The organism is Microbacterium resistens NBRC 103078 (assembly GCF_001552355.1).
In the GTDB taxonomy this organism is placed as follows: domain Bacteria; phylum Actinomycetota; class Actinomycetes; order Actinomycetales; family Microbacteriaceae; genus Microbacterium; species Microbacterium resistens.
Genome location: NZ_BCRA01000054.1, coordinates 1 through 40,448 on the forward strand (window position 1 = coordinate 1; position 40,448 = coordinate 40,448).

The 40,448-nt window shown below is 70.9% G+C and carries 40 protein-coding genes; 13 read left to right on the forward strand and 27 right to left on the reverse strand.

The features are described 5' to 3' along the window. The 3 genes from MR1_RS10130 to MR1_RS10140 all read right to left on the reverse strand — a co-directional run. A partial coding sequence (locus MR1_RS10130) for a PfkB family carbohydrate kinase (RefSeq protein WP_255218126.1) occupies positions 1-655 on the reverse strand: 655 nt, incomplete at its 3' end. Continuing rightward, positions 652-1,734: a LacI family DNA-binding transcriptional regulator gene (locus MR1_RS10135; protein WP_255218127.1), complete on the reverse strand. Its 1,083-nt coding sequence runs from the start codon at positions 1,732-1,734 to the stop codon at positions 652-654. The genes MR1_RS10135 and MR1_RS10130, both read right to left, overlap by 4 nt. Before the next feature lie 81 nt (positions 1,735-1,815). Then, positions 1,816-3,273, reverse strand: a complete 1,458-nt coding sequence (locus MR1_RS10140; RefSeq protein WP_255218128.1) for a flavin monoamine oxidase family protein — start codon at positions 3,271-3,273, stop codon at positions 1,816-1,818. Between the two features lie 177 nt (positions 3,274-3,450). On the opposite strand from MR1_RS10140, the gene MR1_RS10145 reads away from it, so the two are divergent. Continuing rightward, positions 3,451-3,780 carry a hypothetical protein gene (locus MR1_RS10145; protein WP_067245833.1) on the forward strand — a complete coding sequence of 110 codons (330 nt, stop codon included), beginning with the start codon at positions 3,451-3,453 and terminating at the stop codon, positions 3,778-3,780. 82 nt (positions 3,781-3,862) lie between these two features. Here MR1_RS10145 and MR1_RS10150 read toward each other — a convergent pair whose 3' ends face one another. Then, positions 3,863-5,494 carry a fucose isomerase gene (locus MR1_RS10150; protein ID WP_067245836.1) on the reverse strand — a complete coding sequence of 544 codons (1,632 nt, stop codon included), beginning with the start codon at positions 5,492-5,494 and terminating at the stop codon, positions 3,863-3,865. 88 nt (positions 5,495-5,582) lie between these two features. Continuing rightward, the gene (locus MR1_RS10155; protein WP_067245839.1) at positions 5,583-7,103 is read right to left on the reverse strand and encodes an FGGY-family carbohydrate kinase; all 1,521 of its coding nucleotides are present in this window, start codon (positions 7,101-7,103) and stop codon (positions 5,583-5,585) included. A gap of 195 nt (positions 7,104-7,298) precedes the next feature. Between MR1_RS10155 and MR1_RS10160 the strand changes: the two genes are divergently transcribed. Beyond that, the gene (locus MR1_RS10160; protein WP_233460154.1) at positions 7,299-7,583 is read left to right on the forward strand and encodes a hypothetical protein; all 285 of its coding nucleotides are present in this window, start codon (positions 7,299-7,301) and stop codon (positions 7,581-7,583) included. Between the two features lie 36 nt (positions 7,584-7,619). Here MR1_RS10160 and MR1_RS10165 read toward each other — a convergent pair whose 3' ends face one another. From MR1_RS10165 to MR1_RS10205, 9 genes are all read right to left on the reverse strand, one after another. Then, positions 7,620-8,600, reverse strand: a complete 981-nt coding sequence (locus MR1_RS10165; protein ID WP_067245846.1) for a LacI family DNA-binding transcriptional regulator — start codon at positions 8,598-8,600, stop codon at positions 7,620-7,622. A gap of 27 nt (positions 8,601-8,627) precedes the next feature. Continuing rightward, positions 8,628-9,539, reverse strand: coding sequence for a dihydrodipicolinate synthase family protein (locus MR1_RS10170; protein WP_084344522.1), 912 nt, complete (start codon positions 9,537-9,539; stop codon positions 8,628-8,630). Then, entirely contained in the window at positions 9,533-10,360 is an 828-nt protein-coding gene (locus MR1_RS10175; RefSeq protein WP_067245853.1) for an SDR family oxidoreductase, read from the reverse strand. Before MR1_RS10175 ends, MR1_RS10170 begins: the two co-directional genes overlap by 7 nt. A gap of 14 nt (positions 10,361-10,374) precedes the next feature. Beyond that, positions 10,375-11,460: a mandelate racemase/muconate lactonizing enzyme family protein gene (locus tag MR1_RS10180; protein WP_067245856.1), complete on the reverse strand. Its 1,086-nt coding sequence runs from the start codon at positions 11,458-11,460 to the stop codon at positions 10,375-10,377. A 41-nt stretch (positions 11,461-11,501) separates the two neighbouring features. Next, positions 11,502-12,356, reverse strand: a complete 855-nt coding sequence (locus MR1_RS10185) for a carbohydrate ABC transporter permease (protein ID WP_025102649.1) — start codon at positions 12,354-12,356, stop codon at positions 11,502-11,504. Next, a complete protein-coding gene (locus tag MR1_RS10190) occupies positions 12,353-13,306 on the reverse strand; it encodes a carbohydrate ABC transporter permease (protein WP_067245860.1) in 954 nt (317 codons plus the stop codon). Before MR1_RS10190 ends, MR1_RS10185 begins: the two co-directional genes overlap by 4 nt. A gap of 8 nt (positions 13,307-13,314) precedes the next feature. Next, a complete protein-coding gene (locus MR1_RS10195; RefSeq protein WP_067245863.1) occupies positions 13,315-14,562 on the reverse strand; it encodes an ABC transporter substrate-binding protein in 1,248 nt (415 codons plus the stop codon). 86 nt (positions 14,563-14,648) lie between these two features. Beyond that, the gene (locus MR1_RS10200; protein ID WP_067245866.1) at positions 14,649-15,365 is read right to left on the reverse strand and encodes a FadR/GntR family transcriptional regulator; all 717 of its coding nucleotides are present in this window, start codon (positions 15,363-15,365) and stop codon (positions 14,649-14,651) included. A 160-nt stretch (positions 15,366-15,525) separates the two neighbouring features. Further along, the gene (locus MR1_RS10205) at positions 15,526-15,957 is read right to left on the reverse strand and encodes a DoxX family protein (RefSeq protein WP_067245868.1); all 432 of its coding nucleotides are present in this window, start codon (positions 15,955-15,957) and stop codon (positions 15,526-15,528) included. Positions 15,958-16,106: 149 nt separating this feature from the next. On the opposite strand from MR1_RS10205, the gene MR1_RS10210 reads away from it, so the two are divergent. After that, complete coding sequence (locus MR1_RS10210) at positions 16,107-16,904, forward strand: DeoR/GlpR family DNA-binding transcription regulator (protein WP_067245928.1); 798 nt, start codon at positions 16,107-16,109, stop codon at positions 16,902-16,904. A gap of 30 nt (positions 16,905-16,934) precedes the next feature. On the opposite strand, the gene MR1_RS10215 is transcribed toward MR1_RS10210, so the two are convergent. From MR1_RS10215 to MR1_RS10275, 13 genes are all read right to left on the reverse strand, one after another. Next, positions 16,935-17,894, reverse strand: a complete 960-nt coding sequence (locus MR1_RS10215) for a class II fructose-bisphosphate aldolase (protein WP_067245871.1) — start codon at positions 17,892-17,894, stop codon at positions 16,935-16,937. A 7-nt stretch (positions 17,895-17,901) separates the two neighbouring features. Beyond that, a complete protein-coding gene (locus tag MR1_RS10220; protein ID WP_067245874.1) occupies positions 17,902-18,555 on the reverse strand; it encodes a class II aldolase/adducin family protein in 654 nt (217 codons plus the stop codon). After that, positions 18,552-20,048 (reverse strand): FGGY-family carbohydrate kinase, encoded by a 1,497-nt coding sequence (locus MR1_RS10225; RefSeq protein WP_067245877.1) that lies wholly within the window; start codon positions 20,046-20,048, stop codon positions 18,552-18,554. The genes MR1_RS10220 and MR1_RS10225 overlap by 4 nt, the downstream gene beginning before the upstream one ends. Further along, entirely contained in the window at positions 20,045-20,923 is an 879-nt protein-coding gene (locus tag MR1_RS10230; RefSeq protein WP_067245880.1) for a carbohydrate ABC transporter permease, read from the reverse strand. The genes MR1_RS10225 and MR1_RS10230 overlap by 4 nt, the downstream gene beginning before the upstream one ends. A 2-nt stretch (positions 20,924-20,925) precedes the next feature. Next, complete coding sequence (locus MR1_RS10235) at positions 20,926-21,816, reverse strand: carbohydrate ABC transporter permease (protein WP_067245884.1); 891 nt, start codon at positions 21,814-21,816, stop codon at positions 20,926-20,928. A 54-nt stretch (positions 21,817-21,870) separates the two neighbouring features. Beyond that, positions 21,871-23,193: an ABC transporter substrate-binding protein gene (locus tag MR1_RS10240; RefSeq protein WP_169797675.1), complete on the reverse strand. Its 1,323-nt coding sequence runs from the start codon at positions 23,191-23,193 to the stop codon at positions 21,871-21,873. Positions 23,194-24,065: 872 nt separating this feature from the next. Further along, a complete protein-coding gene (locus MR1_RS10245; RefSeq protein WP_233460140.1) occupies positions 24,066-24,509 on the reverse strand; it encodes a heat shock protein transcriptional repressor HspR in 444 nt (147 codons plus the stop codon). Between the two features lie 232 nt (positions 24,510-24,741). Further along, positions 24,742-25,719 (reverse strand): DnaJ C-terminal domain-containing protein, encoded by a 978-nt coding sequence (locus tag MR1_RS10250; protein ID WP_067245893.1) that lies wholly within the window; start codon positions 25,717-25,719, stop codon positions 24,742-24,744. Positions 25,720-25,729: 10 nt separating this feature from the next. Beyond that, positions 25,730-26,341: a nucleotide exchange factor GrpE gene (locus MR1_RS10255; protein WP_067245896.1), complete on the reverse strand. Its 612-nt coding sequence runs from the start codon at positions 26,339-26,341 to the stop codon at positions 25,730-25,732. Further along, positions 26,341-28,200, reverse strand: coding sequence for a molecular chaperone DnaK (gene dnaK, locus MR1_RS10260; protein ID WP_067245899.1), 1,860 nt, complete (start codon positions 28,198-28,200; stop codon positions 26,341-26,343). The genes MR1_RS10255 and dnaK overlap by 1 nt, the downstream gene beginning before the upstream one ends. A 167-nt stretch (positions 28,201-28,367) precedes the next feature. After that, complete coding sequence (locus MR1_RS10265) at positions 28,368-28,739, reverse strand: type II toxin-antitoxin system VapC family toxin (protein WP_067245903.1); 372 nt, start codon at positions 28,737-28,739, stop codon at positions 28,368-28,370. Then, positions 28,736-28,915 (reverse strand): hypothetical protein, encoded by a 180-nt coding sequence (locus MR1_RS10270; protein ID WP_067245906.1) that lies wholly within the window; start codon positions 28,913-28,915, stop codon positions 28,736-28,738. The genes MR1_RS10265 and MR1_RS10270 overlap by 4 nt, the downstream gene beginning before the upstream one ends. Before the next feature lie 30 nt (positions 28,916-28,945). Then, positions 28,946-29,407 (reverse strand): DUF3817 domain-containing protein, encoded by a 462-nt coding sequence (locus MR1_RS10275; protein ID WP_067245910.1) that lies wholly within the window; start codon positions 29,405-29,407, stop codon positions 28,946-28,948. A gap of 313 nt (positions 29,408-29,720) precedes the next feature. Here MR1_RS10275 and MR1_RS10280 point away from each other — a divergent pair, with 313 nt between their 5' ends. The 10 genes from MR1_RS10280 to cobA all read left to right on the forward strand — a co-directional run. Next, positions 29,721-30,611 carry a serine protein kinase RIO gene (locus tag MR1_RS10280; RefSeq protein WP_067245915.1) on the forward strand — a complete coding sequence of 297 codons (891 nt, stop codon included), beginning with the start codon at positions 29,721-29,723 and terminating at the stop codon, positions 30,609-30,611. 143 nt (positions 30,612-30,754) lie between these two features. Continuing rightward, entirely contained in the window at positions 30,755-31,465 is a 711-nt protein-coding gene (locus tag MR1_RS10285) for a sirohydrochlorin chelatase (RefSeq protein WP_067245918.1), read from the forward strand. A 267-nt stretch (positions 31,466-31,732) separates the two neighbouring features. Then, positions 31,733-33,451, forward strand: a complete 1,719-nt coding sequence (locus tag MR1_RS10290) for a nitrite/sulfite reductase (protein WP_067245935.1) — start codon at positions 31,733-31,735, stop codon at positions 33,449-33,451. After that, a complete protein-coding gene (locus MR1_RS10295; RefSeq protein WP_255218129.1) occupies positions 33,448-34,188 on the forward strand; it encodes a phosphoadenylyl-sulfate reductase in 741 nt (246 codons plus the stop codon). The genes MR1_RS10290 and MR1_RS10295 overlap by 4 nt, the downstream gene beginning before the upstream one ends. Continuing rightward, positions 34,185-35,300, forward strand: coding sequence for a sulfate adenylyltransferase subunit CysD (cysD, locus tag MR1_RS10300; RefSeq protein ID WP_255218130.1), 1,116 nt, complete (start codon positions 34,185-34,187; stop codon positions 35,298-35,300). Before MR1_RS10295 ends, cysD begins: the two co-directional genes overlap by 4 nt. Next, positions 35,300-36,862, forward strand: coding sequence for a sulfate adenylyltransferase subunit 1 (locus MR1_RS10305; protein ID WP_084344520.1), 1,563 nt, complete (start codon positions 35,300-35,302; stop codon positions 36,860-36,862). The genes cysD and MR1_RS10305 overlap by 1 nt, the downstream gene beginning before the upstream one ends. A gap of 28 nt (positions 36,863-36,890) precedes the next feature. Continuing rightward, on the forward strand, positions 36,891-37,958 hold the full coding sequence (locus tag MR1_RS10310) for an ABC transporter substrate-binding protein (RefSeq protein ID WP_255218131.1): 1,068 nt from the start codon (positions 36,891-36,893) through the stop codon (positions 37,956-37,958). Next, positions 37,955-38,809 carry an ABC transporter ATP-binding protein gene (locus tag MR1_RS10315; protein ID WP_084344521.1) on the forward strand — a complete coding sequence of 285 codons (855 nt, stop codon included), beginning with the start codon at positions 37,955-37,957 and terminating at the stop codon, positions 38,807-38,809. Before MR1_RS10310 ends, MR1_RS10315 begins: the two co-directional genes overlap by 4 nt. Next, positions 38,799-39,710 (forward strand): ABC transporter permease, encoded by a 912-nt coding sequence (locus MR1_RS20395; protein WP_067245921.1) that lies wholly within the window; start codon positions 38,799-38,801, stop codon positions 39,708-39,710. Before MR1_RS10315 ends, MR1_RS20395 begins: the two co-directional genes overlap by 11 nt. Next, positions 39,707-40,448: uroporphyrinogen-III C-methyltransferase (gene cobA / locus MR1_RS20400; RefSeq protein ID WP_067245950.1), on the forward strand; the 742-nt coding region annotated here is incomplete at its 3' end. The genes MR1_RS20395 and cobA, both read left to right, overlap by 4 nt.

Genomic DNA, 40,448 nt, shown 5'->3' on the forward strand with positions numbered 1-40,448 from the left:
CGGCGCTCTCGCCACCGGCCCCGGCGCCCGCGGCGAGCTGGTCCAGCAGCACGAGCGCCTCGTGCTCGTTGACGACCAGCGGGTCCGCGCGACGGAGCGTCTCGTCCGCGACCGCGCAGACGGGAGCGAGGTTCAGCAGCACCCGGCCGCCCGCGAGCGCGGCAGCGCGGTCGATCCCCTCCACGGGGATCTCCCCCTGCAGGACGAGCACGGCGGCCGCTTCGACGACGTCGGCGTGCGCCTCGATCGCCGCGGCGTCCACGAGGCCGTTAGCACCGGGCACCACGATGATCGTGTTCTCCGCGTCGTCCTCGCCCACGCTCACGAGGGCGAGCCCCGTGGGACCGGGGACGGTAGCGACCCGGCCGAGGTCGACGCCCGCCGCTGCCATGACGCCGACCGCCTCGGCCTCCCGCCCGTCGTCGCCCACGGCGCCGACCATGACGGTCGGTGCGCCGCGGCGCGCCGCCGCGACGGCCTGGTTCGCCCCCTTGCCCCCGGGAGCGAGGCTCGCCGATGTTCCGATGAGGGTCTCGCCCGGACGGGGAAGCCGTGCGGCGGTCACCCGCTGGTCGATGTTGATGGACCCAGCGACGACGACGGTTCCGTCGGCGATCGCGCGGGGGACGACGGTCGGCTGTGCCTGTGCACTCATGAGGGCTCCTTCGACAAGGGCGGGGACGGACGGGCGGGCGCCGCGGGCGCGGGAGCGCGCGACGAGGAGGAGGCCCGCACGATCAGCTCGCTCGACAGGAGGATCGAGTCCGGGGCGCCTCCGGCGATGACCTCGCGGAGAAGGCGGACCGCGTGCCGCCCCATCTCCTCGACGCTGTGCGCGATCACGCTGAGCGGAGGGTTCAGCAGCGAGAACCACTCGATGTCGTCGAAGGCGATCAGCGCGACGTCCTCGCCGATCCGCTGCCCGAGGCGCTGCAGCATGGCCAGGGCCCCGACGGTCATGAGGCTGTCCGCGGCGAGCAGCGCCGTGGGCGGGTCGGGGAGCCGGAAGAGGCGATGGACGGCCGCGGATCCGCTCTCCGCCTGGAAGTCGCCGTGGTGGATCAGCGCCGGGTCCGCGTCCAGGCCCGCGTCGGCGGCGGCGTCCGCCCAGGCGGCGAGCCGGTCCCGGCCGGTCGACGCCGTCTGCGGTCCGGCGATGTAGCCGACCCGCCGGTGCCCCCGGTCACGCAGGTGCACGGCCGCCTGGCGGATCCCGGGCACGGGATCGGTGGTGACGCTCGGAACGGGGATGCCCGGGAGCACCCGGTCCACGAAGACGAGGGGGACGCCCCGGGCGAGCAGGGCCTGGATCGCACCCGGGTCACCACCCCCCTGAGGAGCGACGATGACGCCGTCCGCCCGCCGAGAGATGAGCGTGTCCAGATAGCGGTCCTGCTGTGCGGGGTCCTCGTTGGCGTTGCCCAGCAGCGTGGTGTAGCCGCAGGCGAGCAGCTCCTGCTCGATGGTGTGCGCGAGATCCGCGAAGAAGGGGTTGCGAACGTCGGAGACGAGCAGGCCGATCGTGTCCGAGCGCGTGGAGCGCAATGCCCTGGCCTGCGCGTTGGGGTGGAAGTCGAGCTCGCGCGCCGCCTGCTCGACGCGCTCCCGGGATCCGGGCGAGGTCGCCGGGTGGCCCGACAGCACGCGGGAGGCGGTCGCCGGGGACACTCCGGCGCGCGCGGCCACGTCCTTGATGGTGACGACGTTCATCGACCCCTTCGCCCGATCGCTCATGGAATCGAATCCATGGATTCGATTCCATGGGAGCTTAGGAGGGAGCGCGTACGGTGTCAACACGCCCGCCGCGGGACGCGGCTACTCGATCGGGTCGGGGGCGAAGCGGGACAGCGACTCCAGCGCGACGGCGAGCGCCGCCTCATCGTCGAGGTCGGCGAACTCGACGGCCGGGTCTCCCCCGACGATGCCGACGAGCACCGTGCGGTCGTCGTCGGTGCGCAGCTCCAGCCACGTCCGGAAGACGGCCGAGCCGTCCACGAGCTGCCAGAGCGAGACCGCGACGGCCGAGGCCTCCGGCGCGTCGGCGTCGGGGGTGATCGTCGCCGTCGGCTCCGGCCCGGCCCCGCCCTCGGCTCCCGCCTCCTCGCCCGGGCGCGGGAACGGCTCGTCGAAGAGCAGCCAGATCGTCTCGATCGCCCCCATGGCGAGGGCGGACACGGCACCACGGATCTCGAACGGAAGGGGCGGCGCGAACTCGATCCCCTGCTCCTGCAGCACTCCCAGCGGGACCGTCAGCACGACGCGGTCGAACGACAGCGCCTCGCCGGTCCCCAGCCGGACGCTCAGCCCGGCGTCGTCGTAGGCGATGCGGCTGACCGGCGAGGAGAGCGAGACCTGGACCCCGTCGAGCAACCGGTCGAACAGCGCCGTGGTGTCCCCGAGCGGGACGACGAGCCCCCCGCCCCGGGGGGTCGGCGGGAACCACGACGAGGCCGTGGCGGGATCGGCGCCCGTCGCCGCGGCGAGCGCCGCGAGGACGGCCACGAGCCCGGGATCGGCCGGATCGGCGCCGTTCTCCGCGAGCGCCTGGGCGAGAGAGAGGTCGGCCGGCTGCTGCCCGGCGCGCTCGACGGCGGCGGTCAGCGGCTCCTCCGAGGGGGCGTCCACCGCACCCGCGGTCCCGAGCCACTGCGGCCCGGCGACGTCCGCAGTGACCACCGCGATGTCGTCGATGCGGCTGCGGAGGTCCTCGTCGTCGGCGCCGAGGATCCATCCGCCGAGCTGGACGCCGGTCGGCCAGGCGTCGTCGGTCTCGGCATGCATCCGGCCGCCGACGCGGTCGCGGGCCTCGAGGACGGTCACGTGGGCGCCCGCGTCCGCGAGGATCCGCGCGGCGGCGGACCCGGCGAGCCCGGCGCCGATCACGGCGATCCGCTCGCCGTCGTCCATCACGTCCACCACCGCCCGCGCCGCGCGCTCCCCCGATGCGACGGCGCCGCGCATGGTGCCCGGAGCCTCCGCGTCCGTCGCCTCCCCGGCGAGGAAGAGCCGGTCCTGCACGGACTCGGTCAGGAGCTCGCGCTGTCCCGGCTGCGCGCCGACGGGGGTGATGCTCGCCGCACCGCGGGAGAACGGGTCGGCGGACCAGGCGCTCCGCCGGACGTCGGTCGGGGTCGGCAGGCCGGTCGTCGGAGTGGGCCGGGGCATCGGGGTCCGCGTGGGCGTCCGCGTGGGCTCGGGCTCCGGCACGCAGGACGCGAGGAGCAGGGTGACGGCCCCCAATCCGGTGCCGACGAGCAGAGTTCGACGCGTCATCCTCATCGTGCCGCCAGCCTATTCCCCCTTCGCCGTTCGCCGCCTGCGATCGACGGCCGGCCCGCGCCTGCCCCTCCACAGCAGACGGATGCCGCCGCCTTTCCACACGTCCCGATCTGGCGTGCGATCCCGCCTGCGGGGCGTGACAGGATCCCGCACAGAGGACAGAATGAAGGGATGGTGATGAACGATCCACAGATCTGGACGCTCATCGGCGTGTTCGCCGCGGTGATGGCGGGCGGGCTCACGCTGCTGCTGAGGCAGAACGAGCGGATCATCGCGTCGCTGCGGTCCGAGCTCACCGCGCGCTTCGACGGGCTCGAAGGGCGGATGGACGCCCGGTTCGAGGCGATCGACGCCCGGTTCGAGGCGATCGACGCACGGTTCGAGGCGATCGACGCCCGGTTCACGACCATGGACGTCCGGCTCGACTCGATCGAGCGGCGTCTCGACGATCTGGACGGGGAGGTCGCCCACCTGGCCAGGCGTTTCTGGGGCTCGTCCTGACCCGCCGGCGACGGCGCGACGTCCGATCGGACGTCCGCGGACGGGCGCGCCCCGGTCCCCACCGGCGCGCGCCCGTCCGCGGTCAGACGGTGACGTCCCCGACGAGGTGCACGCGGATCCCCATGCCGTCGAGCATCGCGGCCTTGGCGATCAGCGCCTTGTCGGCGGTCTCCGCGTCCGGCGCGTAGACGACCTGGACGTGGTTGGCCTTGTGCCTGGCCATGAACTGATCCCTGCTCTGCCCGTGCAGCACGACGTGCGCGATCGGCCACTCCGGGTTCGTCGCCTCCTTGCGGCGGCGGGTCTCGTCGGCGGGCAGCTCGACCACCGACCCGCGGAAGAGGTCGGCCTGCAGCACCCCCTCGGCGATGTAGATCCGGGAGAGGACGACCTCGCCCGGGATCGAGACGCCGTTGATCGTGGCGCCGCCGGCGGGGAAGAAGACGTGCCCCTGCCGCCATCCCTCGGCGTTGTGCCAGCCGCCGAGGTGCGAGGCGGGCACGGACCCGGAGATCTCGTAGACCCAGACGAAGTCCCCGTCGTACTCCTCGCCCCAGCGCACGTCGTGCAGGGTGTTGTCCGGCACGAGCCCCATGGCCCGCCACACGCGGTCGGTCACGAGCGCGTCCACCGCGACGCCCTCATCGGCCTCGTTGAAGTGCGGGAAGGCGCGCCCCTCGTGCAGAACCCGGGAGCCATCGCGCGAGGTCACCGGCGGACGCTCGGTCGAGTTCAGGATCCCCTCGGCGAGATCGGAGGCCGGCACGAGGTCCTTGAGTCCCTGCTGGTACTGGATGCCGACCGCGTCCAGCCCGAAGTCGTCGGCGATCCGGAGGGCGGCGATGTACATCTTCAGCTGCCACTGCACCTGATCCCGGGTGAGCTCGGTGGCCGGGTCCTCGCCGTAGCGGAACGTCATGCCGTGTTCGATCAGCCAGTCGTAGGCGGCGTCGGCCTCGGCGTCGGCGACCGTGCGCATCTCGGCGTACAGGGCCGACTGCGACAGGCGCTCCTTGTAGATGCCGGTGGGGTTGAGCAGCTCGTCGTCGAAGATCGCGTTGTACATGCCCATGCAGCCCTCGTCGAAGACGCCGATGATCGCCTTGTCTCGGCGCAGCTGAGCGGCGAGGGCCTGACCGAGCTCCTTCTCCGGTCCGTCCGGCAGCGCGGCGAGCGCACGTACATGCGAGGCGTCGTGCGCCACGCGGCCGGTCTCGGTCCAGGACCGCAGCCCCTCGCGGAACTCCTGGTCCGTGAAGTCGACGGACCACAGCGTGGAGTACGGCTTCTGCATCTTGGTGAGGCCGGCGTTCAGGCCCAGGAGCCCGACGAGGCCGGGCCAGTCCGGGGCGAAGTTGGCCACGGTGAGGATCGGTCCGCGGTGCGTGCGCAGGCCCGGCAGGACGTGGTGGGAGTACTGCCAGTTCGCGGTGACCACGGCGAGCGGGGCGTCCTCCGGGATCCGTGTGAACACCTCCATCCCCATCCGCTGGCTGGAGATGTAGCCGTGCCCCGTCTCCGGGTCCACACCGAACGGGCGGATCACGGTCCATCCGAGCTCCTCGAACACCGCGGTGACCGCGGCCTCCGCGGCGGCCTGGACCGGCCACCCGGCGACGTTGGCCGACTCGCGCAGGTCGCCCGAGGTGATGAGGTACACGGTGTTCGGCTCGGCCGCCGGCCGCGCAGTGGGGGTCGGGAGTGCGTAGGTCATGGTCTCTCCGTGGTGTCGGGGTCGGTTGGGCGGTCGGGGATGACGGCGGTGTGCGGGATGGGCCGGGCGCGGCGCGGCGCGCCGCCGGTCACGCGCGCCCCCGCTGCTCGACGGCCAGCTCATGCACGACGCCCTTCGTGGCCTCGTAGAGCCGCACGTAGCGGTCGAAGAGCGCGTCGTAGACTGCGGCACGGTCCGGGTCCGGGAGGATCCGGTCGACGATCGGGTTCCAGTCCGCGATGAGCGGCGCCGGCGCCCCGGATCCCGCGGCCGCGGCGGCGGTCGCGAGGAACGCCGCGCCGTAGCTCGCACCGATCGTGTGGCGCGGCACCTCCTGCACGAGCCCGGTCGCGTCGGAGACGATCTGCATCCAGAGCCTGCCCTGGGTGCCGCCGCCGACCGCGACGATCCGGTCGATCGCGGCGCCCGCGGCCCGCATGGTCTCGACGTTGTGCCGCACCCCGAGGGCGGTGGCCTCCAGGGCCGCGCGGTAGAGGTCGCCACGGCCGTGCTCCAGGGTGAGTCCCGCGATCACCCCTCGGGCGTCGGGGTCCTGGATCGGGGTGCGCTCGCCCGCGAAGTACGGGAGCATCACGAGCCCGCGCGCACCCGGACCGGAGGCCTCCGCCTCGGCGAGCAGCTCCGGGTAGTCGGCGTCGGTCAGCTCCGCCAGCCACGCGGTCAGCGCGCCGGACGTCGCGAGCCCGCCCGCGAGGTTCCGCGTGCCGGGGAACGCCCCGACGGTCGTCCACATCGACGGCGTGCGGAGGGTCTCGGGCCCGGTCGCGACGAGGAACATCGTGGTGCCGTACATGAGCATGAGATCGCCCACACCGTGGGCGCCCGCGCTCACCGCCTCCGTCCACGCGTCGATCGTGCCGACGATCACGGGAATCCCCTCGGGAAGTCCCGTCGTCTCCGCCGCCCGCGCAGTGACCTTTCCGGCGGCCTCGCCGGCCCAGGCCAGAGCGGGCGGCTCGATCGGCGCGGCGTAGCGGTCCCACCACGGGAGGTGCCAGGCCTCGGCCTCGACGTCGTACAGCGGGGACATCTGGCTCGCGGACTGGTGATCCAGCACATAGGCGCCGGTGAGGCGTCGCGCCAGCCAGGAGGCCGGCATGTACAGCCGTCGTGCGCGCGCCCAGAGAACGGGCTCCTCGTCGCGGACCCAGACGAGCTTGGGCCCTCCGGCCTGGGACGTGAGGACGGAGCCGCCGACTCGGGTGATTTCGTCCTCCCCGAGCTCCGCGTCCATGCGAGCGATCTGCGCGCCCGTGCGCGTGTCGACGCCGTAGAGGATCGCCGGGCGGACGGGGCGGTCGTCCTCGTCGGCGAGCAGGACGCAGGGCCCCATGCCGCTGACCCCGACGCCGACGATCTCGGCCGGACCCTCGTCGTCGAGTGCGGATGCCGCTCCGACGAGCTCTCGGGAGAGGGAGACGAACTCGTCCCACCACACCTCGCCGTCCATCTCGACCCAGCCGGTGCGCGGGCGGCTCACCTCGTGCGCGCGCGTGGCCTGGGCGAGGATCCGTCCATCCTCCGCGACGAGCACGCCCTTGCTGCTCGACGTGCCGACGTCGACGCCGATGGTGCACTGCACGCGCATCCTCCTCGATCGCTGTCCGCTGCTCCGCGGACGGCGATCACGCTACACGAAATCGATTTCAAGGGCAACGGATCCCCTCGTCCTCCTCCCCCGACGCGGTCGAAGACGAGTTGTCCACCGATCCGGCACCCCCGTTATTTCGCCCCGCTGTTCGGTGACACGATCACCCAACCGGGGCATCATGGAGGGATGGGCATGAACGATCCTCAGATTTGGGTTCTCATCGGTGTATTCACCGCTGCGATCTTGGGCGGCATGACCCTCGTCAGCACACACGTCAGCCGGGTCATCCACGCCGAGATCAACGGCCTGCGCGGTGAGATCAGCGGCCTGCGCGGTGAGATGAACGGACGGTTCGAGGCCGTCAACACCCGCTTCGACGCGGTCGAGCGTCGCCTGGATCGGGTGGAGACCGCGCTGGAGGACCTGGACGACGAGGTGACACGCCTCGCGAAGCGCGTCTGGGGCGCCCCGGACTGACACCCCCGCACGCGGCAGGCGCGCGGGCGGGCGGCGTCAGCGCAGGACGCTGGCCGGCTGCAGCTCTCCGCGGAGCACGACGGTGCGCGTGGGCTGCGCGTCGCCGGCGATCCGTTCCAGGAGCATGCGCGCGGCCGTGACGCCCATATGCCGTGCGGGCAGGCGAACGAGGGTCACGGCGGTCGGCGACAGCGTGGTGAACGGCAGCGAGCCCACCACCGCGACCCCGAGCCGCGGCGGAGTCAGACCGCGTTCGGTCAGCACCTGGATCGCCCCGACGCCGATGAGGTTGTTGCCCGCGACGACGGCGTCCGGCGGCTCGGGCAGCGCCAGCAGCGCCTCCATCGCCTCCCGTCCGCCGTCCACCCGGAACGACGAGAAGCGCAGCAGTTCCGGATCGGCGTCCGCCCCGTGCGCCTGGAGCGCCCTGCGCCAGCCCTCCGCACGCTCGGTGGCGGTCTCGATGTTCTCGGGACCCGCGATGTGCGCGATGCGCCGATACCCGGCCTCGATCAGGCTCTCCGCCGCGGCTCGGCCGGCATCGCGGTTGGCCATGACGACCTCGTCGACGTCACTGCCGACGCCGCGGTCCACCGCGACGACCGGGCGCCCCGCCGCGCGGATGGCGGTCAGATCGGTCCGCTCCGACGCCGCGGCGATGATGACGCCGGACATGTGCTCGGCGATCGCGATCCCGAGGTACGTGGACTCCTTCTCCACCTGTGCGTCGGAGTTGCAGAGCACGACGGAGTAGCCGGCCTCGGAGGCCACGTCCTCGACCCCGCGGGCCATCTCGGTGAAGTAGGGGTTCTCGATGTCCGGGATCACGAGCGCGATCACCTCGGAGCTCTGACGGCGCAGCGTCCGGGCCGTGCGATTGGGGGTGAAACGCAGCTGCTCGGCGGCCTGACGCACTGCGGCGACCTTCTCGTCCGAGACGCCGACGCCGTTGAAGACGCGCGACACAGTCGCCGGCGAGACCCCGGCCAGCTGGGCGACGTCGTAGATCGTGGCCATGGGCACCCACTGTAACCGGTTTCAGCCTCAGCCCTCCGCGAGGAATCGATCGAGAGTCGCTCCGAGAGCATCGAGCCGGGTCCGAGCCGCCTCCGAGAGCGGTCGGAACGGACGTCGGCAGTCGCCCAGCGTTCCCGCACCTCCCGCGTTGCGGCCGGAGAGGTACTTCGCCGCGGGGAAGACGTCGATCGCGACGAGCTCGGCGATGACATGGTTGATCCGGCTCTGCACCCGCTGCGCTCCGACCAGGTCGCCGGCGTCGAGGAGGCGCCGCGCCGCCTGGAAGAGCTCGACCTGGAGCCCCACGGTCGTGCCGATCGTCCCGCGGGCACCCGCGGCGAGCGCGGGCACGAACACCTCGTCGAACCCATTGATGTAGGCCTTGTCGGGGAACGCCGCCTTCATGCGCTCGAGGGCGTACATGTTGTGCGCGGTCTGCTTGAGACCGATCACGCGATCGTCGCCCAGGAGCTCTCCGGCCGTCTCGAGCGTGAACTCGGTCCCCGTGAACTGCGGGATGTTGTAGACGATCAGCGGGAGGTCCACGGCGTCCAGCACCGCACGGTAGTGGTCGAGGACGGCCTCGATGCCGAAGGAGTAGTAGATCGGCGGGATCATCGAGAGGGCGGAGGCGCCGGCGCGCTGCGCCCGCCGTCCGAGCTCGATCGCCTCCCGCGTCGACAGCGCGCCGACGTGGGCGACGACGGGGATGCGCCCCTCGGCGACGCGCACGGCGGTCTCCACCACCGCGGTCCGTTCATCCGCCGACAGGAGGAGACCCTCCCCCGACGACCCGCAGCAGTAGATCCCCTCGACGCCGCGGGAGACGTAGTCCTCCACGAGCGTCGAGAGCAGTCCGGTGTCCACCGCCCCGTCCGCGTCGTAGGGGGTGGCGATCGCGGCCATCAGCACCCCGAGGTCCGCCGCGGTGGTCACCATGCGGTCCACCCCCCGTCCACGACGAGGTTCGCTCCGGTCATGTAGCGCGAGGCGTCCGAGAGCAGGAAGACCGCGGCCCCGTTGAAGTCGGTCGCCTCCGCCATGCGTCCGATCGGGATGCGCGCGGTGTAGTTCTGCTGGAACGTCGCGTCCTGCGTGTCCCGACCGACGCCGGAGGGCGTGAGGGTGTTGACCCTGATGCCCTGTCGGCCCCAGTACGTCGCGCAGTACCGGGTGAGGTTGTACAGCCCCGACTTCGCCGCCGAGTACGCCACCGGCTTCACGAACGGCACCCCGGTCTGCTCCTCCTTGTAGGCGTAGATGTCCTGCACCGGCGACACCATCCCGTAGATCGAGCCGACGTTGATGATCGAGCCCGGCGTGCCGGCGGCGCGCATCCGGGCGCCGGCGGCCTGCGTCACGAGGAAGGTGCCGACGAGGTTCACGTCGACCACCTCCCGGAACACGTCGAGGGGGAAGTCCTCGAACGGCCCGGAGACCTCGGGCGGCGCGCTCGGCTGGGTGTCCAGACCGGCGTTGTTGATCACGCCGTCCGGCGCGGCGTCCCACGCATCGACGATCGCGTCGAGGCCGGCCTCGACGCTGTCCTTCGAGACGATGTCCACGGAGACGCCGAGCAGACGCGGGCTGTCGGCGATCTCGGGGAACGCCTCCTGCAGGCGCGCGGCGTCGACCGTACGCGACGCCACGGCCACCCGGGCGCCGCGTCCGTGGAGCTCCCGGACGAAGGCCGATCCGATCTGGCCGAGCCCGCCGGTCACCAAGATGATGCGGTCGGTGAGGTCGAAGATGTCCGTCATGTCGTTCGTCTCCCTCAGCTCACCGCGTGCCGCGCGAGATTCTCACGGTCGTACTCCAGACCGTTCCCCGGCGCTCCGGTCGGGACGAAGAACCCGTTCTGCGGCCGCTGCGGCACGATGACGCCGAGATCAGTGAGCGTGCCGCCGTCCGTCATCTCGCCGAACAGAGCGTTGGGCACCGCGCAGAGCACGTTGGCCGTGAGCTCCATCACGAAGTGCGGCGTCATCGGGGCGTTGTACGCCCGGCCCAGGGCGGCGATGTCCATGTAGGGCGTGATGCCGCCCACGCGACCGACGTCGGCCTGGATGAAGTCGCACGCGTCGGCGAGGAGGTACTGGTTGAACTGCTGGAGCGTGTAGACGTTCTCGCCCAGCCCGATCGGGATCGGCGAGCGGGCCCGGAGGCGGGCGTGCGAGGCGACGTCGTCCACGCGCAGCGGCTCCTCCACCCAGTAGAGGTTGAGGTCGCGGAACCGGGTGACCGCCCGGACCGCCTCCCCGTAGGTCCATCCCTGGTTGGCGTCGACCATGAGCGGATACTCGCCGACCGCCTCGCGGATCTTGGTGAGCCGGTAGACGTCCTCCTCGAGATCCGGCTTGCCGACCTTGACCTTCCCGGCGGCGTACCCGTCGGCCTTCCACTCCTTGACCTGCTCGACGACCTCCTCGGCGGACAGATTCAGGTTGATGCCGCTGCCGTACAGCGCGACCCGGTCGCGCACCTGGCCGAGGAGCTTCGCGAGCGGCTGCTCGTAGTGCAGCCCCAGCAGGTCCCACAGCGCTACATCGATCGCGGCGAGGGCGAGCGTGGTGGTCCCGCCGGGGCCGTTGTCGCGCAGGTGCTGCCAGGAGTGCTGCCAGACGGCACGGGGATTGACCTCGCGGCCGATGAGCGTCGGGATGAGCTCGCGCAGCGCCGCCATCATCATCTGGCCGCCGACACCGGATGTGTGGCTGAACCCGGTGCCGACCAGTCCGGTATCGGTGGTGATGTCGGCCAGGATGATCTCGATGTGGGTCACCCGATGGATCTGGTCCCCCCACGGCCCCTTGGGCAGGGGGATGCGGGAGAGCTGGAGGTCGATCGATTCGATTTTCATGCGTGGTCCTTCCGGGACGACGAGGAGGGGTCGGAGGGGCGTCAGCCCTTGACGGCGCCGGCGGCGAGTCCGGCGACGAGGCGCTTCTGCACGAGGAGGAAGCCGACGACGACGGGGAGCACCGAGAGCACGCCGCCGGCGGTGAGCAGATCCCACCGGATCTGGTACTCACCGATGAACAGGTGCAGCCCGACCGGCAGGGTGCGGGTCGCCGTCTGCGAGGTGAACGTGAGGGCGTAGAGGAACTCGTTCCAGGTGAGGATGAACGCGTAGGTTCCCGCCGCCACCATCCCCGGCCGCAGCAGGGGCAGCAGGAGGATGCGGACGATCTGCGCGGACGAGGCCCCGTCGATCTGGCCCGCCTCCTCGATCTCCCGGGGGATGGAGTCCGCGAACCCCTTGAGCAGCCAGGTGGCGAACGGCGTGGCGAACGCGGCGTGCACGAGTGCGAGACCGAGCGTCGTGTCCATCAGCCCCATCCCGCGCAGCTGCCCCTGCAGCGAGATCACGAGCAGCACGGCGGGGAACATCTGCGCGAGCAGCAGCCCGATCATCACGGCCCCCCGGCCGCGGAAGTCGAACCGCGACATCGCGATCGCGGCGCCCGTGGAGACGACGAGCGTGACCGGGACGGCGATCGCGGCGACGGTGAGGCTGTTCCGCAGATAGGTCAGGAACGGCGTGGTCGACAGCAGCTCGGCGTAGGACGCGGTCGTGAACTCGGAAGGGATGAGGTTCGCTCCGGCGCCGGCGAGCTCGTCCCGCGGCGTGAGCGACGTCAGCAACATGACGATGTAGGGACCGAGCACCATCGCGAGCACGCCGAGGAGAGCGATCGCGAAGCCGGTCCGTCCCGCGAGACGGCCGAAGCGGACGGGGGCGGTCGTCGTGCTCATCGCGTGGTGTCCTTCCGGGTGAGGCGCACGTAGAGCGCGATGAAGACGGCGAGGAACAGGGCCTGGATGACGGCGTACGCCGCGCCGGCGCCGAAGTCGCTGGCTTTGTAGGTCGTCAGATAGGACTCCAGCGCCAGGGTCGTCGAGGACGTGCCCGGTCCGCCGCCGGTGAGGATGAAGATGAGGTCGACGTAGTTCGAGGTCCAGATCAGGCGCAGGAGCGTCGTGATGAGGATCGTCGGGAGGATGGCGGGCAGCACGACGTGGCGGAACACGCCGACCGGGCCGCACCCGTCGATCTGCGCCGATTCCTTGAGCTCGCCGGACACGCTCTGCAGTGCCGCGAGGATCATGATGGCGAAGAGCGGGATGCCCTGCCAGACGTCGATCATCACGAGCGTCGGCAGCGCGGTGCTGTTCTGCGAGAGGAACTCGATCGGCGCGTCGATGATCCCCGCGTTCAGCAGCCACTGGTTGAGGACGCCGTTGTTGGGGTCGAGGATCCACTTCCACATCAGCGCGACCAGGACGCTGGGGGTCGCCCACGGGATCATGATGAGCCCGCGGTACACGCCCCGCAGGGGGAAGCGGTTGTTCAGCATGAGCGCGAGCGACAGCCCGCCGATCAGCTGGAGCGCGACGGCACCGAAGGTCCAGAACGCTGTGCGGCCCAGCGTGGGGACGAACTCCGCGGTGCCGATGACGCTGGCGAAGTTCTGGAACCCGACGAACTCGAGCACGCCGGTGAAGACGCTCACGTCGTTGAACGAGAACCAGATCGAGCGGATGAGCGGATATCCGGCGAAGACCGCGACGAGCACGATCGCCGGCGCGAGTAGGACGAGGGGGGCGACCGAGCCGCGGCGCGCGCGTCGCCGGGGCCGGGTCACCGGCCGGCGCGGGGCCGGCCGGCCGGTGACGACCGCTTCCGTGAGGGTAGAGCTTGCCATGTCGGTCCTCAGCGCAGCACGTCGGACATCTTCGTCAGCACGTCCTGGCTGCTGATCTCCCCCTGGAACGCCTGCTGGATGAGCGGGTTCCACTCCTTCGCGGCGAGCTCGGCCACCCCCTCCAGCGCCGGCCACGTCTTGGCGGTGGGGATCGCGTCGACGGCGACCGCGAGCTGCGGGTCGGACGAGTACGCCTCGGTGTCGATGACCGATTCGAGCACCGGCAGCTGACCCTGCGGCGAGGCGGAAATCTCCTCCATCTGCGCCTCCTCGCTCAGCCAGGAGATCCACTCCCAGGCGGCGTCCTTCTTGTCGGAACCCTCGAGGATGACGTTGCCGCTCATGCTGCCGAGCGTCGCGCCGGGCTTGCCGTCGGCCGTGGGGATCGGGACGACGCCGAGCTTGTCGCCGAAGACCCCCTGCAGCTCCTTCAGGGAACCCGGGTGGTGGATCATCATGCCGGTGAGGCCCTCGACGAAGTTCGTCTTGACGTCGGCGAAGGCGGCCGTGATCGATCCGGGGGGCGCCGCCTGCAGGTCGGTGACGATGCGGAGGTAGTCCTCGTTCACCGCGACGCCCTTCGCGTCGTCCAGGACGACCTCGCCGGAGTCGTCGACGACCGACGCCCCGCCGGCGTACATCCACGCGAGCCACTGGTCCTGTCCGCCCGCACCACCGCGGACGTCGATGCCGTACCTGCCGTCACCGGTGAGGGCGGCCGCCGCCTCCAGGAGGTCCTGCTGGGTGCGCGGCGCCTCGAGCCCGAGCTCCTCGAAGTAGTCCACGCGGTAGTAGAGGTAGAGCGTCGTGTACTGGTGGGGCAGCATGTACACCGCGTCCTCGCCAGGCAGCTGACCCGTTGCCCAGAGCGAGTCGACGACGTCGTCCGAGGCGTCCCAGCCGTCGACGTACGAGGTCAGGTCGGCGATGGCGCCCTGCGGCGCGAACTGCCCGAGCCACCAGTCCTTGCTGCGGGCGGCGTCCGGCCCGGTGCCGTTCATCGCGGAGGACACGAGCTGGTTCTGGTACTGGTCGAGCGGGATCGTCTCCAGCACGACCTTCACGTCGTCCTGTGCGCCGTTGAACTCATCCGCGAGCTCTGTCCAGGTGGGGTCGGTCGCGTCGTCCTGCCAGAGCCAGTAGGTGATCTCGACAGGGCCGTCGCCCTCCCCGGACGGGGCGCTGCCGGCACAGCCGGTGGCGAGGGCGACGACGCCGAGGACGGCCAGGGCGGGGAGGATTCGGGTGGATCTCATGATGCGTACTCCTTCGTCGATCAGATGAGGGTCGTGCGAAATCGATTTCAAGACGGGTGCGACAGAACGCGCCGGTGCGGGGAGGGTCAGACCGGCAGCGCGGCCGTGGTGCCGAAGTCGATGTCCGGATAGCGGTTGCGGACACCGTAGAAGTGGGCGTCCAGCTCATGGACGGCCCGGCGGGTGTCGCCGGCCTCGATCGCATCGATGATGCGACCGTGCATCGCGGCGATGGCGGGATCCTCCTCGACGGGCTCCTCGCGTCGCGCGGCGGCGAAGACGACCCAGAAGGACTGCAGGAACTGATCCACGAACGCATTGCCCATCGGCGCGAGCAGCCCGCGGTGGAACTGCTGGTCGAGCTCGGCGAAGCTCTCGTTGCGCAGGGCGCGCTCCACCATCTCCTCTGAGAGCAGCCGCAGACGGGCCAGGTCGCTCGGCTGCAGGCGCGGGATCACCAGAGGCAGCAGAGACGTCTCCAGCGCGTGACGCACTTCCAGGAGCTCGCGGGTGGCGGCCTCCGGGTCGTCGACGAAGCCGATCCAGCGGGTGGCGAGATCGGCGGCGCGGAATCCTCGCCAGACCCGGCGCGCCCCTTGCCGGGACACCACGATGCCGAACGCCTCGAGGACGCTGAGGGCCTCGCGGATACGCTGCCGTCCCACCTCCAGCACGGCGCCGAGCTCGGCCTCGGTGGGCAGCGGGTCGCCGATCTCCAGCCCGGAGCGCTGCAGGTGCTGTGCCAGACGTCGCGCGAGCGCGTCCGACAAGTCAGACCCGGTGACCTCGATCTTGTCTGACATCTTTACCGCCACCTCGTGAACTCTGGCTAAGCAACTCCCCTGAAGAGTAACGATAGCGGGATCATGGCGTCAAGCTTCCCCTCAACTTGTAGGACAAGATAGGCACGTATCCACAAAGAGATGCCGCGGCCTTCCGGCCACGGCATCTTTCCTCCGCCCCTCAGGCCAGGGCGCGGGCGGGACCGCGCATGACGACGCGATCCAGGGAGATGCGACCGGCGCCGGTGAACGCCAGGGCGAGCGCGGCCGCCCCCAGCACGGCGACGAACTCGTAGCCGCCCTCGCTCACCCAGAAACCGGCGGGAAGGTGGACGAGGAAGATCGCGCCGACCATGTCCGCCGCGAGGAGGACGGCGGCCGGGCGGGTGAGCACCCCGACGACGAGCAGGATCCCGCCGACGAGCTCGATCAGTGCAATGGCGGGGCCGGTGAACTCCGGCAGCGGTGCGCCCATCCCGGCGAACGCCTGGGCGGTGCCCGGGAGCGTGAACTCGAAGACCTTCTGCGCGCCGTGGACGGCGAAGATCGCGCCGACCACGACGCGGAGGATGAGCAGACCGATCGAGGCTGCGGGCTTGCTGGTGTTCGTCATGAGGGAGGTGCTCCTTCGTGGCAGGACACCGCGCCGGGCGCGGCTCGGGGCAGCCGCCCCGGTCACCCACGGTAGAAACCGGACCTGTCTCCTGACTGGGAGCCCGATCTGTGAATCCGGTCGACGAGTCCGGCGGCTACGCTGAGCCCATGCCCGAGTGGTCGCAAGCCGTCCCCGCCGCGGTTCGCCGCGAACAGATCGTCTCGATCATCGAGCGTCAGGGGTTCGCGCGGGTGCAAGATCTCAGCCGGACGCTCAGCGTTTCTGAAGTTACCATCAGAACTGACCTCGACTTCCTCGCGGAGGCGAATGTCATCCAGCGGGTGCGCGGAGGCGCCATGTCCGGGATCAGGTCGACCGCCCACTCCCCCGACTATGATCGTGCGCTTGCCCGCGCAACGACCGAGAAGCGCCGGATCGGCCACGCTGCGGCCGCGCTGGTCGAGAGCGAGATGGCGATCCTGCTCGACGCGGGCACGACGACGCTGGCGATCGCACGAGCCCTCCGTGCGAGGGACGAGCTGCGCGGCGTCGTCGTGTTCACGAACTCGCTCACGATCGCGCTCGAGCTCGGGGTGCTCGAGCCTCATCAGATCACGGTGGTCGTGACCGGCGGAACCGTCAACTTCAAGCAGCGCTCGCTAATCGATCCGCTCGGCGACATGTTCGTCGGATCGGTGCACAGCGACCTGGGCTTTATCGGATGCAACGGGGTCTCGACGCGAGGGTTCACCAACTCGAGCCTCCCCGAGGTCACCATGAAGAGGCGCTATCTCGACTCGTCCGCCCGGCGCATCGTCGTCGCAGACAGCTCGAAGGTGGGCAAGAGCCAGGTCATCCAGGTCGCCCCCCTCGACGCGATCGATCTGCTCCTCACCGGCGTGGAAGCGCCCCCCGCGGAAGTGGACGCGCTGCGCGAGGCCGGGCTGACGATCGAGCTCGTCTGACCCGACCCCGCGGCCTCGAGCCACGAGGCTTCAGGCACGTCCGGCGGAGCCGAACTCCTTCATCCGCTGTGCGACCATCCCGCGGAAGGCCGCGATCGCGGGCCGAAGCTGCTCGCTCGGCTCCACCACCGGCGGATGCTCATGCAGGAAGGTCCGCAGGGCGGCCGTCCAGGCGAGGTGGGAGTCGGTGCCCTGGTTGATCTTGCGGATGCCGGCGGCGATGCCGGAGCTCTTCTGCTCCGGCGAGATCCCGTACGACGGCCGCACGTCGCCGCCGTGGGCGTTGATCGCCGCGACCGCCTCGCCGGGCACCGATGACGATCCGTGCAGCACCAGGTGGGTGCCCGTCAGCAGTCGCTTGATCTCCGAGATCAGCTCCAGCCTCAGCCGCTGGCCTCCTGCCTCGTCGGTGAACTTCACCGAGCCGTGGCTCGTGCCCACGGCCACGGCCAGAGCGTCGACGCCGGTCTCTCCCACGAACCGCACGGCCTCGTCGGGGTCGGCGAACACGATCTCCTCGACGACGCCGCTGACACCCGCCTCCGCTCCACCGATCGTGCCCAGCTCGCCTTCGACGCTCACTCCGGCTGGGTGCGCCAGCTCGACGACCTGCCGGGTGAGTGCCGCGTTCTCCTCGAATGACGCCGGCTCGTCGGTGACGTTCGAACGGCTGGCATCGATCATCACGCTCGTGAAGCCGTGCTCGACGGCTCGGGCGCAATCTTCATAAGTGCGTCCATGGTCGAGATGGAGTGCCACCGGCACCGAGGCGTACTCCTCGGTCAGGCGGCGCAGCCGCGTCCACCAGCGGGACTCGTCGTCGTAGGCGGACATCCCCGCGATCGCCTGGACGATCACCGGCGAGCGCTCCGTCTCGGCGGCATCCAGCACCGCCACCGCCTGATCGAGGCTCGACACGTTGAAGGCGCCGACCGCGTACTGTGCTGCCTCGGCCCCGTCGAGCAGGGCGCTCAGAGTCTGGAGGGTCATCGGCGGATCAGAGCGAGTGGGTGATGCCGAGCTTGTCGTACTCGAGCACGATGGGGTCGTCGGTGATGCCGCGGGCGTACGCCTGCACCTTCGCGGCCGATTCGACCGCGACGCTCGTCTTGAAGGCGTCCCGCAGGTTCGGGCCGACGGTGAGGAGACCGTGGTTGGCCCAGACGACGGCGTTGCGCTCACCCATGACATCGCACATGTGCTCGCCGAACTCGGTGTTGTTGCTCAGCTCGAACGGCATGATCGGCACATCGCCCTTGGTGTAGATGACCATGTTCACCAGGGTGCCCAGGATGGGCGAGCCGACGACGCCCCAGACGTTCGAGAACACCGGCTCGGAGTGGACGATCGCGTTGACGTCGGGGCGGCGCTTGTACACCGCCATGTGGACGGTCACCTCGCTGGAGGGCCCGAGACGCCCGTCGATGACCTCGCTGTCGCCGTTCACGAGCACGATGTCCTCCGGCGCCATCCGGTCGTACTCCAGATCGGTCGGCGTGATCAGGAACCGATCCTCGACACCGGGCACGCGGATGGAGATGTTGCCCTGCGTGTTGAAATTGAGACCGTACTCCATCGAGCGCAGGCAGTAGTCCAGGATCTCCCTCCTCGCGGCATCGAAGTCGAATCCGGTCGTCAGCGTCTCGGTCATGTGTTCTTCTCCTTCTGGTGTGGCTGTGCAGAGATGTCCAGGTGCGAGGCGACGGCGCGCGTCGCCCGGTACAGGTCGACGTACGCGGCGCGCTGGAGGTCGTACCACGGCGCCGTCTCGGGATGCGGCCGTGCGGTCCGCTCCTCGTCGGCCGGCGCGCGCAGCGCCGCCGGACCGCCGCCGAGGGCGCGTAGGGCGAACATGGCGGCTCCCCGCACCGAGGCGTCGGATGTCACGGGGGTGAGCTCCAGGCCGGATGCGTCCGCTCTCGCGGCGAGGGCGGCCGCGTTCGACGCGCCGGTCCCGGTGACGTTCAGCTCACCGAGCCCGACGCCCCTGGCGCGGAACGCCGCGGCGATCTTGTAGAACTCGAATCCGGCCGACTCGATGAAGGCGCGCGCGAGCTCGGGGACGCCGGTGTCGAGGGTGAGGCCGTGGATGACCCCTCGCGCGTCAGGGTCGTTGTCCAGTGTGCCGGAACCGGCGAGATAGGGCAGCACGAGCAGCGCCGGAGGCTCCTCGGCGATCGCGCCGAAGACGTCGCCGACCTCGCGGCGCAGCATCCCGGCGAGCCACTCCAGCGCCCACCCGCCGGCGGCGGTGCCTGCGAGCGTGATCCACAGCCCGTCGTCGACCCGGTAGCCGGCGAAGCCGGTGTCGTCCAGTCCCGCCAGGCGATCCGGTGTGCCAACGGTCAGGCAGTCGCTCGATCCGAGCGCGATCACCGCACGGCCGCCCGGCCGCCCGTCGGCGCCGAGGTAGGCGGCCGCCTGGTCGTGCGCGCCCGCGACGATCGGCGTGCCGGCCGGCATCCCGAGTCGGATCGCGCTCTCCTCGGCGAGCCCGCCGATGACCGCTCCCGCCGGGAACGGGACCGGCAGGCGGTCGCGTCGCAGCCAGGGCGCGTCGATGGCGACGGCAGCGAGCAGCTCCTCGCTCCATTCGCCGCTGTCCACGTCGAGAAGTCCGGTCCGCGCGGCCTGGCTGAGGTCGATGCCGGGTACGCCCGTCCACCGCTCGGCGAGGAGATCCCCCACGCAGCGGAAGCCCGCGGCATCCGCCCAGCCGTCACCGCCCGCCATGATCTTGAAGACCGAGAACATGCCGTGCAGCGGCTGGCCGGTGATCTGCTGGAACCGCTCGGCCCCCACCCGCTCGCCGATCGCGCGAGCCGCCGGGGCGCCTCGCCCGTCCATGCTGACGGCGATGCGCGCCATGGGTCCTCCGTGCGCGTCCACCGGCACGACGGCCTCGCCGAGCACGCTGAAGCCGAGCGCCCCAGGCGCGTCTCCGGCAGCCGTCGCAGCGACCGCGGCGTCGCGCACGACGCGCTCCGCGGCTTCGATGAGCGAGAAGGCGTCCAGCTCCGCCCGTCCGGTCCCGTCGCGCAGCAGCTCGAGCGGTGCCGTGGCGGATCCGAGCACGGCCCCGCTCTCGGCGAAGGCGACCGCCCGCACCCCGCTCGTACCCAGATCGAGCCCGATGACGCTCACTTGATCGCTCCCGACAGCCCGTTGACCAGGTACTTCTGGATGAAGACGAACAACAGGATCACGGGGATCGAGATGAGCACGAGGATCGCGAACAGCGCTCCCGGTTGGGAGAGGTACATCCCCCGGTAGGCGAGCGGAACCAGCGTGAGCGGCTTGAGCGCGTTGTCGCCGAGGGTCACGAGCGGCAGCAGGAAGTCGTTCCAGCTCATCATCGTCTGCCACACGGCCACGACGGCGAGGGCCGGCTTGCCCAGCGGCAGGTAGATGCGCCAGAAGATCTGCCAGGAGCTCGCGCCGTCGAGACGCGCCGCCTCGAACGTCTCGAGGGGAATCGCCAGGTACGAGGTGCGGATGATGATCACGGCGAACGGCAGCCCCAGGGCCGTGTACACGAGCACCAGGCCGAGGATGCTGTTGTACAGCTGCATCGACTGCAGGATGCGGAACGTCGCGACGACGATGCTCGACATCGGCAGGATCAGCGCGAGGATGAGGAAGCCGAAAATCAGCGCCCGGAGCGGCACGCGCAGCCGCGCGAGTGCGAACGCCGCCATCGATCCGAGGATGCACACCAGCGCGACCGACGGAACCGTGATCAGGATGCTGTTCAGCAGGTGCAGCAGGATCGGGTTCTGCGCCCAGATGTTGACGTAGTTCTTGAGGCTGAACTGCTCGGGGAAGAGGCCGAAGAACTGGGTCGACGGGTTCTCCGGCGGCATCATCGAGAGCCCCGCGACCATGACGATCGGCACCAGCCAGAGCACGGCCAGCGGGATGAGCACGAAGTGCAGCCAGCCGACTCTGCGACCCGGGGTTCCCCGGCGATGCTTCCTGCGTGCGCTCTCCGGCACGATCAGGGTGCGCGTCTCGCTCATCGTCATCTCTCGTCTCCCGTGATGAATCCGGCGCCGAACACCCGCACCATCGACAGCGAGCTCACGACCGCGATCACGAGCAGCACCACGCTGATCGTGGAGGCGTAGCCCACGTTCTGCAGCTGGAACGCCTCGAGGAAGGCGAAGGTGGGCAGCATCTCGGATGCGTGGTTCGGCCCGCCCTGCGTGAGCACGTACACGAGCTCGAAGGTCTTCAGCGAGCCGATGATCCCGAGCAGGACCAGCGAGAGCGTGGTCGTCTTCAGCAGCGGGAACGTGATCCTCACCATCGTCTGGAACCCGTTCGCCCCGTCGATGCGCGCCGCCTCCATCAGGCTCGGGTCGATCAGCTGGAGGCCGGCGAGGTAGAACAGCATGGAGAATCCAGTCCACATCCAGACGTTCACGAAGATCACGGCGAAGATCGCCGTGTCGGGCTCGGTCAGGAAGTCGCCGCCGAGGAAGGTGAGTCCGGTCGCCTTGCCGAACTCGGTCAGGACGCCGTTGAACGGATCGAGGATGCGCTGCCACACGATCCCGACGACGACGGGCGAGAGGATCGCCGGGATGAAGAAGATCGCGCGGTAGACGGTGCTGCCGCGCAGGCCCTGGTTCAGCGCGACCGCGAGGAGGAATCCGATGAGCCCCTGCGGGATGATGGTCAGCACGATCCAGAACGCCGAGTTGCGCAGCGTGATCAGGAACGTCGGATCCGCGAACAGGTCGAGATAGTTCTGCACCCCGACGGCCGTGCCGACGTTGACGCCGTCCCATCTGAGCGTGCTCGCCTGCACGTTGTAGACGATCGGGTAGACGACGAACACGGCGAAGAGGACGAGCGTGGGCGCCAGGAAAGCGATCCCCACCATTCGCTCTCGGGTCCGGATCTTCATTCGCTCTCCTCTCGGAGCGGGGTCCGGATCGGCCGATCCGGACCCCGCGGCCGGCTACTTCTCGCTGTCCTGCACCGCCTGCACGGATGCCGCGGCATCCGCCGGAGTGGAGTCACCGGTCGCGATGGCGGCGAGCGCGTCGGCGACGGCCTGATCGATCTTCGGCGAGGCGAAGTACCGGGAGTACTTGACCTCGGGGAGCCACTCTTCGACGAACAGGTTCCAGATCTTCTCCTGCTTGTCGCTGGTGAACTTCTCCGGGGAGAGCCCGGTGACGGCCGGGACGTCGTTCATCGTGTTGACGAGCTTCTGCGCTCCCAAGCCCGCGATGAAGTCGGTGAGGACCTTGCAGGCGAGATCAGGGTTTGCGGTGTTCTTGGCGATGCCGAGGCTGACGTCGATACCGCCGACGAACTGCGACTCCGCGGCACCGCCCGGGATAGTCGGGAACAAGAAGGGCTCGTAGCCGGACATGCCATCCGACAGTGGCGGGATGTCGCTCTTCGTCGGGTCGGACTGCTGGATCCACCACGCGCCGAGCGGGATCATCGCCGCCTTGCCCGCCTCGAACTGGTTCACCGCCGACGGGTAGGCGTCGAGACCGATCGCACCGCTTTGGGCGATCCCCTCTCTGAAGAGCCGGCCCCAGTAGTCGAAGGCCTCGACGATCTCTGGATCCGTCCAGGCTGCCGTGCCGCCCTCCGCCTCGTACACCTTCCCCGGGGCGATGTTGTTCGCAATCTGCAGGAACACCACGTTGCGCAGCCAGGAGTCCTTCGCGGGGAGCAGGAAGGGCGCGTAATCCTTGCCCTTCATCGCTTCCGTCGTCGCGACGAGCTCGTCCCATGTCGTGGGGACCTCGAGACCCTCCTTCTCGAAGATCTCCGAGTTGGCCCAGAGGTTGACCGTCTGCGTGAGGATGGGTAGCGAGTAGAAGTTCTCGTCGCCCTCCGGGTTGCCCATGCGAGCCTGCTCGATGCCGATCGGGTAGAACCTGCTCTGCCAGTCGTCTCCCCATGTCTTCGCCGCGCAGTCCTGGAGTGGCATGAGGTGGTCGCGATACTGCTGGGTGAGCGCACCTGGCTGGAGACCGAGGATGTCCGGCATCGTGTTCGAGCTCGCCCGGCTCTGCAGGTCGACGAGGTACTCCGGGTAGTTGAAGATCGTGGCGTCGATCTTCGCGCCCTCGTTCTTCGCCTGGAAGGCCTCGATCATCTGGCGCGTGGTCTGCTCGATCGGGCTCCAGGAGCGGAACGACACCGTGTTCCCGCCGGATGTCTGCCCCGACGTCGTCGGCGCCGCGCCGCCGGCACAGGCCGTCAAACCGAGAACAGCCACGACCGCGGCCGCTCCCGTGAGGCTTCTTGTGAGTTTCATTCCAAACCCCTTACGTCGCTGTAGAAGTTCTCGGCACATGCCCGAGCCTCGCCAAGCTTAGGGTTCTTTACGTATTGCCGCCTAATGAAATAGGGCTCCTGATCGAATTTCTTTTGATTTCTGTGTTTTCAGAGTCGGGATCTTTTGATTCCGAAAGTACCCCTTCCTCAGCGGCGAGCTCCCTGCCCCGTCGGAAGACAACGGTCGCCCGCAGGCCCGATCCGCTGTCCGAACCGGAAGCCGCGACCCGCGTTAGGCAACGTCGTCAGCGCTGTGCCTGGGGAGTACGAAGCCCTCCACCACCCGACGCCGAGGAGACTTTTGCCGTGACGCCGCCCCGTCGACACGAAGGCCTTCACCGCCGAGGCGGTCTTGCCACGTCACCTAAACGACGGTCACCGATATCGTCTGGTCCTCCGAAAGGACGTCGACCAGTTCGAGCGTCCCACCGCCAGAGCGCGACCATGGCGCCTCTCTACGAAAGGAGCGCCGATCAGCTGAGGGCGGGGGCAGGTGAACGAGGACAAGGTCACGCCGCTTCCTCGGCCCTCATGTGCGCCGCGGTCGTTGAATCCCTTGTGGTCATCGTTTGAGGTTCTCAGCGGCGGCAGGCACCCGTCGACGGTCCTTGGTTCGCCGTCGACCTCACCCGGAGTGATTCCTCCTCGGCTAACGGCTACCTGCTCGTCGCGACAGCGAGTTCACGGAGAACACCACGCTCGTGCGGCTCTGGGCCGACGACCCGCGCGCGTTCCTCGACGCCTGCCGCCCGCACCTCGTCTGAGCGCACGCCAAGGATCAGCGCCGGCAGGATCGACGGATCAGCGCCCGTGTCGGGTCGGCGCCCGTGCCGGATCAGCGCCCGTGCCGGATCAGCGCTCGGTGTCGTCCGGGTCGCCCTCGGGCTCGAGGCGGGGACGCCACAGCACGACCTCGGTGGAGCGGCGGATGCGGCGCCCGGAGGGAAGAGTGACGACCGAGCCCGTGGCCCCGGCGGCGAACACGCGCATGCCGGGACGGTTCTCCCGCTCGGCACGGAGGGCGCCCTCGAGCTCGGACACGCGGCGACGCAGGCGCCGGGTCTCCTCTTCCAGATCCAGCAGGCGCGCGATGGCGGGCAGGCTCATGCCCTCGCTGGAGAGCTGCGCGACCTCGCGGAGCTGCTCGATGTTGCGCGTCGAGTAGCGGCGGGATCCGCCGCGCGTGCGTCCCGGGACCACCAGCCCGATCCGGTCGTACTGACGCAGCGTCTGCGGGTGCATCCCGGCGAGCTCCGCCGCCACGGCGATGGCGAACACCGGTGTGTCCGCGTCCATGCGGCCCTCACCCATCGTCCTCACCCGCCCCTCGGGGTGCTCGCCGAGCGGGCGGCCGCGCCCGGTCCCCCGGTCATCGAGCGAGGAGCGACGCGCCGTGCGGCGCACTGAGCGAGCGCAGCGAGTCGAACCGACGACACGCGCCGACGGCGGTCACCGCGTTTCGTCTCGCTCCGCTCGCTCAACGACCGGAGGCATTCGCCGCGCCCGCCCGACGACCGGAGGGCGGTCATCACGTCCGCGCCTTCGACATGAGATCGGCCCGCGGGTTCTCCTTGGGCTCCAGCTCGTGGAAGCGCTCCAGCGCCTCCTTCGCCGCGTCGTCCAAGTGGGTCGGCACGGCGACCTCCAGCTGGGCGAGCAGGTCGCCGGTGCCCTTCCTCGTCGTCACCCCGCGCCCCTTGACGCGGAGGACGCGGCCGGACGGAGTCCCCGGAGCGACCCGGAGCTTCACCGGATCCCCGCCGAGGGTCGGCACCTCGATGGTCGCCCCCAGCACGGCCTCCGTGAACGTGACCGGCACCGTGAGGCGCAGGTTCAGTCCGTCCCGGGTGAACACCGGGTGCGGCCGCACCGTCACCTGCACGACGATGTCACCGTTCTCGCCGCCGTCGGGCGAGGGACGACCACGGCCGCGCAGCCGGATCTTCTGGCCGTCCGCGACGCCGGCGGGGATCTTGACCTTGAACGGCTTGCCGTCCTCGCCCTGGAGCGTGATCGTCTCGCCCTTGACCGCGGTGGTGAAGTCCAGCGTGGTGCGCGCCGTGACGTCCGCGCCCTTGTGCGGGCCGCCGAAACCGCGATAGCCGCCGGTGGACTGCCCGAACCGGCCGGAGCCGAACGAGCCCCCGCCCTGGTTGAACATCGCGAAGAGGTCCTCGAAGTCCGCCGCGCTCTGCCGGCCCTGGCCGAACCCGCTGAAGACGTCCTCGAACCCGCCCGCGCCCGATCCGCTCGCCGTGAAGCGCGCACCGGATCCCATCGCGCGGATCTGGTCGTACTCCTCGCGCTGTTCCTTGTCGCTCAGCACGGCGTACGCCTCGCTGATCTCCTTGAACTTCGCCTCCGCGGCGGAATCGCCGGGGTTGGAGTCCGGGTGGTACTTGCGGGCGAGCTTGCGGTAGGTCTTCTTCAGGTCGGCGTCGGAGACGTCCTTGGACACCCCGAGCACCTTGTAGAAGTCCTTGTCGAACCAGTCCTGGCTAGCCATCGATCACCGCCTACTCGGCCGGAACAGCGACGACGACCTTCGCGGGGCGCAGCTCCACGGAGCCGAGCCGGTATCCGACCTCGACGACCTCGAGCACGGTGGCCTTCTCCGCGCCCGGGGTGGGCTGCTGGAAGATCGCCTCGTGCTGCTGCGGGTCGAAGTCCTCGCCCTTCTCGCCGTAGGCGACCACGCCCAGGCGGTCGACCACGGCGCGCACCTTGTCGGCGATCACCGCGAAGGGGGTGCCCTCCGCGAGGTCGCCGTGCTGGGCGGCGCGATCCAGGTCGTCGAGCACCGGGATGAGGCCCTTGGCGGCCTCGCCCTTGGCACGCTCGACGTCCACGGCGCGCTGCTCCTCGGTCCGACGCCGGTAGTTGGCGTACTCCGCCTGGAGACGCTTGAGGTCGACCAGCAGGGCGTGCTCCGCGTCCTCGAGGGCCTGGTCCTCGGCGGCCGCGTCGGCGCTCTGCTCGGTGTTCAGGATGTCGTCGACGGTCAGCTCGTCGGCGCTCTCGTTCTCGGTGGCCGGATCCGGCTGGGGGCCGGACGCGTGCGCGTCCGACCCCTCGCCGGCGACCCCGTTGCCCTCGTCGGGCTGCTCGAAGTCCTTGGGATCCGTCATTACTTCTTCTCGTCCTCGTCCTCGACGACCTCGGCGTCCACGACGTCCTCGTCCGCACCGGACTCGGCGGATGCGGCGTCCTCGGCCGGGGCGCCTTCGGCACCGGCGGCCTGGCCCTGGGCGTAGATGGCCTCGCCGAGCTTGGACTGCGACTGCGAGAGCTTGTCGAACGCGGTCTTCACGGCGTCGTCGTCCTCGCCGGCCAGGGCCGTCTTGAGGGCGTCCACGTCCGCCTTGACCTCGGTCTTGACGTCCTCGGGCAGCTTGTCCTCGTTCTCCGAGATCAGCTTCTCGATCGAGTACGCGAGGGTCTCGGCCTGGTTGCGGACCTCGGCCGACTCGCGACGCTTCTTGTCCTCGGCCGCGTGCTCCTCGGCCTCGCGGACCATGCGCTCGATGTCCTCCTTCGACAGCGACGAGCCGCCGGAGATGACGATCGACTTCTCGGTGCCGGTGCCCTTGTCCTTGGCGGACACGTGCACGATGCCGTTGGCGTCGATGTCGAACGTGACCTCGATCTGCGGGATGCCGCGCGGGGCCGGGGCGATGCCGGTGAGCTCGAAGGTGCCCAGCGGCTTGTTGTCGCGGGTGAACTCGCGCTCGCCCTGGAAGACCTGGATCGCCACGGACGGCTGGTTGTCGTCGGCCGTGGTGAAGGTCTCGCTGCGCTTGGTCGGGATGGCCGTGTTGCGCTCGATGAGCTTGGTCATCATGCCGCCCTTGGTCTCGATGCCGAGGCTCAGGGGGGTCACGTCGATCAGCAGGACGTCCTTGCGCTCGCCCTTCAGGACGCCGGCCTGGAGGGCCGCGCCGACGGCGACGACCTCGTCCGGGTTCACGCCCTTGTTGGCCTCCTTGCCGGTCTCGCGCTTGACGAGCTCGGCGACGGCGGGCATGCGCGTCGATCCGCCGACGAGCACGACGTGCGCGATGTCGCCGACCTTGATGCCGGCCTCGCGGATGACGTCCTCGAAGGGCTTCTTGGTGCGGTCGAGGAGGTCCTTGGTGAGGTCCTCGAACTTCGCGCGGGTGATCGTCTCGGACAGGGACACCGGGCCGTTCTCGGTCAGCGAGAGGTACGGCAGGTTGACGCTCGTGGACGTCGAGGAGCTGAGCTCCTTCTTCGCCTGCTCCGCGGCCTCCTTGAGGCGCTGCAGGGCGATCTTGTCGCCGGAGACGTCGACGCCGGTCGAGTCCTTGAACTGCTTGATGAGGTAGTCGACGAGACGCTGGTCCCAGTCGTCGCCGCCGAGGCGGTTGTCGCCGGAGGTGGCGCGCACCTGGATCGTGGAGAAGTCGTCGTCCTTGCCCACCTCGAGCAGGGAGACGTCGAACGTTCCGCCGCCGAGGTCGAAGACGAGGATGAGCTCGTCCTCCTTGCCCTTGTCGAGGCCGTAGGCGAGGGCCGCCGCGGTGGGCTCGTTGATGATGCGGAGGACGTTGAGGCCCGCGATCTCACCGGCCTCCTTGGTCGCCTGACGCTCGGCGTCGTTGAAGTAGGCCGGGACGGTGATGACCGCGTCGGTCACGGTGTCGCCCAGGTAGGACTCGGCGTCGCGCTTGAGCTTCTGCAGGATGCGCGCGGAGATCTCCTGCGGGGTCCACTTCTTGCCGTCGATCTCGACGGTCCAGTCGGTGCCCATGTGGCGCTTGACGCTCGCCTGGGTGCGGTCGACGTTGGTGACGGCCTGGCGCTTGGCGGTCTCGCCGACGAGCACCTCCCCGTCCTTGGTGAATGCGACCACCGACGGGGTGGTGCGGAAGCCCTCAGCGTTGGCGATGACCTTGGGCTCGCCGCCCTCGAGGACGCTGACGACCGAGTTCGTCGTACCGAGGTCGATACCGACAGCACGTGCCATGTGTTTTCTCCTTCGTGAGGTTGATCGTGTTCGGGAAGTCCGTGGCGACCCGATCCCTCACAGAAACCTGAGTCGCGATGACTCAAGGATACGCACCCGGCCCCCGCATTGTCAACAAAGTTGATACGGCATCGCTCAACTTCTGGATCGGGGCGGTCCGCTCGCGTCTATGCGCGCCGCAGTCCACGGGCCGCAGCCGCGCGGCCGAGCTCGTCGTCGAACGTGAGGAATCCCTCGAGGTCCTCCGCGACCAGAAGCGCGGTCGCGAGGTGCAGCGCGTCGAGGCTGCGCAGTCCCGATGCCGCCGACACCGCGTGCTCGACGACCTCGTCGTCCAGCGCGATCAACGCGATCCTGTCCACCAGCGCCTCGACGCGTTCCCGGGGAACGCCGCTCCGCTGCGACGCCGCGTGGAGCTCGACCTCCAGCAGTCGCGAGGAGACGAGAGGCACACCCTCGGCGAAGAGCGCGCGCACCCGGTCGGAGCCCTCCTCCGCGATCACCGCCTTCAGGACCGCCGAGGTGTCGACGTAGATCACGACCGCTCGCCGCGGATGTCGTCGACGATCTCCGCGACGCTGTCGTCACGCTCCTCCGCCTCGAAGGGCAGTGCGCCGGAGCGAGTCGCGGCCCGGACCTTGCCGCCCGCGACCAGGTGCTCCCAGTGCGACGGCGCGGCCGGGCTGATCTCCGCGACCGCGCGGCCCCGCTCCACGACAGTGATGTGCTCTCCCGCCGCGACGGGTCACTTCCCGCCGGGAGGACCCAGGATCAGGAGCACGGTGAAGATCGCGGCGACGGCGGCGAGGATGAGCACGACCAGGACCCACGGGCGGCGCAGGAACCAGCGCATCGTCCGGTCGTACCAGGTCCGGTCGCGCGGGTCGTCCGTCTCCTCCAGGCGCCACGCGCCGGTCAGGCGGCCGGAGCGGTGCAGCCAGATCTCCACGGGGATCGTGGCGTAGGGGACGATCGCGCTCGCGATCGTGAGGACCGCGACGCCGGGCTTCCAGCGCTGGTGGAACGCGAGGAGGACGGCCATGGCGCCGTACGCGAGGAAGACGAAGCCGTGGATCCCCCCGCCGATGGTGACCGCGACGGCGGGGCCTCCGACGGCCCTGGTGATGAGGCCGGCGATCAGCAGGGTCCAGGTGATCGCCTCGGCGATCGCCAGCGCACGGAACAGGCGGGCGGGGGTGGTGAACACGGGGCTCCTCGGGTCGGGACGCGCGGCGGCACCGGACGGGGTCCTCGCGCAGGCCCCTCCAGCCTAGGAAACCAGGCGACGCGACGCCTCCGGCGGGCATCCACCTTTCGATCGATGTTCCTCCGACGCCCCGGGACGAGGGGTGACAGATCCGGATGGCGAGGCATAGACTCGGCGGGCACCGGGATGCGCCCGGGATCGAGGGAAGGAGCGAACGATGAACACCGTCTTTGTCGCGCCCTTCGCCGACCCCCGCAGCTGATACGGCCGCCCCGCTCTTCGCGTCGAGCGGCCCGTGAACCCGGAGCCAGACTTGACCTCTTCTTCCGCGTCCCCGGACGCACCGTCCTCTTCCCCCGTATCCGCCCCCTCCGTCTTCGTTCCGTTCGAAGGGCTGGACGACCTCGCCTTCGCCGACGTCGAGCTCGGCGAAGGGCAGCGCTGGTCCACGTGGCCCGCGACCACCCCGTCCGAGCGCGGCCCCGAGCCGCGCCCGGCCTGGGTCGTGACCTCCGCCGGAGCCGTCGACACCGAGCTCGGCATCCTCAAGACCGGCAAGGAGGCGGACGTGTTCCTCCTCGAACGGGCCGTGCCCGGTGATCCGTCTTCGCGCACGCTCCTCGCGGCCAAGCGCTACCGGGATCCGGAGCACCGGAACTTCCACCGCTCGGCCGTGTACACCGAGGGACGCCGCGTGCAGAACACGCGCGACGCCCGCGCGATGGCGAGGAAGTCCGTGCACGGGCGCTCCGTGGCCGCCGCGCAGTGGTCCTTCGCGGAGTTCGCCGCGCTCTGCCGCATGTACGAGCTCGGCGCTCCCGTCCCGTATCCGGTGCAGGTGAGCGGCACGGAGGTGCTGATGGAGTTCCTCGGCACGGACGGCCAGGCGGCGCCGCGGCTCGCGCAGGTCCGGCACGATCCGGCCGCGCTGGCGGGCCTGTTCGCGCAGGTCGTGGAGCTCATGCGGGTGTTCGCCCGCGCCGGACTCGCACACGGGGACCTCTCGCCGTACAACCTCCTCGTGCACGAGGGCCGTGTGGTCGTGATCGACCTGCCGCAGATCGTGGACACGGTCGCGAACCCGCAGGGCCTCGACCTGATGCATCGCGACTGCGTGAACGTGTGCGACTGGTTCTCCCGGCGCCGCGTCGACTGCGACGCCGAGGAGCTGTTCGCCTCGCTCGTGGCCGAGTCCTTCGGCTGACCCCCTCCCATCGAGTGGTCAGTTTCTGTGGGTTGCGGCGCCCCGAACCCACAGAAACTGACCACTCGACCGGGGCGGGGAGTCTTTCGCCGTGTGACGGGCGCGGGGGCGGAGCGGCGCGCGCGTGCCTAGACTCGCCACCCATGTCGCACCCCTCCCTGCTGGCCGTCTCGCACGGCACCTCCGACCCCCGCGGCGCCGCGGCGATCGCCCTGCTCGTCGAGCGCGTGGCCGCACGGCTGCCGGACGTCCGCGTCCGCTCGGCGTTCGTCGACGTGCAGCAGCCGGACGCCGAGACGGCGCTGGCAGGCCTCGACGGATCGGTGGTCGTCGTGCCGCTGCTGCTGTCGCGCGGGTTCCATGTGGGCGTCGACCTCGGGCGACTGGCGCGCCCCGGGGTGCGGGTGACGGACCCGCTCGGTCCGGATCCGCGGCTCGCCGCCGTGCTGGCGCGCCGGCTGGCCGAGGCGGCGAGCGACGTGCCGGTCGTGCTGGGCGTCGCCGGATCCCGGGATCCCCGCTCCCTCCCGGACGCGGAACGGACGGCGTCCCTCCTCGCACGACGGCTCCGACGCCCCGTCACCACCGCGTACCTGGCCGCTCGCGCGCCTCGCGTCGACGACGCGCTGCGCGCGCACCCCGGGGCGGTCCTCGCGACCTACCTCCTCGCGCCCGGGTACTTCTTCGATCTCGCGCGGCGCCTCGCCGAAGGCCATCCCGTCTCCGCGCCGCTCCTCGACGGCGCCGAACCCCCGACGGAGCTCGTCGACATCGTCGTGGACCGGTACCGGGACGCCGAGGCGCAAGATCTCGCACCCGGCCTCCGCGAGTCGGCGTTGGTCGCGTCCGTCTGACGCGGCTCACACGTTTCGACTCACTCCGCTCGCTCAACGACCGGACGTGGCTCACGCGTTTCGACTCGCTGCGCTCGCTCAACGACCGGGAGCGGCTCACGTTTCGACTCACTCCGCTCGCTCAACGACCGGAAGGCACGCACCGCGGCGCTCCATCGAACCCCACGTCCCTCCGGGATTTCTGGATCGTGTCGAACAATGACCGCGAAAGTCGGTGGAGGTCACGGACGATGGCGGACGCGGGTCCGCATTCCTACCGTGTTCGGCATGTCCTCCGACACCACGACCCCGGTGCGCGGCGCCCGCACCCGCACCGCCCGTGTGCCCACGAAGCCGCACGGCCAATGGCTGATCGACGGCACCGAGCCCCTCAACGCGAACGAGGAGTTCAAGGCCGCCGATGACGGGCTGAACGTCCGCGCCCGGATCGAGGAGGTCTACGCCGCCGGCGGCTTCTCGTCCATCGACCCGACCGACCTGCACGGACGCTTCCGCTGGTGGGGGCTGTACACGCAGCGCAAGCCCGGGATCGACGGCGGCCGCACCGCTCAGCTCGAACCGCACGAGCTCGAGGACGAGTTCTTCATGCTCCGCGTCCGCATCGACGGCGGGCAGCTCACCACCGCGCAGCTCCGCGTGATCGGCGAGATCTCCACCGCCTACGCGCGGGGCACGGCGGACCTCACCGACCGGCAGAACATCCAGCTGCACTGGGTGCGGATCGAGGACGTGCCGGAGATCTGGCGGAGGCTGGAGGGGGTGGGCCTCAGCACCACCGAGGCGTGCGGGGACGTGCCGCGCGTGGTCCTGGGCTCGCCCGTCGCCGGGATCGCGGCGGACGAGCTGATCGACCCGACCCCGCAGATCCGGGAGATCGCGGATCGCTTCATCGGGGATCCGACCCTGGCGAACCTCCCCCGCAAGTACAAGACCGCGATCACGGGACATCCGAGCCAGGACGTCGTTCACGAGATCAACGACTGCGGCTTCGTCGCCGTGGAGCACCCCGAGCTCGGCATCGGCTACGACCTGTGGGTGGGCGGGGCGCTGGCGGCCGTCCCCCGCCTCGGCGAGCGCCTGGGCGCGTTCGTCGCTCCGGAGCGGGTCGCCGACGTCTGGCACGGGGTCACGCAGATCTTCCGCGACTACGGCTATCGGCGCCTGCGCAACAAGGCACGGCTGAAGTTCCTCCTCGCCGACTGGGGACCGGAGCGGTTCCGCGAGGTCCTGGAGACGGAGTACCTGGATGAGCCGCTGCCCGACGGCCCGCCGGCGCCGCGCCCGCAGGGGCAGGGGGATCACGTCGGGGTGCACCGCCAGCGGGACGGCCGCTTCTACGTCGGCGCGGCGCCGCTCGTGGGCCGGGTTTCCGGGACGACGCTGACGGGCCTCGCCGATCTCGCCGAGCAGCACGGCTCCGGCCGGATCCGCACCACCCCGTACCAGAAGCTCCTCGTGCTCGACGTCCCCGAGGAGCGGGTCCCGTCGCTCGTGGACGGCCTCGACGCGCTCGGGCTCTCCGCGCGCCCGAGCCTGTTCCGGCGGGGGACCATCGCGTGCACGGGCATCGAGTTCTGCAAACTGGCGATCGTCGAGACGAAGGTGAACGCCGCCGAGGCGATCCGCGTGCTGGAGGCGCGTCTCGGCGCCCTGGAGCCCGAGATCGGCCGCCCGATCACCCTGCACGTGAACGGCTGTCCCAACTCCTGCGCCCGCATCCAGGTCGCCGACATCGGCCTCAAGGGCCAGCTCGTGACGATCGACGGCGCACAGGTGCCCGGCTACCAGGTGCACCTCGGCGGCGGACTCGCGGGGGTCGACCGGGAAGAGGCGGGTCTCGGCCGGACGGTCCGCGGGCTCAAGGTGCCCGCGGACGGCATCGCCGACTACGCCGAGCGCGTGATCCGCCGCTATCTGGCCGACCGCGCCGACGGCGAGTCCTTCGCGGCCTGGGCGCACCGGGCCGACGAGGAGGACCTGCGGTGAGCGTGCGGGTGGATGTGCGACCGCGGCGCCGGGATGCCGAGGACCTGCGGGCGCTGGCCGCGCGCGGTGCCGACGAGCTGCGCAGCGGGGCGGCGGACGAGGCGACGCCCGGGGAGGTCGTCGCCTGGGTCGCGGCGCACGTCGGCGTCCGCCATGCCGCCGTGGCCTGCTCGATGGCGGATGCCGCGCTCCCGCACCTCGTGGCGGAGCGGCTCCCGGGCGTGGACGTGCTGTTCCTCGACACCGGCTACCACTTCGCCGAGACCCGATCCACCAGGGCCGAGGTCGCCCGGACCCTCGACGTGCGGATCGTGGACGTGCACCCGGAGCAGAGCGTCGCCGAGCAGGACGCCGAACTCGGCGCCGACCTGTTCGCGCGGGACCCAGGGCTGTGCTGCGCCCGGCGCAAGGTGGCTCCGCTGCATCGGGCGTTGGGCGGGTACGAGGTGTGGTTCACCGGTGTGCGCCGCGAGGAGGCACCGACGAGGACCGACACGCCGCTCATCGCCTTCGACGAGCGCAACGGGCTGATCAAGGTCAACCCCGTCGCGAGCTGGACGTTCGACGACCTCCTCGCCTACGCCGAGACGCACGCGGTGGTCGTCAACCCGCTCGTGGCGAACGGGTACCCGTCGATCGGCTGCGCTCCCTGCACGAACCCCGTCGCCCCGGGCGACGACCCCCGCTCGGGCCGCTGGGCCGGGTTGGCCAAGACGGAATGCGGACTCCACCTATGAGCATCGACACCACCTCCTCCCCCGAGACGGCCGCGGACGGACGCCGCGTTTCGTCTCGCTCCGCTCGCTCAACGACCGACGACGACCGCGTTTCGTCTCGCTCCGCTCGCTCAACGACCGAGAACGACACCGCTTCGCCTCGCTCCGCGACCGAGAACGGGGGTCCGGTCGTTGAGCGAGGACGAGCGGAGCGAGACCGAGACGAAACGCGCAGCACCGGGCCGCTGAGCGCGCTCGACGCGCTGGAGGCGGAGGCGATCCACGTCATCCGCGAGGTCGTCGCCGAGTTCGAGCGTCCCGTGCTGCTGTTCTCCGGCGGCAAGGACTCCGTCGTGGTGCTGCACCTCGCCGCGCGGGCGTTCGCCCCCGGCCGCATCCCGTTCCCGGTGCTGCACGTGGACACCGGGCACAACTTCCCAGAGGTGATCCGCTTCCGCGACGAGACCGTCGCCCGCCTCGGCCTCGTGCTGGAGGTCGCCGACGTGCAGTCGTACATCGACGACGGCCGGCTCGCCGAGCGGCCGGACGGCACCCGGAACGTGCTGCAGACGCGCCCCCTGCTCGACGCGATCGCGGCCGGTCGCCACGACGCCGTGTTCGGCGGCGCCCGCCGCGACGAGGACAAGGCCAGGGCGAAGGAGCGGATCCTGTCGCTGCGCGACGAGTTCGGGCAGTGGGATCCGCGCAACCAGCGCCCGGAGCTGTGGAGCCTCTACAACGGCCGGCACCTGCCCGGCCAGCACGTGCGCGCGTTCCCGATCTCGAACTGGACCGAGCTGGACGTCTGGCGCTACATCGCGCGGGAGCGGATCGCGCTCCCCCCGCTGTACCTCGCGCACGAGCGCGACGTGTTCCGCCGCGACGGCATGTGGCGGGCGGTCGGCGCGTTCTCGCAGCCGCGGCCGGGCGAAACGGTCGAGCGGCGCCTGGTCCGCTACCGCACGGTCGGGGACATGAGCTGCACGGGCGCCGTGGAGTCGGACGCGGCGGATCTCGACGCCGTCGTCGCGGAGGTCGGCCGCTCCACGCTCACCGAACGCGGTGCGACGCGCGCCGACGACCGGATCAGCGAGGCCGCCATGGAGGACCGGAAGAAGGACGGGTACTTCTGATGACCACGAACATCCCCACACGGCTCGCCGCCGAGCGCAGGGACGACGCCCCTGCCGCGGCTCCCATTCCCGCCGAGCGGAGCGACGGCCCCGGCCGACCCGCAGGCATCGGGACTGGCGGGAGCCGACCGAAGGACGGCGGGGGACTGCGGGACGGACGGGGCCGGCGCGCAGCGGACGACACGGACGCCACGGACGCCACGGACCCGACCCCCGGCCTCGGCGCGCATCCCGAGACGACGCTGTTCCGGTTCGCGACCGCGGGGTCGGTGGACGACGGGAAGTCGACCCTGGTCGGGCGCCTGCTGCACGACGCCAAGGCGATCCTCGCGGATCAGCTCGAACAGGTGACCAGGACGACGGCGGAGCGCGGCTTCGCCCACGGCGCCGTCGACTTCGCGCTCCTCACGGACGGCCTCCGAGCCGAGCGCGAGCAGGGGATCACGATCGACGTCGCCTATCGCTACTTCGCCACCGGCGCGCGGGGATTCATCCTCGCGGACTGCCCCGGGCACGTGCAGTACACGCGCAACATGGTCACGGGCGCCGCCACTGCGGACGCCGTCGTCGTCCTGGTCGATGCGCGCAAGGGCGTGGTGGAGCAGACCCGGCGACACCTCGCCGTCGTGTCGCTGCTGCGCGTGCCGCATGTGCTCGTGGCGGTCAACAAGATCGACCTCACCGGGTTCGACGAGGAGCGGTTCCGCACGGTGGAGCGCGAGGTCGTCGCGCTGGCCGCGGAGCTGGGGCTGTCGCGACCGCACGTCCTGCCGGTGTCGGCGCTGGAGGGCGACAACGTGGCGGAGCCGTCGGATCGGACGCCCTGGTACGGAGAGGACGGAGTCCCCGGGCCGACCCTGCTGGAGCTGCTGGAGTCCCTGCCCACCCGGGCCGAGGCCGATGCGGAGGCCGGCGGCGCCCCCTTCCGGCTTCCGGTGCAGACGGTCATCCGTCCGCAGGGCGGGCTCTCCCCCCTCCTCGACGACGGGCCGGAGACCGCGGAGCGCTACCGCGACTTCCGTGGTTTCGCCGGGCGGGTCTCGTCCGGGTCGCTGACCGTGGGCGACCGCGTGCAGGTGTTCCCGGGCGGCCACGTGACGACGGTGACGGAGGTGCTCGTCGCCGGTTCCGCGGCGCCCGGCGCCCGCGAGGGGCAGTCGGTCGTCGTGACGCTGGCCGACGAGGTCGACGCCGCCCGGGGCGCGCTCATCGCCGCGCACGGGAGCGTCCCGCCCGGCGCCCGCGAGGCCGAGGCCGAGGTGTTCGTCCTCGACGACCGCCCGATCCGCCCGGGAGACCGGCTCCTCGCCAAGCACGGCACGACGACGGTGCAGGCCGTGGTGTCGGAGGTCCGATCGCAGCGCGACCTGGACACCCTCGCGGCGATCCCGGCGGCTGCGCTCGGCGTGAACGACATCGGCCGCGTCCGCCTCCGGTTCGCCGCCGCCCTGCCCGTGGAGCCGTACCGCGAGAACCGCGAGGGCGGCGCCCTCCTGCTCATCCACCCGGTCGACGGCGCGACGCTCGCCGCCGCGACCGTCGTCGGATCCGATCCCCGCTGAGAACCCCGACGCCGCGAAGGAGGCGACTGTGAACAGCACCATCCGCACGACCGCGACCCTCACCACCCTCGGACTCGGGATGGCGATGCTGGCCGCATGCTCCTCCCCCGCCGCCGACGCCGCGGAGGCCGGGCTCGACACGCTCCGGCTCGGCTACTTCGCCAATGTGACGCACGCGCCCGCTCTCGTCGGCGTCGCCGAGGGACTGTTCGACGACGCGCTCGGGGACACGGAGGTCGAGACCCAGGTCTTCAACGCGGGCCCGGCCGCCGTCGAGGCGCTGTCGGCCGGGGCGATCGACGCGGCGTACATCGGCCCGAACCCGTCGATCAACACCTTCATCCAGTCCGGCGGCTCCTCCGCGCGGATCCTCGCCGGGGCCACGACCGGCGGGGCCGCGCTCGTCGTCCGGGACGGGATCGTCGCGCCCGCGGACCTCGCGGGCACGACCCTCGCTTCGCCGCAGCTCGGCAACACGCAGGACGTCGCGCTTCGGAGCTGGCTCCGCGACGAGGGCTTCGCGACGACGACCGCGGGCGGCGGCGACGTGCGGATCACGCCGACGGAGAACGCGCAGACCCTCAGCCTGTTCCAGAACGGCGAGCTGGACGGCGCCTGGCTCCCCGAGCCGTGGGTGTCGCGACTCGTGGTCGATGCGGGAGCCCACGTGCTCGTCGACGAGGCGGACCTGTGGCCGGAGGGCCGGTTCCCCACGACGGTCCTGCTCGTCCGCGCGGAGTTCGCCGAACAGCACCCGGACGCGGTCGAGGATCTGCTGCGCGGCCACCTCGCGGCGCTGGACTGGATCGAGTCCCATCCGGCGGAGCTCCCGCAGGTGGTGAACGCCGCCCTGGAGGACGCGACCGGCAAGGCCCTGGACGACGCGGTGCTGGAGCGGGCGCTCGCCCACGTGACGTTCTCCCCGGATCCGCAGGCCGCCGCCTTCACGGCGCTCGTCGAGAACGGCATCGAGGCGGGCACGCAGAAGGAGGGGTCGATCGACGGCCTGTTCGATCTCACGGTCCTCAACCGGCTGCTGACCGCGGACGGCCGGGGTCCGGTCGCGGATGCGGGACTCGGACGGGACGACGGATGACCGCCGCCGACGCCGGCTCGCGGGTCGGATCCCGGCCGTCGGCGCCTCCCGTCGGGCTCTCCCTGGCGCCGAGCTTCGACGCCGTCGCCCCCGTCGTCGTCCCCGCGCCCGCGCCCGCTCCGGCGGTCCGCCTGGACGGGGTCTCCAAGCGGTACGGCACGGGGCCCCTCGTGCTCGACGGCATCAGCCTGGACATCGCGCCCGGCGAGTTCGTGTGCCTGCTGGGTGCATCCGGCTGCGGCAAGTCGACGCTGCTCGCCCTCGTCGCCGGTCTCGAGCCGCTGACGCAGGGCGCGATCCGGACGCCGTCCGGCGGTGCGGCGGTCATGTTCCAGGACTCGGCCCTGATGCCGTGGCTGAGCGCGCGGCGCAACGTCGAACTGGCGCTGCGCCTGCGCGGGGTCCCGCGCGGCGAACGCCGCGCGGAGGCGCTGCGGCTCCTGTCGATCGTGAACCTCGCCGACGCGGCCGAGAAGCGTCCGCACGAGCTGTCCGGCGGGATGCGTCAGCGGGTCGCGCTGGCCCGCGCGCTCGCGCAGGACCGGGACGTCCTGCTCATGGACGAGCCGTTCGCGGCGCTCGACGCGATCACCAGGGACCTGCTCCACGAGGTGCTGACCGACGTCTGGCGCGAGACGGGGCGGACGATCCTGTTCGTCACGCACAACGTCCACGAGGCGGTCCGGCTCGGACAGCGCGTGGTCCTGCTCTCCAGCCGTCCCGGTCGGGTCGCCGGCGAATGGCGCGTCGGCGCGGCCGCGGACCGGCGCATCGAATCCCCCGAGGTCGCGGCCCTGGCCGCCGAGATCACGCTCCAGCTGCGCAAGGAGATCCGACGCAATGCCGACTGACACCGACGCCACCGTCCTCCCCTCCTCCGCGAGAGCCGATGCGGACGAGCTCGCCCGCGTCGAGGCCGGGCTGGACCGGCTGCAGACCGCCCCGGCCCCCGTCGCCCGCGGCCGCGACCGGCTCGCACGGGTCCTCCCTCCGGTCGTCCTCCTGCTCGTGCTCCTCGCGGCATGGCAGGTCTTCGTGGCGATCGTCCAGCCGCGGCCCGACATCGTGCCGGGCCCGCTCCAGGTGCTCGGGGCGTTCGCCGACGCGGCGCAGAGCGGACGACTCCAGGAAGCCGTCCTGACCAGCCTGGAGCGCGGCCTCGTCGGGTTCGCGATCGCCGTGGTCGTGGGCACACCGGTCGGGCTCCTGCTCGCCGAGTGGACGCCGCTGCGCCGCGCCGCAGGACCGTTGATCTCGGGGCTGCAGGTGCTCCCCTCCGTAGCATGGGTGCCGGCCGCGATCATCTGGTTCGGGCTGTCGGACGCCACCGTGTACTTCGTGATCCTCATGGGGGCGATCCCCTCGATCGTCAACGGCCTGCTCGCGGGGATCGACCAGGTGCCGCCGCAGCTGCGCCGCGTCGGCGTCGTGCTCGGCGCCGGACGCGCACAGCTCGCGACCGCGATCGTGCTGCCCGCCGCGCTCCCCGGGTACCTCGCCGGCATCAAACAGGGCTGGGCGTTCTCGTGGCGCTCGCTCATGGCGGCGGAGATCATCGCGGTGGGCGGGTCCATCGGCTTCGGCCTGGGATCGATGCTTCAGCAGTCCCGCGAGCTCGCGGACCTTCCCGGCGTGCTCGCGACGATCCTGCTGATCCTGGCCATCGGGATCCTCATCGAGCTCGTCCTGTTCGGCCCGTGGGAGCGGCACGTGCTGCGCCGGCGCGGACTCGCCCCGGGGGCCGCGTCGTGAGCGCCGTCGCCCGGATCGCCGTCCCCGGAGGGGTCGTGCTCGTCGGAGCGGGTCCCGGCGACGCGGGGCTGCTCACGCGGGCCGGGCTGCGCGCCCTCCAGGAGGCGGACGTCATCGTCGCCGACCGGCTCGGCGCCCGCGCCGTGCTCGACCAACTGGCCGCCGAGGGCGTGGAGATCACGGCGGAGGTCCTCGACGTCGGGAAGCTCCCGGGCCACCACCGCGTGCCGCAGGAGGAGATCAACGCGCTGCTCGTGCGCCTCGCCGGTGAGGGCCGGGCCGTGGTGCGGCTGAAGGGCGGCGATCCGTTCGTTCTGGGCCGCGGGCGCGAGGAGCAGCTGCACCTGGAGGAGGAGGGCGTTCCCGTGCGCATGGTGCCCGGGGTGACGAGCGCCGTCTCGGTGCCCGCGGTGGCGGGGGTCCCGCTGACCCACCGGGGCGTGGCCACCTCCTTCACCGTCGCCAGCGGTCACGATCCGATCGCCGCTCTCCCCGGCGGTCGCGACCACACGATCGTGCTGCTCATGGGCATCGGCACCCTCGCCCACGCGGCGGCGGTGCTCGCCCGCGGCGTCCGCGGCGGCACCTGCCCGATCGCGATCGTCGAGGACGGGTACGGACCGGGCGAGCGTGTGACCATCGGCACCCTGGACTCGATCGTGGAGCTCGCCGCCGCCCGTCGCGTCCGCAGCCCCGCCGTCGTCGTGATCGGCGACGTGGTGCGCCTGAGCCCCGAGG

What these genes read in the sequence shown, in the direction of transcription:
- MR1_RS10135 (WP_255218127.1), bottom strand. Translation starts at nt 1,734, where the DNA reads ATGAGCGATCGGGCGAAGGGGTCGATGAACGTCGTCACCATCAAGGAC.
- MR1_RS10140 (WP_255218128.1), bottom strand. Translation starts at nt 3,273, where the DNA reads ATGACGCGTCGAACTCTGCTCGTCGGCACCGGATTGGGGGCCGTCACC.
- MR1_RS10145 (WP_067245833.1), top strand. Translation starts at nt 3,451, where the DNA reads ATGGTGATGAACGATCCACAGATCTGGACGCTCATCGGCGTGTTCGCC.
- MR1_RS10150 (WP_067245836.1), bottom strand. Translation starts at nt 5,494, where the DNA reads ATGACCTACGCACTCCCGACCCCCACTGCGCGGCCGGCGGCCGAGCCG.
- MR1_RS10155 (WP_067245839.1), bottom strand. Translation starts at nt 7,103, where the DNA reads ATGCGCGTGCAGTGCACCATCGGCGTCGACGTCGGCACGTCGAGCAGC.
- MR1_RS10160 (WP_233460154.1), top strand. Translation starts at nt 7,299, where the DNA reads ATGAACGATCCTCAGATTTGGGTTCTCATCGGTGTATTCACCGCTGCG.
- MR1_RS10165 (WP_067245846.1), bottom strand. Translation starts at nt 8,600, where the DNA reads ATGGCCACGATCTACGACGTCGCCCAGCTGGCCGGGGTCTCGCCGGCG.
- MR1_RS10170 (WP_084344522.1), bottom strand. Translation starts at nt 9,539, where the DNA reads ATGGTGACCACCGCGGCGGACCTCGGGGTGCTGATGGCCGCGATCGCC.
- MR1_RS10175 (WP_067245853.1), bottom strand. Translation starts at nt 10,360, where the DNA reads ATGACGGACATCTTCGACCTCACCGACCGCATCATCTTGGTGACCGGC.
- MR1_RS10180 (WP_067245856.1), bottom strand. Translation starts at nt 11,460, where the DNA reads ATGAAAATCGAATCGATCGACCTCCAGCTCTCCCGCATCCCCCTGCCC.
- MR1_RS10185 (WP_025102649.1), bottom strand. Translation starts at nt 12,356, where the DNA reads ATGAGCACGACGACCGCCCCCGTCCGCTTCGGCCGTCTCGCGGGACGG.
- MR1_RS10190 (WP_067245860.1), bottom strand. Translation starts at nt 13,306, where the DNA reads ATGGCAAGCTCTACCCTCACGGAAGCGGTCGTCACCGGCCGGCCGGCC.
- MR1_RS10195 (WP_067245863.1), bottom strand. Translation starts at nt 14,562, where the DNA reads ATGAGATCCACCCGAATCCTCCCCGCCCTGGCCGTCCTCGGCGTCGTC.
- MR1_RS10200 (WP_067245866.1), bottom strand. Translation starts at nt 15,365, where the DNA reads ATGTCAGACAAGATCGAGGTCACCGGGTCTGACTTGTCGGACGCGCTC.
- MR1_RS10205 (WP_067245868.1), bottom strand. Translation starts at nt 15,957, where the DNA reads ATGACGAACACCAGCAAGCCCGCAGCCTCGATCGGTCTGCTCATCCTC.
- MR1_RS10210 (WP_067245928.1), top strand. Translation starts at nt 16,107, where the DNA reads ATGCCCGAGTGGTCGCAAGCCGTCCCCGCCGCGGTTCGCCGCGAACAG.
- MR1_RS10215 (WP_067245871.1), bottom strand. Translation starts at nt 17,894, where the DNA reads ATGACCCTCCAGACTCTGAGCGCCCTGCTCGACGGGGCCGAGGCAGCA.
- MR1_RS10220 (WP_067245874.1), bottom strand. Translation starts at nt 18,555, where the DNA reads ATGACCGAGACGCTGACGACCGGATTCGACTTCGATGCCGCGAGGAGG.
- MR1_RS10230 (WP_067245880.1), bottom strand. Translation starts at nt 20,923, where the DNA reads ATGAGCGAGACGCGCACCCTGATCGTGCCGGAGAGCGCACGCAGGAAG.
- MR1_RS10235 (WP_067245884.1), bottom strand. Translation starts at nt 21,816, where the DNA reads ATGAAGATCCGGACCCGAGAGCGAATGGTGGGGATCGCTTTCCTGGCG.
- MR1_RS10240 (WP_169797675.1), bottom strand. Translation starts at nt 23,193, where the DNA reads ATGAAACTCACAAGAAGCCTCACGGGAGCGGCCGCGGTCGTGGCTGTT.
- MR1_RS10245 (WP_233460140.1), bottom strand. Translation starts at nt 24,509, where the DNA reads ATGGACGCGGACACACCGGTGTTCGCCATCGCCGTGGCGGCGGAGCTC.
- MR1_RS10250 (WP_067245893.1), bottom strand. Translation starts at nt 25,719, where the DNA reads ATGGCTAGCCAGGACTGGTTCGACAAGGACTTCTACAAGGTGCTCGGG.
- MR1_RS10255 (WP_067245896.1), bottom strand. Translation starts at nt 26,341, where the DNA reads ATGACGGATCCCAAGGACTTCGAGCAGCCCGACGAGGGCAACGGGGTC.
- dnaK (WP_067245899.1), bottom strand. Translation starts at nt 28,200, where the DNA reads ATGGCACGTGCTGTCGGTATCGACCTCGGTACGACGAACTCGGTCGTC.
- MR1_RS10285 (WP_067245918.1), top strand. Translation starts at nt 30,755, where the DNA reads ATGTCGCACCCCTCCCTGCTGGCCGTCTCGCACGGCACCTCCGACCCC.
- MR1_RS10290 (WP_067245935.1), top strand. Translation starts at nt 31,733, where the DNA reads ATGTCCTCCGACACCACGACCCCGGTGCGCGGCGCCCGCACCCGCACC.
- cysD (WP_255218130.1), top strand. Translation starts at nt 34,185, where the DNA reads ATGAGCATCGACACCACCTCCTCCCCCGAGACGGCCGCGGACGGACGC.
- MR1_RS10305 (WP_084344520.1), top strand. Translation starts at nt 35,300, where the DNA reads ATGACCACGAACATCCCCACACGGCTCGCCGCCGAGCGCAGGGACGAC.
- MR1_RS10315 (WP_084344521.1), top strand. Translation starts at nt 37,955, where the DNA reads ATGACCGCCGCCGACGCCGGCTCGCGGGTCGGATCCCGGCCGTCGGCG.
- MR1_RS20395 (WP_067245921.1), top strand. Translation starts at nt 38,799, where the DNA reads ATGCCGACTGACACCGACGCCACCGTCCTCCCCTCCTCCGCGAGAGCC.